The organism is Streptomyces sp. NPDC048560 (assembly GCF_040650955.1).
Classification (GTDB): Bacteria; Actinomycetota; Actinomycetes; order Streptomycetales; family Streptomycetaceae; genus Streptomyces.
Genome location: NZ_JBEZIJ010000001.1, coordinates 498,774 through 553,758 on the forward strand (window position 1 = coordinate 498,774; position 54,985 = coordinate 553,758).

General features: G+C 70.3%; 56 protein-coding genes and 1 riboswitch (2 of these 57 only partly in view). Of the genes, 23 read left to right on the top strand and 33 right to left on the bottom strand.

All coding sequences use genetic code 11. The features are described 5' to 3' along the window. Positions 1-531 carry the 3' portion of a thioredoxin-disulfide reductase gene (trxB, locus tag AB0C82_RS02125; RefSeq protein ID WP_362835362.1) on the top strand. Its footprint begins 453 nt before the window's first position, so only the last 531 of its 984 coding nucleotides appear in the window; its start codon lies beyond the left edge, outside the window; its stop codon occupies positions 529-531. Positions 532-805: 274 nt separating this feature from the next. Here the strand turns inward: trxB and AB0C82_RS02130 are convergent, their stop codons facing one another. Genes AB0C82_RS02130 through AB0C82_RS02140 form a run of 3 tightly spaced genes read right to left on the bottom strand, consistent with a single transcriptional unit; the run spans position 806 to position 4,250 of the window. Continuing rightward, positions 806-1,495 (bottom strand): ATP-binding cassette domain-containing protein, encoded by a 690-nt coding sequence (locus AB0C82_RS02130; RefSeq protein ID WP_362835364.1) that lies wholly within the window; start codon positions 1,493-1,495, stop codon positions 806-808. Beyond that, the gene (pstC, locus tag AB0C82_RS02135) at positions 1,483-3,315 is read right to left on the bottom strand and encodes a phosphate ABC transporter permease subunit PstC (RefSeq protein WP_362835366.1); all 1,833 of its coding nucleotides are present in this window, start codon (positions 3,313-3,315) and stop codon (positions 1,483-1,485) included. The genes AB0C82_RS02130 and pstC overlap by 13 nt, the downstream gene beginning before the upstream one ends. A 2-nt stretch (positions 3,316-3,317) precedes the next feature. Next, positions 3,318-4,250, bottom strand: a complete 933-nt coding sequence (locus AB0C82_RS02140) for a phosphate ABC transporter substrate-binding protein (RefSeq protein WP_362835368.1) — start codon at positions 4,248-4,250, stop codon at positions 3,318-3,320. 239 nt (positions 4,251-4,489) lie between these two features. Between AB0C82_RS02140 and AB0C82_RS02145 the strand changes: the two genes are divergently transcribed. After that, the gene (locus tag AB0C82_RS02145; protein WP_362835370.1) at positions 4,490-4,900 is read left to right on the top strand and encodes a metalloregulator ArsR/SmtB family transcription factor; all 411 of its coding nucleotides are present in this window, start codon (positions 4,490-4,492) and stop codon (positions 4,898-4,900) included. A 30-nt stretch (positions 4,901-4,930) separates the two neighbouring features. Here AB0C82_RS02145 and AB0C82_RS02150 read toward each other — a convergent pair whose 3' ends face one another. From AB0C82_RS02150 to AB0C82_RS02170, 5 genes are read right to left on the bottom strand one after another with little or no spacing between them, the layout of a single operon-like run. Then, entirely contained in the window at positions 4,931-5,638 is a 708-nt protein-coding gene (locus AB0C82_RS02150; RefSeq protein WP_362835372.1) for a hypothetical protein, read from the bottom strand. Next, positions 5,635-5,982 (bottom strand): hypothetical protein, encoded by a 348-nt coding sequence (locus tag AB0C82_RS02155; RefSeq protein ID WP_362835374.1) that lies wholly within the window; start codon positions 5,980-5,982, stop codon positions 5,635-5,637. Before AB0C82_RS02155 ends, AB0C82_RS02150 begins: the two co-directional genes overlap by 4 nt. Then, positions 5,979-7,508: a 2,3-bisphosphoglycerate-independent phosphoglycerate mutase gene (gpmI, locus tag AB0C82_RS02160; RefSeq protein WP_362835376.1), complete on the bottom strand. Its 1,530-nt coding sequence runs from the start codon at positions 7,506-7,508 to the stop codon at positions 5,979-5,981. Before gpmI ends, AB0C82_RS02155 begins: the two co-directional genes overlap by 4 nt. Then, a complete protein-coding gene (gene aroA, locus AB0C82_RS02165; protein ID WP_362835378.1) occupies positions 7,505-8,815 on the bottom strand; it encodes a 3-phosphoshikimate 1-carboxyvinyltransferase in 1,311 nt (436 codons plus the stop codon). Before aroA ends, gpmI begins: the two co-directional genes overlap by 4 nt. A gap of 37 nt (positions 8,816-8,852) precedes the next feature. Continuing rightward, positions 8,853-9,164, bottom strand: coding sequence for a hypothetical protein (locus tag AB0C82_RS02170; RefSeq protein WP_362835380.1), 312 nt, complete (start codon positions 9,162-9,164; stop codon positions 8,853-8,855). Between the two features lie 554 nt (positions 9,165-9,718). Here AB0C82_RS02170 and AB0C82_RS02175 point away from each other — a divergent pair. Beyond that, positions 9,719-10,690, top strand: coding sequence for a helix-turn-helix transcriptional regulator (locus AB0C82_RS02175; RefSeq protein ID WP_362835382.1), 972 nt, complete (start codon positions 9,719-9,721; stop codon positions 10,688-10,690). A gap of 95 nt (positions 10,691-10,785) precedes the next feature. Here AB0C82_RS02175 and AB0C82_RS02180 read toward each other — a convergent pair whose 3' ends face one another. The 3 genes from AB0C82_RS02180 to AB0C82_RS02190 form a co-directional block, all read right to left on the bottom strand. Continuing rightward, entirely contained in the window at positions 10,786-12,306 is a 1,521-nt protein-coding gene (locus tag AB0C82_RS02180; protein ID WP_362835384.1) for a GNAT family N-acetyltransferase, read from the bottom strand. Positions 12,307-12,374: 68 nt separating this feature from the next. Then, positions 12,375-12,620, bottom strand: coding sequence for a hypothetical protein (locus AB0C82_RS02185; protein WP_362835386.1), 246 nt, complete (start codon positions 12,618-12,620; stop codon positions 12,375-12,377). A gap of 263 nt (positions 12,621-12,883) precedes the next feature. Beyond that, positions 12,884-13,255 carry a metalloregulator ArsR/SmtB family transcription factor gene (locus AB0C82_RS02190; protein ID WP_362835388.1) on the bottom strand — a complete coding sequence of 124 codons (372 nt, stop codon included), beginning with the start codon at positions 13,253-13,255 and terminating at the stop codon, positions 12,884-12,886. Positions 13,256-13,344: 89 nt separating this feature from the next. On the opposite strand from AB0C82_RS02190, the gene AB0C82_RS02195 reads away from it, so the two are divergent. Further along, positions 13,345-14,391, top strand: coding sequence for a permease (locus AB0C82_RS02195; RefSeq protein WP_362835390.1), 1,047 nt, complete (start codon positions 13,345-13,347; stop codon positions 14,389-14,391). 104 nt (positions 14,392-14,495) lie between these two features. Here the strand turns inward: AB0C82_RS02195 and AB0C82_RS02200 are convergent, their stop codons facing one another. Next, on the bottom strand, positions 14,496-14,852 hold the full coding sequence (locus AB0C82_RS02200; RefSeq protein WP_362835392.1) for a metalloregulator ArsR/SmtB family transcription factor: 357 nt from the start codon (positions 14,850-14,852) through the stop codon (positions 14,496-14,498). A 153-nt stretch (positions 14,853-15,005) separates the two neighbouring features. Here AB0C82_RS02200 and AB0C82_RS02205 point away from each other — a divergent pair, with 153 nt between their 5' ends. Further along, positions 15,006-15,179 (top strand): hypothetical protein, encoded by a 174-nt coding sequence (locus tag AB0C82_RS02205; RefSeq protein WP_362835394.1) that lies wholly within the window; start codon positions 15,006-15,008, stop codon positions 15,177-15,179. 42 nt (positions 15,180-15,221) lie between these two features. After that, on the top strand, positions 15,222-16,460 hold the full coding sequence (locus AB0C82_RS02210; protein ID WP_362835396.1) for a pyridoxal phosphate-dependent aminotransferase: 1,239 nt from the start codon (positions 15,222-15,224) through the stop codon (positions 16,458-16,460). Between the two features lie 31 nt (positions 16,461-16,491). Here the strand turns inward: AB0C82_RS02210 and AB0C82_RS02215 are convergent, their stop codons facing one another. From AB0C82_RS02215 to AB0C82_RS02230, 4 genes are all read right to left on the bottom strand, one after another. Next, positions 16,492-17,373, bottom strand: a complete 882-nt coding sequence (locus tag AB0C82_RS02215) for an SDR family oxidoreductase (protein ID WP_362835398.1) — start codon at positions 17,371-17,373, stop codon at positions 16,492-16,494. Further along, a complete protein-coding gene (locus AB0C82_RS02220) occupies positions 17,370-17,720 on the bottom strand; it encodes a DUF952 domain-containing protein (protein ID WP_362835400.1) in 351 nt (116 codons plus the stop codon). The genes AB0C82_RS02215 and AB0C82_RS02220 overlap by 4 nt, the downstream gene beginning before the upstream one ends. 213 nt (positions 17,721-17,933) lie before the next feature. Beyond that, the gene (locus AB0C82_RS02225) at positions 17,934-18,911 is read right to left on the bottom strand and encodes an NAD-dependent epimerase/dehydratase family protein (RefSeq protein ID WP_362836979.1); all 978 of its coding nucleotides are present in this window, start codon (positions 18,909-18,911) and stop codon (positions 17,934-17,936) included. A gap of 124 nt (positions 18,912-19,035) precedes the next feature. Further along, a complete protein-coding gene (locus AB0C82_RS02230; RefSeq protein ID WP_362835402.1) occupies positions 19,036-19,989 on the bottom strand; it encodes a LysR family transcriptional regulator in 954 nt (317 codons plus the stop codon). Between the two features lie 311 nt (positions 19,990-20,300). Between AB0C82_RS02230 and snpA the strand changes: the two genes are divergently transcribed. Beyond that, positions 20,301-20,978, top strand: a complete 678-nt coding sequence (snpA, locus tag AB0C82_RS02235; protein WP_362835404.1) for a snapalysin — start codon at positions 20,301-20,303, stop codon at positions 20,976-20,978. Positions 20,979-21,056: 78 nt separating this feature from the next. Here snpA and AB0C82_RS02240 read toward each other — a convergent pair whose 3' ends face one another. From AB0C82_RS02240 to AB0C82_RS02255, 4 genes are all read right to left on the bottom strand, one after another. Continuing rightward, a complete protein-coding gene (locus AB0C82_RS02240; protein WP_362835406.1) occupies positions 21,057-21,725 on the bottom strand; it encodes a DUF6304 family protein in 669 nt (222 codons plus the stop codon). A gap of 102 nt (positions 21,726-21,827) precedes the next feature. Next, on the bottom strand, positions 21,828-22,424 hold the full coding sequence (locus AB0C82_RS02245; RefSeq protein ID WP_362835408.1) for a GNAT family N-acetyltransferase: 597 nt from the start codon (positions 22,422-22,424) through the stop codon (positions 21,828-21,830). An 81-nt stretch (positions 22,425-22,505) separates the two neighbouring features. Next, entirely contained in the window at positions 22,506-23,549 is a 1,044-nt protein-coding gene (locus AB0C82_RS02250; protein ID WP_362836981.1) for a family 2 encapsulin nanocompartment cargo protein polyprenyl transferase, read from the bottom strand. Positions 23,550-23,705: 156 nt separating this feature from the next. Further along, positions 23,706-25,112 carry a family 2B encapsulin nanocompartment shell protein gene (locus AB0C82_RS02255; protein ID WP_362835410.1) on the bottom strand — a complete coding sequence of 469 codons (1,407 nt, stop codon included), beginning with the start codon at positions 25,110-25,112 and terminating at the stop codon, positions 23,706-23,708. 177 nt (positions 25,113-25,289) lie between these two features. On the opposite strand from AB0C82_RS02255, the gene AB0C82_RS02260 reads away from it, so the two are divergent. The 3 genes from AB0C82_RS02260 (at position 25,290) to AB0C82_RS02270 (ending at position 27,971) form a co-directional block, all read left to right on the top strand. After that, positions 25,290-25,736 (top strand): Rrf2 family transcriptional regulator, encoded by a 447-nt coding sequence (locus AB0C82_RS02260; RefSeq protein WP_362835412.1) that lies wholly within the window; start codon positions 25,290-25,292, stop codon positions 25,734-25,736. A gap of 66 nt (positions 25,737-25,802) precedes the next feature. After that, a complete protein-coding gene (locus tag AB0C82_RS02265; protein ID WP_362835414.1) occupies positions 25,803-26,999 on the top strand; it encodes a globin domain-containing protein in 1,197 nt (398 codons plus the stop codon). Positions 27,000-27,074: 75 nt separating this feature from the next. Next, positions 27,075-27,971 carry a pyridoxal-phosphate dependent enzyme gene (locus AB0C82_RS02270; protein ID WP_362835415.1) on the top strand — a complete coding sequence of 299 codons (897 nt, stop codon included), beginning with the start codon at positions 27,075-27,077 and terminating at the stop codon, positions 27,969-27,971. Between the two features lie 10 nt (positions 27,972-27,981). Here AB0C82_RS02270 and AB0C82_RS02275 read toward each other — a convergent pair whose 3' ends face one another. Further along, positions 27,982-29,583, bottom strand: a complete 1,602-nt coding sequence (locus AB0C82_RS02275; protein WP_362835417.1) for a Na+/H+ antiporter — start codon at positions 29,581-29,583, stop codon at positions 27,982-27,984. Positions 29,584-29,618: 35 nt separating this feature from the next. Here AB0C82_RS02275 and AB0C82_RS02280 point away from each other — a divergent pair, with 35 nt between their 5' ends. The 3 genes from AB0C82_RS02280 (at position 29,619) to AB0C82_RS02290 (ending at position 31,474) form a co-directional block, all read left to right on the top strand. After that, on the top strand, positions 29,619-29,879 hold the full coding sequence (locus AB0C82_RS02280) for a UBP-type zinc finger domain-containing protein (RefSeq protein WP_362835419.1): 261 nt from the start codon (positions 29,619-29,621) through the stop codon (positions 29,877-29,879). Between the two features lie 231 nt (positions 29,880-30,110). Continuing rightward, complete coding sequence (locus AB0C82_RS02285) at positions 30,111-30,524, top strand: anti-sigma regulatory factor (protein ID WP_173315837.1); 414 nt, start codon at positions 30,111-30,113, stop codon at positions 30,522-30,524. A gap of 23 nt (positions 30,525-30,547) precedes the next feature. Then, complete coding sequence (locus AB0C82_RS02290) at positions 30,548-31,474, top strand: RNA polymerase sigma factor SigF (RefSeq protein WP_362836983.1); 927 nt, start codon at positions 30,548-30,550, stop codon at positions 31,472-31,474. A 41-nt stretch (positions 31,475-31,515) separates the two neighbouring features. On the opposite strand, the gene AB0C82_RS02295 is transcribed toward AB0C82_RS02290, so the two are convergent. After that, positions 31,516-31,965, bottom strand: coding sequence for a hypothetical protein (locus tag AB0C82_RS02295; RefSeq protein WP_362835421.1), 450 nt, complete (start codon positions 31,963-31,965; stop codon positions 31,516-31,518). Positions 31,966-32,106: 141 nt separating this feature from the next. On the opposite strand from AB0C82_RS02295, the gene AB0C82_RS02300 reads away from it, so the two are divergent. Together AB0C82_RS02300 and AB0C82_RS02305 are read left to right on the top strand one after the other, a co-directional pair. After that, positions 32,107-33,072 (top strand): diacylglycerol kinase family protein, encoded by a 966-nt coding sequence (locus tag AB0C82_RS02300; RefSeq protein WP_362835423.1) that lies wholly within the window; start codon positions 32,107-32,109, stop codon positions 33,070-33,072. A gap of 319 nt (positions 33,073-33,391) precedes the next feature. Then, positions 33,392-33,649, top strand: a complete 258-nt coding sequence (locus AB0C82_RS02305) for a WhiB family transcriptional regulator (protein ID WP_003953983.1) — start codon at positions 33,392-33,394, stop codon at positions 33,647-33,649. 210 nt (positions 33,650-33,859) lie between these two features. Here AB0C82_RS02305 and AB0C82_RS02310 read toward each other — a convergent pair whose 3' ends face one another. Both AB0C82_RS02310 and AB0C82_RS02315 read right to left on the bottom strand, forming a co-directional pair. Further along, entirely contained in the window at positions 33,860-35,326 is a 1,467-nt protein-coding gene (locus AB0C82_RS02310; RefSeq protein ID WP_362836985.1) for a PAS domain-containing sensor histidine kinase, read from the bottom strand. 347 nt (positions 35,327-35,673) lie between these two features. Next, positions 35,674-36,756, bottom strand: coding sequence for an SIS domain-containing protein (locus AB0C82_RS02315; RefSeq protein WP_362835425.1), 1,083 nt, complete (start codon positions 36,754-36,756; stop codon positions 35,674-35,676). A gap of 274 nt (positions 36,757-37,030) precedes the next feature. Between AB0C82_RS02315 and nagB the strand changes: the two genes are divergently transcribed. Further along, entirely contained in the window at positions 37,031-37,816 is a 786-nt protein-coding gene (nagB, locus tag AB0C82_RS02320; protein WP_362835427.1) for a glucosamine-6-phosphate deaminase, read from the top strand. Between the two features lie 234 nt (positions 37,817-38,050). On the opposite strand, the gene AB0C82_RS02325 is transcribed toward nagB, so the two are convergent. From AB0C82_RS02325 to AB0C82_RS02340, 4 genes are all read right to left on the bottom strand, one after another. After that, a complete protein-coding gene (locus tag AB0C82_RS02325; protein WP_362835429.1) occupies positions 38,051-39,574 on the bottom strand; it encodes a glycoside hydrolase family 3 protein in 1,524 nt (507 codons plus the stop codon). Positions 39,575-39,580: 6 nt separating this feature from the next. Next, a complete protein-coding gene (locus AB0C82_RS02330) occupies positions 39,581-40,453 on the bottom strand; it encodes a carbohydrate ABC transporter permease (protein ID WP_362835431.1) in 873 nt (290 codons plus the stop codon). After that, entirely contained in the window at positions 40,450-41,463 is a 1,014-nt protein-coding gene (locus tag AB0C82_RS02335) for a sugar ABC transporter permease (RefSeq protein WP_362835433.1), read from the bottom strand. Before AB0C82_RS02335 ends, AB0C82_RS02330 begins: the two co-directional genes overlap by 4 nt. A gap of 121 nt (positions 41,464-41,584) precedes the next feature. Continuing rightward, positions 41,585-42,880 carry a sugar ABC transporter substrate-binding protein gene (locus AB0C82_RS02340; protein WP_362835434.1) on the bottom strand — a complete coding sequence of 432 codons (1,296 nt, stop codon included), beginning with the start codon at positions 42,878-42,880 and terminating at the stop codon, positions 41,585-41,587. 286 nt (positions 42,881-43,166) lie between these two features. Between AB0C82_RS02340 and AB0C82_RS02345 the strand changes: the two genes are divergently transcribed. The 6 genes from AB0C82_RS02345 (at position 43,167) to AB0C82_RS02370 (ending at position 50,448) form a co-directional block, all read left to right on the top strand. Continuing rightward, positions 43,167-43,931: a GntR family transcriptional regulator gene (locus AB0C82_RS02345; protein ID WP_362836987.1), complete on the top strand. Its 765-nt coding sequence runs from the start codon at positions 43,167-43,169 to the stop codon at positions 43,929-43,931. A 259-nt stretch (positions 43,932-44,190) separates the two neighbouring features. After that, positions 44,191-44,445, top strand: coding sequence for a DUF3311 domain-containing protein (locus AB0C82_RS02350; protein ID WP_362835435.1), 255 nt, complete (start codon positions 44,191-44,193; stop codon positions 44,443-44,445). Continuing rightward, positions 44,442-46,076, top strand: coding sequence for a monocarboxylate uptake permease MctP (gene mctP / locus AB0C82_RS02355; protein WP_362835437.1), 1,635 nt, complete (start codon positions 44,442-44,444; stop codon positions 46,074-46,076). The genes AB0C82_RS02350 and mctP overlap by 4 nt, the downstream gene beginning before the upstream one ends. 110 nt (positions 46,077-46,186) lie before the next feature. Then, positions 46,187-46,690 (top strand): GNAT family N-acetyltransferase, encoded by a 504-nt coding sequence (locus tag AB0C82_RS02360; RefSeq protein ID WP_362835439.1) that lies wholly within the window; start codon positions 46,187-46,189, stop codon positions 46,688-46,690. A 97-nt stretch (positions 46,691-46,787) separates the two neighbouring features. Continuing rightward, positions 46,788-46,864, top strand: a riboswitch (cobalamin riboswitch). Between the two features lie 162 nt (positions 46,865-47,026). Next, positions 47,027-49,432 (top strand): ribonucleoside-diphosphate reductase subunit alpha, encoded by a 2,406-nt coding sequence (locus AB0C82_RS02365; RefSeq protein ID WP_362835441.1) that lies wholly within the window; start codon positions 47,027-47,029, stop codon positions 49,430-49,432. Then, a complete protein-coding gene (locus AB0C82_RS02370) occupies positions 49,432-50,448 on the top strand; it encodes a ribonucleotide-diphosphate reductase subunit beta (RefSeq protein ID WP_362835443.1) in 1,017 nt (338 codons plus the stop codon). The genes AB0C82_RS02365 and AB0C82_RS02370 overlap by 1 nt, the downstream gene beginning before the upstream one ends. On the opposite strand, the gene AB0C82_RS02375 is transcribed toward AB0C82_RS02370, so the two are convergent. After that, the gene (locus tag AB0C82_RS02375) at positions 50,445-50,654 is read right to left on the bottom strand and encodes a hypothetical protein (protein ID WP_362835445.1); all 210 of its coding nucleotides are present in this window, start codon (positions 50,652-50,654) and stop codon (positions 50,445-50,447) included. The two genes, AB0C82_RS02370 and AB0C82_RS02375, sit on opposite strands and share 4 nt — an antisense overlap. A gap of 81 nt (positions 50,655-50,735) precedes the next feature. On the opposite strand from AB0C82_RS02375, the gene AB0C82_RS02380 reads away from it, so the two are divergent. After that, positions 50,736-51,716: a helix-turn-helix domain-containing protein gene (locus AB0C82_RS02380; RefSeq protein WP_362835447.1), complete on the top strand. Its 981-nt coding sequence runs from the start codon at positions 50,736-50,738 to the stop codon at positions 51,714-51,716. A 71-nt stretch (positions 51,717-51,787) separates the two neighbouring features. Here AB0C82_RS02380 and AB0C82_RS02385 read toward each other — a convergent pair whose 3' ends face one another. The 4 genes from AB0C82_RS02385 to AB0C82_RS02400 all read right to left on the bottom strand — a co-directional run. Further along, a complete protein-coding gene (locus tag AB0C82_RS02385; protein WP_362835449.1) occupies positions 51,788-52,525 on the bottom strand; it encodes a D-Ala-D-Ala carboxypeptidase family metallohydrolase in 738 nt (245 codons plus the stop codon). Between the two features lie 162 nt (positions 52,526-52,687). After that, positions 52,688-53,326 (bottom strand): peptide deformylase, encoded by a 639-nt coding sequence (gene def, locus AB0C82_RS02390; protein WP_362835451.1) that lies wholly within the window; start codon positions 53,324-53,326, stop codon positions 52,688-52,690. A 92-nt stretch (positions 53,327-53,418) separates the two neighbouring features. Continuing rightward, positions 53,419-54,411, bottom strand: coding sequence for a hypothetical protein (locus tag AB0C82_RS02395; protein ID WP_362835453.1), 993 nt, complete (start codon positions 54,409-54,411; stop codon positions 53,419-53,421). Positions 54,412-54,503: 92 nt separating this feature from the next. Next, on the bottom strand, positions 54,504-54,985 hold the 3' end of the coding sequence (locus tag AB0C82_RS02400) for an HD domain-containing protein (RefSeq protein ID WP_362835455.1). Its footprint extends 784 nt past the window's final position; the window shows 482 of its 1,266 coding nt (coding positions 785-1,266); the start codon falls outside the window, past its right edge; it ends in the stop codon at positions 54,504-54,506.

Below are 54,985 nucleotides of genomic sequence, written 5' to 3' on the forward strand. Positions count from 1 at the left end.
GTCGTGGTCGGCGGCGGTGACACCGCCATGGAGGAGGCCACGTTCCTGACCCGCTTCGCCCGCTCGGTCACCGTCGTCCACCGCCGCTCCACGCTGCGCGCCTCCAAGGCCATGCAGGACCGTGCCTCCGCCGACGCCAAGATCTCCTTCGCGTTCGACAGCGAGATCGCCGAGATCAAGGAGAGCGGCGGGATGCTCTCCGGTGTCGTGCTGCGCGACGTGGTGACCGGCGAGACCCGCGACCTGGACGTGACGGGCCTGTTCGTCGCCATCGGCCACGACCCCCGTACGGAACTCTTCGCCGACCAGCTCGAACTGGACGCGGAGGGCTACCTCAGGACCGAGGCACCCACGACCCGGACGAGCGTTCCCGGTGTCTTCGGGGCGGGCGACGTGGTGGACCACCTCTACCGCCAGGCCATCACCGCGGCCGGCTCCGGTTGCGCCGCCGCCCTGGACGCCGAGCGGTACCTCGCCGCCCTCGGCGACGCCGCCCCGGCCGGCGAATCCGCTCTCACGGCGGCTGTCTGAAAGACGCGGTCCCTTCCGCGGGCTCTGCCCGGAGAAGGGACCGCGAGAGTCCCGGAAGAGAACCCCGGAGAGTCCCGGAGAACGGAGCAACCCCACCGCGGTGACCGCGGTGGGGTTGCTCCGGGGTGGGATCTCCGGACAGGAGCCGGACGTCGATGAACCGGTCAGAACGGAGCGTTCGGCCCGGTGGAGACCCCGGGCCAGGTCCGTCGTGATTGCGACACGACGGACCTGGCCCGGCTTCCGTTCCCCGCTGCGGATCCCGGCGCCCCGCTCAGGCCGCTGCCGAGGAGAGCGCCAGGGTTTCCGGCAGCTCCAGCCGTACCGTGCGGTCACAGAGTCTGTCCACCTGCGCCGGATCGTGTGAGACGAGGAGGACCGTGCGGTTGCCGCGAAGGGCGGCCACCGACTCCTCGACCGTGTCCCGGCTCCGCTCGTCCAGGGCACTGGTGGGTTCGTCCAGCAGGAGGGCCGCGGGTTCCAGGGCCAGCGCGCGGGCCAGGCACAGCCGCTGGCGCTGACCGGCGGAGAGCGTCTGCGCCGGGGAGTCCAGCCGGTTGTGGACCTCGCTCCACAGTCCCGCCTCACGCAGAGCCTGTTCCACACGGTCGCGCATCTCAGCCCGGGGCGCCCGCATCAGATGCCTGAGGCCGAAGAGCGCGTTGTCCAGAATGCTCCCGCCGAAGACGACAGGTGTCTGAGGCACCAGGACCACGGTGCTCCTCAGGCCGGAGTCACCCTTGCCGCGAAGGATGGTCCGCCCGAGCACCTCCACGTGGCCGTCCCGGACGAGACCGTGGGGCAGGAGGTCGACGAGAGCGCGCAGCACCGTGGACTTCCCGGCGCCGGAGGGACCGCACAGCCCCGTGGTCGATCCGCCTGCCAGCTCGAACGTGACCGGGCCCACCAGAGTCTTCTTGCCGTCGAGGACCCGCAGGTCGCGGACGGATATCACGTTGTCCATCGTGCTCCTTCGAAGCGGTTGCGCAGCGCCACCGCCAGGCTGAGAAGAACTGCGGTGATCAGGACCAGGACCAGCGCGCTGCCCCATGCCTGGGTGATCGCCTCCGGGGCACCCGAGTCCTGGGACAGGGTGAAGATGTGCGTCGGCAGCGACTGCACCGGGGAGTCGACGATGCCGGTCGGCAGGGCGGGCGCCCCGAAGAACACCGTGGCGGTGAAGATCAGGGGAGCCGTCTCGCCCGCCGCCCTGGCCAGGCCGAGCAGCAGACCGGTGAGCGTGGCGGGCCAGGTGTAGGGGATGACCACCGAACGGATGTACTGCGAACGGGACAGGCCGAGTGCCAGGGCGCTCTCGGTGAGTTCGCACGGCATGCTCCGGATGCGGCCGGCAGTGGTCAGAGCGACGACGGGCACGACCACGGGCACCAGCACGACGGCCCCGGCCAGCCAGGACCGGCCCCATCCCATGGTCGTGGAGAAGATGACGTATCCGGCAAGGCCCAGGAGGATGGTCGGTGTTCCGCCGACGACCACGGTGAGCGTCTCCAGCACACGTGCTGTCCTCGCGGAGGCGTGGGCACCGATCAGAATGCCCGCCCCGTAGCCGAGGGGCAGTGCGATCAGGGCTGTCGTGACCAGGAGCAGGAGCGTGCCGAGGATCTGGTCGCGCACACCGCCGCCGGCCGCACCCGTGGAGGACGAGATCCAGAAGGCCGGGCTGAGTGCGGAACTCCCCCGTGTCACGAGAACGGCGAGCATTCCGAGGAGTAGGGCTCCCGGCAGCAGCAGGGCTCCCAGTCGGAGCATCGTCGCGAGCCGGTCCCGGGGGATGCGCAGCCAGGCGGTGGCCCGGTGGGATCGCAGCCCGCGCCTGGTGGCACGGCTCGGTGTTCCGCGGGTGCCCCACACCGTGGCCGCGGCCACCAGGAGGAGCAGGACGATGCCCAGACCGCACAGCGCCGCGAAGTAGGGCCCGGATGTTCCCGCGAGCATCGGCTCCGGGCCGGCCAGTTTGGTGGTCAAGGTCTGGCCGGGGTGCACCAGGGAGGAGATGAAGTCTCCGAACGATTCCGGAAGCCTTCCGTCGGCCCGTCCCACGACGAGGAAGACCGCGATCGCCTCGCCGAGGGCTCGGGCGAGGCCGAGCAGGACACCGGCGCGCATGGCCGAGTGTGCCTTGGGCAACACGGCCGACCGTACGACCTCACGGCGGGTGAGGCCGAGGGAGTAGGCCGCCTCCCGGTAGCGGTCGGGGACGGCGGCCAGCGCGTCCACGCTCACCGCCACGATCGTCGGCATGATCATCACGGCGAGGACGATGCCCGCGGCCAGCAGGCTGTCACCGCCCGGCACGTCACCCAGCATCGCGACGAACGGCCGGATCAGCATGATGCCGATGAGGCCGTAGACGATGGAGGGGACTGCCGCCAGGAGTTCGATGCTCAGCCTCAGGGGCCGGGCGAGGCGGGGCGGCAGGTACTCCGACAGCGCGATGGCCGCCGACCAGCCGACCGGAACGGCCAGCACCAGCGCGAGGACACACACGACGGCGGAACCGTAGATCATGGCCAGGGCGCCGAAGGCGCCGTTCACCGGGCTCCACGTCGGGTCGCCCGTCAGCTCCGGCCAGTCGATGTCACCGCTCGCCATGCCCGTGGCGAGATACCCGATCAGCACCGTCAGGGCGAGGACCACCGAGAACATCCCGGTGTACACCCATCCCCAGACCCATCTCGCCCGCTGCGGGCGGCCGCCCGCGACGGGCGGCCGCGACGCGGCGGGTCCGAGCGCCTGGGGAGGCCGCTCCAGAGTGAGGCTCACGGTCACATCCCCATCTGCTCGCGGGTCAGGTAGCCGTGCGGGGTCAGAAGCTTCTGGCCCTTCGCCGAGACGACGTAGTCGATGTACTCCTTGACGGCTCCCTGCGGCTTGCCATCGGTGATCATGAACAGCGGCCGGGTCATCGGGTACTTGGTCGACGCCACGTTCTCGATGCTGGGAGTGACGCCTTCCAGGGCCACGGCCACCAGATCGTCGTGCCCCTCGATGAAGCCGGTCGACAGCGGGGCGATCGAACCCCGGGTGGACTTCAGCTTGTTACGGGTCTCCAGGTTGCCGCCGACGACGGCGTAGTTGCCGGACTGCGGGGGCGCCGGGGGCTTCTCGTCGCCGTAGACGAACTTGTCGAGCACCTCGCGGGTACCGCGGCCGGGCTCCTTGTCGTAGACGAAGACCTTCAGGTCGGGGCCGCCCACCGCCGACCAGTTCGTGATCTTCCCCTCGAACAGGCCCTTCACCTGCTCCTTGGTGAGGCTCCTGACTCCGGCGTCGGCGACCTCCTTGGTGATGATGATGCCGACCGCGTCCGCACCGATCTGCGTCGGGACGAAGTCGGTGCCGGGGTATGCCTTGTGGTCCTCGTCCGACAGCGGCTTCGAGCTCAGCGCCACCTCGATCTGCCCCGACCCGAGCTGGGAGATGCCGCCGGCCGATCCCCCCTGGGTGGCCACCGTGATCTTCAGACCACGGGACTTGAGCGCCTCGGCGGCATCCGACGCGACCGGGGCGACGGTGGTCGATCCGCTGGCCTGCAGCGCGGACGAGCCGGCCTTGGCAGAACCCGCGCATCCCGTCAGCAGGGCTGCGAGGAGCAGCCCGGCGGAGGCTGCGTAACCGCTCCGCTTGCGCCTTGCGGTGAGCAGTGACGGCGCCTTGCGGTGCTCGGTGGTGATGACGGACATGGGTGTGCCTTTCATGGTGAACAGTGAGTTGGCTGAGGGGCCTGGGGCGGGCGAACCACCCTGACGATCAAGAGTCTGCTCAGGGGTGGGGCCGAGCAGAAGAGGTTGCGAGTGGCATCAACCGCGCACGGCACCCACCTGCCTGGCGGGGCGTCGGGGGCATGGGCCGGTTCGGTTGAACGGCAAGCAAATAGTGGGTGAATACGATCATCTGTGCCGCTGGACGCTCTACCACCGGACGTAGGGTGAACCGCATGTCCGCAGATCAGGTGACCCGCCGCTCCGCAGGCTTCCTGCCCTTCGTCGATGAGGACCCGACCTGCGGGCCGCCCCTCGAAGTGGATCCGCTGTCCCGGGAACTGGCGGAAGCGCTCGCGCGGAATCTGAAGGGCACAGCCGATCCGACCCGGCTCCAGATCCTCAGCGTCCTGCTGGCCGCCCCGGAGGGCGAAGCGTGCGTATGCGATCTGACACCGCTCCTGGAGCTGGCCCAGCCCACCGTCAGCTACCACATGAAGATCCTGGTGGACGCCGGGCTGGTGAGCCGCAGGAAGCGGGGCACCTGGGCCTGGTACTCGGTCAGGCCGGAGCAGCGTGCCGTACTCGACGCACTGATCTGGGGCGACCGGGCGGCCGGCCCCCGAGCCGATCACGGTGGAGCGTGACGTGACCCGCCCGGGGGCCGCGGTGTGAGGTCAGGCGGTGACGGCCGCGGCAGCGGTAACTTCGGCGGTGAACGCCCGGATCAGCGGGTGGATGTTGCCAGGGGTGGAGACCAGCTCCGGCTGGAAGAGCGTGCCGATGAAGAAGGGGTGGCCGGGCACCTCGGCGGCGCGTGGGGCGCCTTCGGTGTCCCAGCCGCTGAAGACGACGCCCGCCTCAGTGAGGAGCTCGACGAACTCGCCGTTCAGGCCGTACTTGCAGTGGTACGTCTCCGTGGTCCGCTCGGCGTTGTCGTAGACGGCGGCCAGCCGGCTGCCCTCGGTGAGCAGGAGCGGCGCCTGCTCGCCGGCCAGGCAGCAACTGAGCGGCACGATCAGTGGCGTTGACGCCTCCGGGTCGTACTGGACGTCATCGGCGTCCGTGAGCCCGACGACGGTGCGTGCGTACTCGATCAGGGCGTGCTGGAAGCCGCCGCAGGTGCCCAGGTACGGGATGCCGGACTCGCGGGCGAGGCGGATGACGGCGAGCACGCCGTCCTTGCTCTCGTACGGGGAGCCCGGGACGACCCAGATGCCATGGAAGCCGTTCAGCGACTCGGGCCCCGTGATGGTCCCGGTGGGTATCCACTCGGTTTCGACGTCGAGCTCGCCGCGGAAGGCGTCGAGCCGGGCGTGGGCCGGGGACTTGCCGTGGTCGCCGACCAGCGCGATGCGCGGACGGGGTCCGGTGACTGTGGTCATGCGTACTCCTGCTGGCTGTCGAGGATCCGTCCGAGCTGGACGAACCCGTGGGGCGCGAGGCGGGCGACGAGACGGCCGCCCCGCTCCTCGGTGGTGGAGGCGCCGCCGAGGAAGAGCAGAGGGCCGGTACTTCGCGGCAGTAGCGGTTCGGGGAAGAACTCCTGGCTTTCGCCGGTGACGTTGCGGACCGTCAGCAGGTGGACCGTGCCCGCCGTGTCGGTGCGGAGGTCGGCCTCGAGGGCCGGCCCGAGGTCCAGTTCGCGGACGACGGCCTCGTCGGTGAGGGCGGAGGCGAAGGCGGCGCCGCCGGGCGTGCCGGGCGCCTTGAGCTGGGCTGTGGTCACAGGAGGCTCCGGCCGGTCATGGCAGGGCCGCTCGGGCGGCCGAGCAGGTGCAGGACGGTGGGTGCGATATCCGCGAGGCTGCCTCCTTCCGCGAGCTGCTCGCCCAGGAGCTGTCCCGGGGCGGGGACGACGACGGCGGGTACGGGGTTGGTCGTGTGACCGCCGTACGGGAGCGGCGTGCCGTCGGGGCCCGGTCTGGACATCCGCTCGGCGTTGCCGTGGTCGCCGACGAGCAGGACCCAGCGGCCCGTGGCCGCCGCGGCGGCCAGGATCTTCTCCACCTCGCCGTCGGTGTGCTCGGCGGCCTTGACGGTGGCGGCATGGTCGCCGGTGTGGCCGACCACGTCGATGTTGGCGAGGTTCGCGACCACCAGTGCCACGTCGTGACGCCGGGCGGCGGCGGTGATGGCTTCGGTGACCTGCGCGAGGTTCATCTCGGGCCGGGCGACGTAGTCGGGGGCGGTGTCCGCGGTGATGCGGACGTGTTCCTCGACTTCCCTACGTCGGCCGTCGCGGCCGTTGACGTAGTAGGTGACGTGCTCGAACTTCTCCTGTTCCGCGATGCGTACGGAGCGCAGGCCGTGGGCTTCCAGCGCGTCGGCCAGGCCTCCGGAGGCGTCCGCCCGGCCGACCAGGGCAGGGATGTCCGCCCTGGTGTCGTACCGGGTCAGGGAGAGGATCTCCACATCCGTGTCGGTGAGGATCTGGACGAGGTCGTCGGCGAGTTGCTGGATCCGGTCGCTGCGGAAGTTGGTGAACAGCACCGTGTCACCGTCGCGGACGGGTGCGAGCGGCTCGCCGTCGACGTCGGTGAGAACGGTCGGGGTGATCCAGACGTCGCCGTTCCCGGCTCCGGCCAGGACCTGGCCGTAGTCGCGGGCGGTGGCGCCCTTGCCGTCGGTGACGGCCTCGCTGACCTTGGCGGTCAGCTCCAGGTCGCCGCTCTTGTCGAGGCCGTAGCCGCGGCCGGAGACGGTGGCCAGTGCCCCCACGCCGGTGGCGGTGAAGAACTCCTCGACGCGGCCCAGGTAGTGGCCCGCCGTGCGGTCGGCGACGTCCCTGCCGTCGGTGATGGCGTGCACCCACACGTGCTTCACACCGCGGGACGCCGCGATGGACAGGAGCTCGTGCAGGTGGTCGACCTGAGCGTGGATCATCCCGTCGGAGACCAGTCCGATCAGGTGCAGTGCGCCGCCGTTGGCCGTGAGGCGGTCGAGGGCTCGGGTCAGGCGCGGGTTGGCGCGCAGTTCCCCGCTGTCGATCTGCCGCTGGACCAGGACGCTGTCGTAGTCGAGGGGGCGGCCTGCCCCGATGACCATGTGGCCGATCTCGGAGTTGCCGACGGTCCCGGGCAGCAGTCCGACGTGTTCGCCGGAGGCTTCCACGACGGTGGACGGGTGTTTGGCTGCGATGGAGTCGAGGACGGGGGTGTGGGCGTCGGTGAGTGCGTTGCCGGGTCCTGGAGCGGCGTGGCCCCAGCCGTCGAGGACGAGCAGGATCCCGTTGGCGGTTCCGTCGCCGGTCACCGCAGGGTGTCCAGCGTGTTCCAGAAGGCCGGGAAGGACTTTGCGACGCAGCCGGGCTCGTTGATGACGACACCGGGGGTACGCAGGCCGATGATCGCGAAGGTCATGGCGATGCGGTGGTCGTCGTAGGTGTCGATGACCGCGCCGTGCGGGGTGCCGCCATGGATGGTCATGGCGTCGTCGTACTCGTCGACGGTGATTCCCATCTTGCGGAGCTCGGTGGTGACGGCGGCGATGCGGTCGCACTCCTTGACGCGCAGGCTGGCGATGTTGGTGATGTGTGTCTTGCCCCGGGCGAAGGCGGCGACAGCGGCGAGCGAGGGAACGACGTCGGGCATGGCGTCCATGTCGACTTCGATGCCGTGCATGTCACCGCCCTTGACGGTGATCGAGTTCTCGGTGATCTCGACGTGGGCACCCATCCGGCCCAGGACCTCGGCGAGGCCTACGTCGCCCTGGTGGGAGGTGGAGCCGATGCCGGGGATGGTGACCCGGCCACCGAGGATCGCGGCGGCGGCGATGAAGTACGACAGGCCCGAGGCGTCGGGCTCGACGACGGCGTGGCCGCCCTTGAAGGACTGGCCGGCCGCGATCCTGAAGCGGCGGTAGCCGTCGCGCTCGACCGTGATGCCGTGCTCGGCGAGGGTGGCCAGCGTCATCTCGACGTACGGCTTGGAGACCAGCTCGTCGACGATCTCGATCTCTGTGTCCTGCTGGGCGAGGACGGAGCTGATCAGAATCGAGGAGGTGTACTGGGAGGAGATGGCGCCGGAGATCTTCGTCCTGCCGCCGACGAAGTTGCCGCCCTTCACCTGGATCGGCGGGGAGCCGTTGCCGCGTACGGCGACCGCCTCGACGCCGAGAGCGGGGAGAGCCGCGAGCAGGTCACCGAAGGGGCGCTCCTGCATACGGTTGTTGCCCGTGATCGTGGTGACGCCCTCGGCGAGACCCGCCATCGAGATGAGGAAGCGCAGCGGGGTGCCGGCGCCGCCGACGAAGATGTCCTCCTCGGGGGCGACCATCGGCCTGCCGGTCGGAGTAAGGGTGAAGCGGTGGTTCTCGTGGTCGATCTCGACGGCGACGTGCCCGAACGAGGCGACGGCGTCGGCGAAGAAGATGGTGTCGTCGGAGACCAGGGCACCGTCGATCACGCCGGTCCTGCCGTCGAGAGCGGCAAGGGCCGCGATGGCGATCTGCCGGTTCGTGTAGGACTTCGAGCCGAGGACCTTCACCTCGTGGTCGATCGAGGCGATCGTCTCCACGGCGAGCTGTTCGGCCTTCAGCCGCGGGTCGTTGATACCGCTCATGGGGTGAGACTCCTTGCAGGCAGGTATGTGATCTGTGTCACGCGAGTGCGGGGCCCGAGCCGGGCAGGGCGCCGGGAAGCTGAGGGGTGACCGCAATTCGCCATTGGGCGAGGGTCGGACTGGAATTGAGTGCGCGGCGGCTAATTGCGCCCGCCGCGGACAACGCGTCGGCGAGGCTGCCGGTGCGATGGAAGAACGTCAGCTCAATACGGCCCGACGTTGTTTTGGCGTGGACATGTTCGAGATCGTCATCCGGCATTGCCGCCGCCCAGACGATGTCGGTGACCACCGCCGATTCCAGCCTCGCGACCTCGGCGTCATCGACGGCGACGAGCGTGGCGGTGGCCATGAACATCGGCCCTCCCGGTCGGGCGGTAAGTCCTGGTACGGACCACACGTGCTGGTCGGCTTCGGCTCGGGTGACGGCGCTGTAGAACTCCGTGTGGCGGCACTTGGGGCCGCACCCGTGCCCACCGGCCGGAGAAAAGCCCAGCGCGACCGCGGCGGCTCTGTTGATCAGGCGCAGGGTATTCCGCGCAGCAGACATGGCTGTCCTCCGTATGGATGGGCTAATTGATGCCGCTCGGATCAGGGGCGTTCTCGACGCGCTTCGGATTTCGTTTTCCGAGGAGTTCCGCTGCCCTGTGATCACCAGTTTGCTGATCATTCCGAGGGGGCGGAAGGGCTCACGGGTGGCATGAAGCGCGACCGGCAGGCACCTGCCTGAGAACAGCTCGAATCGGCCATGGCGCAGCACATCGCGCCGCGGGGAAGTGCTGATCAGCCCCGGACAGCCCCTTGTCGGGATCCGCCTTGACCTGCAAACATCGGCGCCCGCCGATCTATTGGGCAGATCGTCTTGATAGTTGGAACGCCGAGCGGGGGGTCGCTGTGCTGGCGAGTTTGGGACTGGACACTGAAGCCGAGTCGGTCTACCGGCTGATGCTCACTCAGCAGGACTGGGGCGTCTCGGAGATCGCCGCCCACCTGGTGTGCCCCGAAGACTCCGTACGCGGCGCGCTGGACCGGCTGGCCGAGTTGAACCTGCTCCGCCGCTCCATGCAGGCGCCCGGCGGCCTGCGGCCTGTCAGCCCGGACCTCGGGTTCCAGCTGCTGCTCCAGCGGCAGCAGGCCCATCTCCTCGCGCAGCAGCAGCAGTACGCCGAGAGCCAGGCCGCGATCAGTAAACTCCTCGACGAATACTCGGAACTGCGGACCGGCGAACGGCACGGCGTCGAGTACCTCCAGGGGCTCGACGCCATCCAGACCCGCCTCGAAGAGCTCGCGCACCGCTCGACCAGCGAGTGCCTGTCCTTCATGCCCGGCGGTGCGCAGTCCGCCGCGAGCCTGGACGCCAGCCGGCCGCTGGACGAGGACCTGATGCGCCGGGGTGTCCGGGTGCTGACCGTCTACCTGGACAGCGTCCGCAATGACAGCCCGACCGTCGAATACGCCCAGTGGCTGCACGGAAACGGCGGCGAAGTCCGCACCGTGCCGGCCCTGCCGCTGCGGATGGTCCTGTTCGACCGCGAGGTGGCGCTGCTGCCGGTGGACCCGAACAACACGAGGAAGGGCGCTGTCCAGCTGACCGGTCCCGGCGTACTCACCGCCCTGGCCTCCTTGTTCGAGCAGGTGTGGGAGTGCGCCGCACCCATCGGCAGCACCCGCGACCGCGACCTGGCGGGCCTGACCGCGCAGGAGCGGGAACTGCTGCGTCAGCTCACGCAAGGGGCCACGGACGAGATCGCGGCGAAGAAGCTCGGCATCGGTCTGCGCACCGCGCGCCGCATGATGTCGGAGATGATGGCCCGCCTCGGCGCCCGAAGCCGTTTCGAGGCAGGAGTGCTGGCGAGCAGGGCCGGCTGGACCGACTGACCCCCCTCCGCCCTGCCTCTCATGCCAGGAACGCCGACAGGCCCGGCGCGCATCGCGCACCGGGCCTGCTTCGAAGAGAGAGATCTGGAGCGGGGTCAGCCGCAGCAGCCGCCCTCCGGCTGGACGGGCTGGATCGGCTCGTAGGCGGAACCACCGAGCAGCTTGGCCTTCAGCCGGCCGATCGCCGTGCTCGGCTCCTCCTCCGCTCCGAGGCCCAGCGCCTCACGGCGGGCCTCGCCGTACGCGGCATGGAACTTGGCGATCTCGGGGCGAAGAGCGGTGTCCGTGACGAGGATCGCCGAGCGGAGGGGATGCGGCTTGAATCCGCGGAGCCGCTTGGCCTCGTCAGCACCGGGACCGGCCTCGATGGTGGTGATGCCCTCGGCGTACGCGTCGCGCAACGGGCGGTCCATGACGATCTCGAAGTAGATGCCGCTGCGCTCGCCGAGCGCCTCGTAGTCGAAGCCGGCCCACTTCACGAACAGGCGCTTGCCCTGGCGGACGGTCACCGAGGCGGCGGCGACCTCGTCGCCCTTGTAGGCGAGGTAGGCGCGGACGTCGGCACCGCCCTCGACGAGGGCGGTGATCAGGGCATGGATGTGTGTGACGTCCTCCCCTCCGCTGTACCTCTGCCGGTTCAGGGTGATCAGCTCGGAGATACGGCCGACCAACGGGCGCAGCTCCTCGCGGTCCTTGCGCTCGATACGGGTCCCGGAGTTCGCGGCGCGGTCGCTGTCCTCCTTGACGCGGCGCCGCTTGCGGGCCGGGAGGGACGCGAGGTAGGCGTCGTAGCTGTCGTGCCGGAGGCTGAGCAGGTTGTTCTCGCCGTGGAAGGCGATGTCGCCACCGTACGCCTGGAGGGCGAGCGCGAGGACCTCGCTGTGCGGGCTGTCGTGGAGCCATGGGGCGGTGATCGAGTGGACGCCCGCCTCGATCGCGGCCGGCACGATGCGGTCGATCAGGTCTGCGACCAGCAGCGGATCCTCGACCGAGGCGGAAGCCTCGGAGCGGTATCCGAGCGGCGAACCGAGGAGCAGGGTCGGGAAGAACGCCTCCTCGCCCATGGCCTCGACGACGTCCGTGGTGTCGCAGCAGGAGGAGGTGGCCGAGCAGCAGGCCACCGCGCCGGACTTGGGCTGCCAGCCGAGGTAGGTGCGCGGGTCGGCTTCCACGATGGGGTCGGCGCCGAAGACGAAGCCGGGCAGGAAGGCGAGTTCGCCCTCACCGCGATCGGCGACCGTGTGCCAGGGCTCGGCCCCGGCCAGGCTCGCCTCGGTCGCCCTGAGCCAGTCGGGCAGTACGTAGGGGGCGGGGTCGGTGGCCTGGGGCACGCTGCCGCCGAGGGCCGCGAGCGCCTTGTCGAGCGAGAGGCCGGTGAGGACGTCGGCCGGATCCTCCTGGCCGGTGGCGGCGCAGCAGGAGTCCGCCTCGGGCTCGGCAGGTCCGCAGCAGCCGGATTCCCGAACGGGCTCCGGTTCGGCCTTGACCTCGGTGGTCCCGCAGCAGGAGGACTCTTCGGCCTCCACCTTCTCGGGGGTTCCGCAGCAGGAGTCTTCCAGCACCACCGGCGCCGGAGCCGGCTCTTCAGTGGTCGCGCTGCAGCAGGTGGTGCTCATCTCTCGTACTCCTTGGGGTCGCGGGTGCGGTGCGTCTCGCATGAGGGGGTGAGGCGACGGGCTGTGGATCAGTCCCAGCCGGCGCCGTCGGTGGAGGGGTCGGCCGGGGCGGCGTCCCAGCCGGCACCGTCGGTGGACGTGGGGGCGACGTCCCACCCGGCGCCGTCGGTGGAGGGGTCGGCCGGGGCGGCGTCCCAGCCCGCTCCGGCCACGGTGTTGCGGACAGGAGCGTCGAGGGCGGAAGCAGAGCCGAGTCCGATGACGGTGACCAGGACGGCGGCGGCAAGGCTCATCGAGGTACGCGAAACAGACATGGCTCTCCCCAGGAAAGTGACTTCGGCTTTTTGGTGACCGGCGGCCCATCGGCAGTTCCGGTGTCCCGGTGGGTGGTTGCCCTCCCGGTGTTCATGAGTCTGTCCGAGGTCACCCAGGGTGTGGAAGAGATCACTGCTGGCATGAAGCGCGCCCGGCACCCTCATGCCTGAACATGCCGAAGGACCGGCCCGCCCGCACGTGGCGTGCGAGCCGGCCGGCCCTTGACGGGGGAACCTCGCGACGAGGTGGGATCAGGCTCCGGTCAGGCGGGGAGCGGCTCCGGCGAGGGATCCAGCGCCTGGCACAGCACGGTCATGCTGCCGGCCGCGATCCGGTAGTACGTCTGCCGCCCCCGGCGCTCCCGCTCGAGGAAGCCTGCCTCGAACAGCACCTTCAGGTGATGCGAGACCGTCGGCTGTGTCAGCCCCAGCGGCTCGGTGAGATCGCACGTGCATGCCTCGCCTCCCGGCTGGGTGCGGATCAGCCCGAGCAGCCGCAGCCGGGTCGAGTCCGCGACGACCTTCAGCGCGGCGGCAAGGTCATCCGCGGCCTCCGGAGTGAGAGGGCCGGCAAGCACGGGGGAGCAGCAGAGCTCCGAGATGGACGTAGGCATACCCGAACCAACGACGGCCATCTATGAATTGTTCCCCGAACACATTGACAGTCATCTATGCATCCGACAGAGTTCAACCCATCGACAGCCGTCTATGAGTTGGAGCTCCCGTGCTTGACACCGTCCTCGACGTCCTGGGCCGCACATTCCAGGACGTCGCCCACTCGCTCGCCGCCAACTGGCCGTTCCTGCTGATCAGCGTCATCGTGGCCTCCGCCATCCCGGTGTACATCGGGGCCGAACGGCTCTCGTCATGGCTGCGGAGGAAGACCCTCTACGCGGTACTCGGGGCCATCCTCCTGGCGACACTCACCCCCTTCTGCTCATGCGGCACCACGGCAGTGGTCCTGGGAGCGCTGGCCTCGCAGGTCCCCTGGGCCCCCGTCGTCACCTTCATGGTCGCCTCACCGCTGACCAGCCCGGAGGAACTCGTCCTTTCCATGGGCCTGTTCGGAGCCGACTTCGCCCTGACCTTCTTCGTGGCGGCGATCGTCATCGGCCTCTTCGCCGGACTGGTGACCTGGCTGATCGAGAAGACGGGCTGGCTCGACGGACAGGCCCGCCTGACCTCCACCGAGGCCGAGAAGAAGGCCGAGGAGAGCTGCTGCAGCAGCGACGAGACCGAGGGCGACGAAGCGGGCGGCGGCGTGAGCGCAGCCGGCGGCGGTGGCGGCCTCGCCCGTACGGCTCTGCTCAACCGGCCCATCGCCCCGGCTCCGGCGCCGGTCGAGGTCAGCCTGGTCAAGCGCTGGAAGCTCGACGAGTTCGGCAACGAGCTGATGATCACCAGCAAGCGCCTCGCCCTCTACTTCCTGGGCTTCGCGACCCTGGGCTTCCTGCTCATCAACTCGATCCCGACCAGCGTCCTTACGGACTTCCTCGGTGAGGGCAGCATCTTCGCGGTCCCGGTCGCCGCCCTGATCGGCATCCCGGTCTACCTCAACTCCGACGGTTCGCTCCCGCTCGTGGCCACCCTGATGCAGGGAGGCATGAGCCCCGGCGCCGCGCTCGCCTTCCTGATGACCGGTGCGGGCACCAGCGTCGGCGCCATCAGCGGCATGCTCCTCATCGCCCGCTGGCGCGTAGTGGCCCTGGTCGTCGGGATCCTCTTCACCGGTGCGGTCGTCCTCGGCTACTCGGCCCCCATCTGGCTCTAGCTACTCCTGGCCCGAGCGCCAGCACATCAGACGGCAACGGCCCGCCCCCTGCTCCGGGGCGGGCTGCAGCCGTTCATCCGGGGACAGCGGACAGGCCATGCGCTTCAGGGAGTCCGCCCGGCCGCCGGCCTCATCGCCGTCAACTGGCCGATCAGCGCGTCCAGGCGATCCGACCGCACCTGGTAGTACACCTCGCTCGCCCGCCGCTCGCAGGACAGCACACCGGCCTCCCGCAGCTTCTTCAGGTGGTGGCTGATGGTGGGGCCCGAGACCGAGAACTCGGAAGCGATCTCGCCCACGCAGACCTCACCGGCCGGGCAGCAGGCCACGATGCTCGCGATCCGCAGCCGCACCGGATCGGCCAGCGCCTTGAAGGCGGCAGCGAGATCGACCGCCTGCGCGGCATTCATGGGCTCAGGGCAGCAGTCGGCGAATATCCCGGCGGGCGATGGCTTGATCATGCGCTCAATCTGACGGATCGAGCCCCCGCTCGTCCAGGTCCGCTCATCCAGGTCCGCCCGTGCGACGGGATGGCGACCCCCGACCCATTGACGGTCATCTATGTTTCCTGACATGCTCAACCCATAGACGTTCGCCTATGAATCGAGGATGTCATGCCATCCATCCGCCGTTCCATCCGCAACTTCCGCCGCGCCCGCAACGACGCGTTCTCCGCCGGAGTCCAGTTCTGCGACGGCTGCGCGAAGGTCACCGACTCCGGACACCGCTACGCCGAGATACGCCGCTCCCAGGCGTCCGCACTCTCGCTCTACGGCCCCCGCGCCTGAAGCCCAGCGCCACCCGCCCCGAACCCCACACCGAGGACTGCCGTGAGCACCGCACCGTCCGCCCCCGAGGCGAACAGCCGAATCTGCCTGGCCGTAAGGGCCGCGCAGGTCCCCCCGTCCGCGACCGCTGCCCTGGATGCCCGGGCGAAGGCGCTGATCGCCCAGGGGGTGGACGTCATCAACCTCACCAGCGGCGAACCGGCCTTCCCCACCGTCGAACCGGCGACGCGGGCCGCCCTCGACGCCGTCGCCACCGGCTTCATCCGCTACACCCCCGCCGCCGGCATCCCCGAACTGCGCTCGGCTGCCGCAGAGTTCATCAACCGGCACGGGACGGCGTACGAGGCCGGGCAGGTCGTCATCACGGCAGGCGCCAAGCAGGCTCTCCACCACGCCTTCACCGCCCTCGTCGAACCCGGTGACGAGATCCTGGTCCCGGCCCCCCACTGGGTCAGCTACCCCCACCTCGCGGCCCTGGCCGGAGGCACCCTCGTCCCCGTCCAGCCCGCTCGGGACTCGGGACTGAAGGTCGGCGCCGACCAGCTCCGCGCCGCGGTCACCGACCGGACCCGGGTCCTGCTGCTGAACAACCCGGCCAACCCCTCCGGCGTCGTCTACGACCGGACCGAACTGGCCGCCCTTGTACAGGTCGCGATCGACCACGACCTGGCCGTCATCAGCGACGAGATCTGCGACCACTGGGTCTTCGGCGACGCCGAACACGTCTCGGTCGCCGCTCTGGGCCCCGAGGCCGCGGAGCGCACGCTCACCGTCGGCGGCGTCTCCAAGACGTTCGCCATGACCGGCTGGCGCATCGGCTGGGTCGCCGCCCCCGCACAGGTGGCCCAGGCGATCACGGCGATCCAGAGCCACACCGCGTCCGCTCCGTCCTCCATCTCCCAGAGGGCGGCCCTCGGCGCCTTGACCGCAGACCTCACCACGGAGCTGGAACACCGCCGCAGGGAGCTCGACGACCGCCGCCTGACCACCGTCAAGGCCCTGGCCGGCATCCCCGGCATGGAGGTCGACGGCACCCCGGACGGAGCCTTCTTCCTCCTCGCCGACGTCACCGGCACCTACGGGCGCACCCTGGCCGGCCGCACCATCACCTCGGCGGCGGACTTCGCGGAACTCCTCCTCGCCGAGGCGAACGTAGCGGTGGTCCCGGGCGCCGACTTCGCGGCCCCGAACCACGTCCGCGTCTCGTACACGGTCCCACCTGACCGCCTCCGCGAGGCACTGACCCGCCTCGCGGCATTCGCTGACGCGCTCGCAGCGTAGGTAGGGCCGGCGGCGGAGCGCCGGCCGGCCCTCAGCCGCTCACCAGCAGGTGCCGGTAGCTGTCCGGGTTCTCGTCGAGGTAGGTGGCGAAGCTCTTCGCGGGGTGGCCGGTGAGGGTCGGTACGGCGTCCGAGACGGTGTCCATCTCACCGGACGCGATCGCCTCGTACGAGGTCACCCAGCCGGCCACCTCCCAGTCCTCGGCGCCGTACGTGGCGCGGGAGGCGTACGCCTCCTCCCTGGTCTCGGGGACGTAGCGGACGGGCCGCCCGGTGCGGCGGGTGAGTTCCTGCGCCGCCTCCGCGAGCGTGAACGCCTCGGGTCCCGTCAGGTCGTACGTGGCGTCGTCGTGCGTGGTGCCCTCGTCGAGCAGTACGGCAGCGGCGGCGTCCGCGATGTCCTCGTGCGCGACCGCGGCCACCCGGCCGTCGCCGCCCGGACCCCGCAGGATGCCGTCCGCACCCGTCATGGCCGGGAGCGCGGCGAGGTACCAGCTGTCCCGCAGGAAGGTGTGGCGCACATCGGCCAGCCGGATGTGCGCCTCGGTGTGCCAGTGGTCGCGCGCGAAGGTGAACGTCGCGTCGGGAGCCGCGCCGAGGAACGAGACGTACACGATCCTCTCGACGCCCACGGCCTCCGCCGCGTCGACGGCCGTGGTGTGCTCACGCACCCGGTCGGGACTCTCGTGCGCGGAGACGAGGAAGAGCGTCTGCGCGCCGTCGAGGGCGCGGCGCATCGCCTCGCCGTCGCCGTAGGGGGCGGGCGGGGCCGCGGTGGCGCCCGGCAGGCCGGGGAGCCTGGACGGGTCGCGGCCGAGCAGCCTTACGGGGACGCCGGTCCGCACGAGGCGCCGGGCGACCCGTCCGCCGACCGCGCCGCTCGCGCCGGTCACCGCGATGAGGGGGCCGTTCACTGGGAGTCGGTGTCCTTTCGTTGCCACGGGAGTACGTCCACGACCGCGTGCACCGGGACGGGCCCGTAGATGTGCGGGAACTCCTCCCCGCCGGGCGACATCGCCTCGTACCGCACGGGCACCGAGAGCCGGCCGGAGTCGATGACGAGCACCACCAGGGCCTCGTCGTCCTCCCCGTAGAGCATCCGGGCCACGCCGGGGAGCTGATGCGGCAGCGAGCAGTGGATGAAGCCCTCCTCGTGGAGGGTCCTGCCGCGGGTGGACATCTCGTACGTCCCGCTCGCGCGGGCCGCCTCCCAGAGGGGGGCTTCGGTGAGGTGCAGCAGGTGCTGCGACGGTGAGGCCATCGGGCCACGCTAACGGCCCGCCCCGGCCCGGTCCGCGACGTCCCCTGCGCGCCGCGTCCGATGCCGCTCCGTCAGCCCCTGCCCCTGCCCCGTGAACCCCCCGCCCTCGACCCGGCAGCCCGGCTCCTGCGGGCGTCAGCCCGGCTTCTCCAGGCGTCAGCCCGGCTCCTCGGCCCGCCGGGCCGCCCGGCCTGAGGTGCCGCCCTCCGCCGCTCAGCCCGCCAGCAGCTTCGCCTCCAGTCGCGGGTCCAGACCGACCTGCGGCCGGTCGGGCCGCTGGGGCGCCGTACCGCCCTGCTCGATCAGCCACGTCCACGTGTCCGCGACGGTCTCCCCCACCGGCCGGCAACGCAGCCCGGCCGCGTGGGCCCTGGTGACGTCGCCCTGGTACAGGGTGTCGTACAGCTCTCCCGCCGGCAGCCAGACCGGCAGGTCGCTCCACGGCTCGACGCCCGCCGCGAGCAGGGTCGCGGGGTCGGTCCAGCGCAGTTCCGCGTCGGAGCCCGTGACCCGTACGCAGGCGTCGAGCAGTTCCCCCATGGTGGTGTGGCCGGGATGGCTGACGATGTTGTACGGGCCGTGGAGGCCGTTCGCCGCGGCGTCCAGGATCCAGCTCGCCAGGTCGCGGGCGTCGACGTACTGGAGGTCGGCGTCCCGGGGGCCCGGGGCGATCACCGGGCCGCCGCGGGCGATCCGTCCCAGCCACCACGGCAGGCGGCCGATGTTCTCCCCCGGGCCGATGATCAGCCCGGCGCGGGCCAGCAGTGCGCGGTCGCCGAAGGCGTCGAGCGCGGCCAGTTCACCGCCGCGCTTGGCCAGGGCGTACGGGACGTCCCCGTCGGCGTCGAGCGAGGCGCCGTCCACCAGGGGGCCGTCCTCGTCCACACCGGCCGGTGTGGGGTAGTCGTACACCGACCGGCTGGACACGTAGGTGTAGTGCCCCGCACGGCCGGACAGCAGCCGGGCCGCGTCCCGGACGGCGGACGGCGCGCCGCTCCAGGTGTCGACGACCAGGTCCCAGCTGCCCTCGGCCAGGGCCGCCAGGCCGCCTTCCGTCGTGCGGTCGCCGGTCAGGGCGGTGACACCGGGTGGCGGGGCGTGGTGCCCCCGGTGGAAGACGGTGACCTGCCAGTCCCGGGCCAGGGCTGCCTCGGTGACGGCCCGTCCGACGAATTCCGTACCGCCCAGCATCAAGAGCTTCATACGGCGACTCTGCACGGCGGGCGGCCGGTTGGGAAAGGTGCCTCGCTACGGGCAGAATCCGCGTGCCGTACGCCGGTGCGTGCTGTACAGAGCGGTCACGAGCGGCCTCGGGTCACAGCGCGCGGGCCAGTGGGCTGCGGTGACGCACCAGCCACTGGTGGTACGTGGCAGCCCCCCGGGCCGCCTCGCGGTAAGCCGCCTCCAGCTCCCCGTAGACCACGGCCGTATCCGTCCCCGGGCGTGACACCAGGAGCAGGCGTACGGCGAGGGGGTCGTCGCGCAGCGGGCGGATCGCCATGTCCTCGCGCGGCCCGGACGTCGGCTGGCACGGGGCGACCACCTCGCCCAGGACGACGAGGGAGGCCGCGGTCAGATAGTCGCCGTGCAGGACGGGCGGGTCGAGCCCGGCGGCGCCGAGAACTCTCCGGACGCCGTCCCACTCACCGTCCACGCTGGGGTCGACCATCCACCGGTCGGTGGCCAGATCCCCGAGGTCCACCACGGGACAGGCGGCGGCCGGATGGTCCTTCGCCAGGGAGATGAACTGCGGCTCCCGCTCCAGGAGTACGCGCCGGTGCAGCCCGTCGGGGACGGCGAGCGGCGAGCCCTCCACCTCGTGCACGAAGGCGACGTCGAGGCGGCCCGCCTCGACGCTGCGGAGCAGGGCGTGCGCCGAGACGTCGACGCGCAGCGAGATGTCGGTTCCGGGGAGCCCGGCCCGGAGCCTGCGCAGCCAGCCGCCGATGACCCTGCTCGCGGTGGCGCCGATGCGCAGGAGCGGGCCGCCTCCACCGGGCGCACCGGCCTCCGCCAGGGCCTCGCTGACGAGTGCGCTCATGCCGTCGACGAGCGGGCGGGCCCGGCTGAGGACGGACCGGCCCAGCGGTGTCGGCCGGCAGCCGGTGCGTTCGCGCCTGAACAGCTCGGCACCGAGGGCGTCCTCGATCCGCCGGAGCTGAGTCGTCAGGGAGGGCTGGCTGACGCCGAGCTGCCGGGCCGCGCGGTGCAGGCTTCCCGCGTCCGCGATGGCGCAGAGCGCCCTGAGGTGCCTCACCTCAAGCTCCATGCCCCGAGAGTAGGGCGGACGCGCCACGTCGCACCAGACGCCCCAACCGCACCAAAGGACAGCAATTCAGCGGCTGTTGGGACTACCGCCCCCCGACGGTCATGCGCGGTCGCCCCTGCGGTGCGCAGGGGATAGGGCGGCGCTATCGCCCGTTGACATCATCCGTCGCGGCCCCTCGCGCCCCCACACTCACTCCGTACCGCACCCGTACCGAGTCCGCACACCGGACAGGTTCGCCCTCCTGGCCGGCCTGACAGTGTGTCGGGCGTCAATCAGCGGACGGGTTCATCGGACAGCTAGGAGAACCCCCCATGAGACACCTCCGCACCTCCTTCGTGTCGGCTGCCGTCGGCCTGGGCCTCGGCCTCGTCGCGGCCCTGGGCGCGACACCCGCGATCGCCGCGGACCCGGCGACCTCCTCCCCCACCGTCTCGTCGACCGCGTCGCAGGGCTACGCCGCGTACGCCGGATCGAGTGAGAACGCCGCCGCGAACCGGGCGTTCCACCAGGCCGTCATGAAGTCCGTCGCCGAGAAGCGGGCCGCCGACCCGAGCGCCGCCTCGGTCACGGTCGTCTACAGCGCCGCGAACGCGCCGACCTTCCGCAGCCAGATAGCCAGCAGCACCCGCATCTGGAACGGCTCGGTCTCCAACGTCCAGCTCCAGGAGGGCTCCAACCCCGACTTCAGGTACTACGAGGGCAACGACTCCCGTGGTTCGTACGCGAGTACCGACGGACACGGCAGCGGCTACATCTTCCTGGACTACCGGCAGAACCAGCAGTACAACGCGACGCGCGTCACGGCCCACGAGACCGGGCACGTGCTGGGCCTCCCGGACCACTACACCGGGCCGTGCAGCGAGCTGATGTCCGGCGGCGGTCCCGGCACGTCCTGCACCAACGCCTATCCGAACGCGACGGAGCGCTCGCGGGTGAACTACCTCTGGCAGAACGGCTTCGCGGCCGCCCTGGCGGGCGCGACCTCCTGACTCCGGCTCGCCCGCTCCTGACACGAGGGGCCCCTCCCGGCCGGGAGGGGCCCCTCGCAGGCATGGGTCAGGTGAGGATCAGGCGTGTTCCAGGGGGAAAGCGCCCCGGTGCCCGGTGCCCGCCCCCTCCGTCGGCCGCGCCTCGAACTCCCGGCAGCTCCAGATCTCCTGGACGAAGCCCGTACGCCGGTCCCACAGTTCGGCGACGTCGCCGCCGTCGGCCGCGCCCCGGTACGCGTCCTTGGCCCCACGGAAGCAGGCGAGTGCGCCGGAGAGCCCACGGACCGGAACCGGGAAGTAGTCGGAGAACGCGCAGGCGATGCAGGTCTGGAGCCGGATCCCCTCCGGAAGGATGCGCTGGATCGCGGCGAGCGCCGCCGCGAAGTCACCCGCGGCGCGGGCCGATTCGTACACGGCGCCGTCCAGGTGCAGCGCGAGGGCGAGATCCGGATCGGTGCGGCGAAGCGACAGCAGGCAGCTGAGCGTGGCCTGGCGGACCGTGCCGGCGGCGAGCACCGGCAGCGGGAGGTCCCACTCCAGTACGCAGTCGTCGAGTACGCCGTCCGCCAGCGCGAACTCCGCGCCTTCCGGCGGGACACCGGCCACGGGGCCGAGACCGTCGAAGCTCTCGCCCTCGAAGTCGACACCTCTGATCCGGATGCGGAGTTGTTGTCCGTCCGTGGTGAGAATGACGGCATCGGAACCGTGACGGTCCCGGTACCAGCCTGCCCACGACTCATCTGTCATGAGCAGGGACTGTAGCCCGTATCCGCGGTCGCCTCGGTGGCACCCTCCGCTTCCCTCCCGGCGGGGCCGGGCCGCGGTCCGGCCGATCCGGCCGGACTGCCTTCAGGCGGACCGGGGTTCACGCCACATGGGCCACATCGACGGGCCGTCGGGCAGGTCGACCGTTCGGCCCATGAAGGTGAACCCCAGCCGCTCGTAGAGACCGCGGCTGCGCTCGCTGCTCGCCTCCAGGTAGGCGGGGACGCCCTCGCGGTCGCACCGCTGGAGGACCTCGTCGATCAGCGCGGCGCCGAGGCCCTCCCCCTGACGCCCGGGAGACACCCCGATCATCAGCAGGTACTCGTGGGCGCGGTCGTGCGGGTGGACGGCCCCCGTCAGCCTCCCGATCAGCTCGGCCCGTTCGTTGTCCGGGTCCGCGGTCGCCCTCATCAGCGCGGGGGTGGGGTCCTCCTCCTCGGGCGCCCCCGCGGGCACCGGAAGCCACAGGGCCGCCGCGGTGCCGTCCTCCAGCAGGTCGACGCGGCCCTCGGCGAGCGTGACGTCGACGAAGACGCCGAGGAACGTGCCGTGCACGGCACGGCGGTGGTCCTCGTCCGGGAAGACCCAGCTGCTGACCGGATCGTGGTGGAAGGCCTCGTCCAGGATCCGCACCACCTGATCCCGGTCCCGCTCGTCCGCCTGCCGTATGCGTACACCCATGTCCGACTCCCACCCGATCCCGCGTGACCTCAACCGTGTTACGGAATCCTAGAGTTGGGCCGGGTGTACGGCTGAGGGAGGTCAGTGGGTCCGGCGGGTGACGAACTCCGCGAGGGCCAGCAGGTCCCCGGCCGACGCCAGATCCGGCACCGCCCGGGACAGGTGGTGGACCGCACGCGCCATCCGGTCCGCCGCGCACGTCTGCGCCCAGTCCCGCCCCCCGGCCCGGTCCACCGCGTCGGCGGCCCTGGACACCTCGTCAGCGGTCGCCATGGGCCCTCTGTAGAGGGCGGCCAGTTCGGCGGCGGCCGGAGTGCCGGAGGTGAGCGCGGCCACCACCGGCAGGGACTTCTTGTGGGCGGAGAGGTCCGCGCCGACCGGCTTCCCCGTGCGGGCGGTGTCACCCCAGATGCCGATCAGGTCGTCGATCAGCTGGAAGGCGAGACCCGCCTCGCGCCCGAAGCCGTCCATGGCGCGGACCGCCCGTTCGTCCGCCCCCGCGTAGAGAGCGCCGAGCGCGCAGGCGCAGCCCAGCAGAGCACCGGTCTTGGCGGTCGCCATGGTGAGGCACTCGTCCAGCGAGACGTCGTCCGGGCCGCGCTCCTCGAAGGCGCAGTCGGCCTGCTGGCCCGCGCAGAGTTCGATGATGCAGCTGGAGAGCCGGGAGGAGGCCCGCGCGGCGGCCGGGTGCGCGTCGTCGGTGAGCAGCCGCTGCGCGAGGGCGAGCATGGCATCGCCGGTGATCACGGCGTCCGGGACGCCGAAGACCGCCCAGGCGGTGGGCCGGTGCCGGCGGGTGGCGTCCTCGTCGATCACGTCGTCGTGGAGCAGGGTGAAGTTGTGTGCCAGCTCCACCGCGACAGCGGCCCTCACCGCACGGTCCGGGTCCCCGCCCGCCGCGCGGGCGGCGGCGAGGACGAGCGCGGGCCTGATGGCCTTTCCCGCCTGGCCCGAGGCGGGACTGCCGTCCGCGTTCTCCCAGCCGAAGTGGTACATCGCGACCCGCCGTATGCCCCCGGGCAACGACTCCACCGCTGAGCGCAGATGCGGATCGACGGCGCTCCGAGTGTGCTCCAGGAGAGCTGCGGCCTCATGGCCTTCCGTCGTGGCGTCCGTACTCGTCATGGTCACGGTCTCTCCTCTTGAGTCGCCCGGCGGGTCCTGATTCGCCCGCCGGGCTCCACCGGGGTGCCCGGCCGCCGCCGCGGCCGGGCACCCCGGTGGATGGGTGCGGTGGTGGGGGTGGAGGACCCGGACGCCCCCGTCCGGGCCGTCCGAGGGTCACCGCCAGCGGCTGACCTCGACGTTCTCCAGGACGCCGAGGGCGTCCGGCACGAGAATGGCCGCGGAGTAGTAGGCCGTCACCAGGTACGAGATGATCGCCTGCTCGTCGATGCCCATGAAGCGCACCGAGAGGCTCGGCTCGATCTCGTCCGGGATGCCGCTCTGCTGGAGTCCGACGACGCCCTGTTCGGCCTCACCGGTCCTCATGCAGATGATCGACGTGGTGCGGGCGTCGGTGACGGGGATCTTGTTGCAGGGGAAGATCGGTACGCCGCGCCAGGCGGGCACGTGGTGTCCGCCGACCTCCACGCTCTCCGGCACCAGACCGCGCTTGTTGCACTCGCGGCCGAAGGCGGCGATGGCCCGGGGATGGGCGAGGAAGAGCTTCGACCCGCGCCGGCGGGACAGCAGCTCGTCCATGTCGTCGGGGCTGGGCGCCCCGTCGTGCGGCTGGAGGCGCTGGCCGTAGTCGCAGTTGTTGAGCAGCCCGAACTCGCGGTTGTTGATGAGCTCGTGCTCCTGGCGCTCGCGGAGCGCCTCGACCGTGAGCCTCAACTGCTGCTCGGTCTGGTTCATCGGCTGGTTGTACAGGTCGGCGACCCGGCTGTGGACCTTCAGCACGGTCTGCGCGACGCTCAGCTCGTACTCACGCGGTGCCGACTCGTAGTCGACGAAGGTGTGCGGGACGACGGACTCGCCGACGTGACCGGCGGAGAGGTCGATCGCCGCCTCGCCGTAGTTGTTGGTGCGCTGGTGCGGGATGGAGAGCAGTCCCGCGAGGTGATCGCGCAGCGAGTCGGCGCGGGCCGCGAGGTTGAGCACGTCCGAACGCTGCAGAGTCAGCAACGTACAGGCGGTGACCGCCCGGGCCGTGTACTCCCAGTTGGCATCGCCGTCGATCAGCGAGTGGTCACCGAAATAGGAGCCGTCCGCGAGGACTCCGAGCACCGTCTCGTCCCCGTAGGGCCCGGTGCCGATCTTCTCCACCTTGCCGTGCGCGAGCAGGAAGACGCGGTCCGCCGCGTCCCCGGACGCCGCCAGCACCTCTCCCGGCCCGACATCACGCTGCTCGCAACGCCGCGCCAGCTCCGCCAGCACCTCCTCGTCGCCGAAATCACGCAGCGCGGGCAGTTCCCCCAGCTCGGCCGGGATCACGCCGACCCGTTCACCGGTCTGCACAAAGGTCACCCTGCCGTCACCGACCGAGTAGCTCAGCCTGCGGTTCACCCTGTACGTACCGCCCTGTACCTGCACCCACGGCAGCATCCGCAGCAGCCACCGGGAGGTGATCTCCTGCATCTGCGGCGCGGACTTGGTGGTCGTCGCGAGGTTCCGCGCGGCCGCCGTGCCCAGACTCTGCTGCGGCGGTCCCTGCGTGTCGCGAACCTCTTCACCAACGGACATCTGACGGTCCTCTCGATATGGGCTGACCTGTGCGAAAAAGCCTTTCAGCAAGGGGAGTCGACGCGCCATTACACAAAAGAGTGCGACTAATCCACCTTCGGCGGGGCAGGCCGTTTCCCGCCACCACGCGAACCGTTTAATTTGCATCTCGGATGCAAATTACCTAGCGTGACCCTCATGCGGCTGACGAGATTCACCGATGTGGCACTGCGCGTCCTCATGCGCCTGGCCGTCGCGGAGAACGAGGACCCCCCGACCACCCGCGAGGTGGCGGACACCATGCGGGTCCCCTACACCCACACCACCAAGGTCGTCGCCAGGCTCCAGCACCTCGGCCTCGTCGACGCGCGGCGCGGCCGGGGCGGCGGGCTCGCCCTCACGGAAGCCGGGAGCACCGCGTCGATCGGCGCGCTCGTACGGGAGCTGGAGGGCTCCGACGACGTCGTGGAGTGCGAAGGCGGCACTCCGTGCCCGCTCCGCGCGGCATGTGTCCTGCGCGACGCCCTCCGCCGGGCGCAGGAGGCCTTCTACGCCTCGCTCGACCCGCTCACCGTGACCGAACTCGTCGCCTCACCCACCGGCCCCGTCCTGCTCGGCATCAGCAGCGGCCCGCCCGCCGGCTGACACCCCGGCCGCACACGCCTCACCCCACATCCCATCCCGTCCCATCCACACCCCTGGAGTTCACCGATGCTCTCCGAGACGTCGACCGTCACTGTCCGTGCCACCCTGCCCGCCGTCGGCGCGGCAATCGGAGACATAGCGGACCTCTTCTACCGGAAGCTCTTCGACGCCCACCCCGAACTGCTGCGCGATCTCTTCAACCGGGGCAACCAGGCGTCCGGGGCGCAGCGTCAGGCACTCGCCGGTTCGATCGCCGCCTTCGCCACGCACCTGGTCGAGCACCCGGACACCCGCCCGGACGTGATGCTGAGCCGCATCGCCCACAAGCACGCCTCGCTCGGGGTGACGGCACCGCAGTACAAGGTCGTACACACCCACCTCTTCGCCGCCATCGCGGAGGTACTCGGTGACGCGGTCACCCCGGAGGTCGCCGCCGCCTGGGACGAGGTGTACTGGCTGATGGCCAACGCCTTGGTCGCCATCGAGGAGCGGCTGTACGCCCAGCAGGGCGTCGTCGCCGGTGACGTCTGGCGCGCCTGGGAGGTGACCGGCCGCACCGAGGAGACCGAGGACGTCGTCACCTTCCGGATCCGCCCCGCCGACGGCGCGCCCGCGCCCGCCTTCCGGCCCGGCCAGTACGTCTCCGTACAGGTGGAACTCCCCGACGGCGCACACCAGATACGCCAGTACAGCCTGTCGTCCGCCCCGGGATCGACAGTGCGCTCGATCACCGTCAAGCGGGTGCGCGGCGGCCTCTCACCCGACGGCGAGGTCTCCCGGCACCTCCACGCGCACACGCGTCCCGGTGACGTCCTGCGCGTCTCCGCCCCCTACGGGGACCTGGTGCTCGACGCCGTCGAGGCACCGCTGTTCCTCGCCTCGGCCGGCATCGGCTGCACCCCGATGCTGTCGATGCTGGACCACCTGGCGTCCACCGGTCACCGTTCGCCGGTCACCGTCGTGCACGGCGACCGGTCCCCCGCCGACCACGCCCTGCGCTCCGAGCACGCCCTGCTCTCCGGCCGGCTCCCCGACGCCACCACGCACTTCTGGTACGAGAGGCCCGAGCCCGGCCACCCCGCCGACCGCACGGGGCTGGTCGACCTGACGGACGTGGTGATCCACTCCGGCACCCACGCCTACCTCTGCGGCCCGCTGCCCTTCATGCGCACCGTCCGCGCGCAGCTGCTGGCCAAGGGCCTGCCCGCGGCGGACATCCACTACGAGGTGTTCGGCCCCGACCTGTGGCTCGCCCAGGCCTGAGCCACGGAGGGGCGCAGGAACCGGGTGGGGTCCGCCGGCCGCTCGCGGTTCCGTGTCCTGCGGGACAATGCACGGGTGCACGACGAACCACCCGGTACGCCCCGGCTGCGCCCCGCCCTCCCCTCGCCGCTCCAGCCGGCCGGGGACGAGCGGTTCGCGCGCCGGGGCGTTCAGCTGCTGCTCAAGCGCGACGACCTGATCCACCCGGATCTGCCGGGCAACAAGTGGCGCAAACTCTCCCTGAACCTGGCCTCCGCCGAGGGGCGCACCGTGCTGACCTTCGGCGGCGCGTACTCCAACCATCTGCGCGCCACGGCCGCCGCAGGGCGGCTGCTCGGCTTCGGCACCGTGGGCGTGGTGCGTGGCGACGAGCTGGCGCACCGGCCGCTCAACCCGTCGCTCGAACAGTGCGCGGCCGACGGGATGCGGCTGCACTTCGTGGACCGGGCCACGTACCGCTCGAAGACCGATCCTGAGGTCCTGAGCGGGCTGCTGAGCCGCTTCGGGGAGTGCAGCGTCATCCCGGAGGGCGGCAGCAACGCGCTGGCCGCACAAGGCTGCACAGCGCTCGGGCGTGAACTCCTCGGCGAGGCCGACGTGGCCGCGGTCGCCTGCGGGACCGGCGGGACGCTCGCCGGCCTCGCCGCCGGCCTGGGGCAGGGGCAGAGAGCCCTGGGCGTCCCGGTCCTGCGCGGCGGTTTCCTCGGGGACGCGGTGCGGGAGTTGCAGCAGGAGGCGTTCGGCGGCCCGGCGGGGCGGTGGTCGCTGGACGAGCGGTTCCACTTCGGCGGCTACGCCCGTACGTCCCCGGAGCTGCACGCCTTCGCCGACGACTTCGAGGACCGGCACGGGCTGCGCGTCGAGCGGCTCTACGTGGCCAAGCTCCTGTACGCGCTCACGACGATCACCGAGGAGGGCGCGTTCGCCCCGGGGACCCGCCTCGCGGCCGTCGTCACCGGTGCGCCCTTCTGAGGGCCTCCCCTCAGGCGTCGTCCGTCTCCCGGTAGGCCGCCGCCTCCTCCAGGTCGAGCCGGCGCAGCAGTGTGCGCATCATCTCGTCGTCGATGCGCCGCTCGTCCCGCAGCCGGACGAAGACCTCCCGTTCGGCCTCGATCATTTCGCGTGCGAGCCGCCGGTAGGTGTCGTCCGCCGACTCCCCGGTGACCGGGTTGGCCGCGCCCAGCCGCTCCCACACGGCGTTGCGGCGACGTTCCAGGACCGTCCGCAGCCGGTCGGCGAGCGGTTCGGGGAGACAGTTGCTCCGGTCGGCCAGCAGCTCGTCCAGGCGGGCCTCGGCGGCCGTGGACGCCTGGCTCTGGGCCTGCGCCTCGGCCAGCGTCTCCGCGCGCAGGTCCCGCCCCGGCAGTTTCAGTACGCGCACCAGCAGCGGCAGGGTGAGGCCCTGGATCACCAGGGTGCCGATGACGGTCGTGAAGGTCAGGAAGAGCACGAGGTTACGGGCCGGGAATGCCTCGCCGCCCTCCATGGTCAGCGGGATGGAGAAGGCGATGGCGAGCGAGACGACACCCCGCATCCCCGCCCAGCCGACGATCAGGGGCGCCTTCCAGTCCGTCCCCGGTTCCCGCTCCCTGATGCGCCTGAACAGCCATCGCGGCAGATAGGTCGCCGGGTAGACCCAGACGAACCGCACCACGACGACCGCGACGAACACGGCGAACGCGTACCAGAGCGCCTCGCCCACGCCGTACGTCCCGAGGCCCTTCAGTACGAAGGACAGCTGCAGCCCGATCAGGGCGAAGACGGCCGACTCCAGGACGAACGCGACCATCTTCCAGACCGCCGCCTCCTGAAGACGGGTCGCGAAGTCGACCTGCCAGGAACGGTGTCCCAGGTAGAGCGCGACGACGACCACCGCAAGCACCCCGGAGGCGTGCACGCGTTCGGCCGCCGCGTAGGCCACGAAGGGGATCAGCAGGGACAGGGTGTTCTGGAGCAGGGCTTCCTTGAGGTGCGTACGGAGCCAGTGCAGCGGCACCATCAACAGCAGACCGACGCCCACGCCGCCCACCGCGGCCAGCAGGAACTCACCGATCCCGGCGCCCCAGCTGACGCCTTCACCGACCGCCGCGGCAAGGGCCACCTTGAAGGCGGTGATCGCGGTCGCGTCGTTCACCAGGGACTCGCCCTGGAGGATCGTGGTCACCCGGGCGGGCAGCCCCACCCGGCGCGCGATCGCCGCGGCCGTGACGGCGTCCGGCGGCGCGATCACCGCGCCCAGCACCAGGGCGGCGGTCAGGGGCAGACCGGGCACGAGCAGATAGGCCAGCCACCCGACGGCCAGGGTCGCGAAGAGCACGTACCCGACCGACAACAGCGCGATCGGCCGGATGTTGGCCCGCAGATCGAGGTACGAGCTGTCCACCGCGGCCGTGTAGAGCAGCGGAGGCAGCAGCAGCGGCAGCACGATGTGCGCGTCCAGGGTGTACGTGGGCACCCCGGGCAGGTACGAGGCCAGCAGGCCCGCGACAACCAGCAGCAGGGGGGCCGGCACCGGGGTGCGGCGCGCGGCCCCGGCTACCGCCGCACTCGCCGCGACCAGTGCCACCAGCGGCAATGCGTCCATCTCACGGTCCTCACATCCGTCGTAACCTGCACATCATGAGTGAGTGCCCGCATCTTCAGGAACTGCCGCGCCCCGAGCCCGCCCCGCTCAGCGAGACCTGCACGGAGTGCCGGGCGGTCGGCAGCCACCCCGTGCAACTGCGTCTCTGCCTCGTCTGCGGCCATGTCGGATGCTGCGATTCCTCACCCCTGCGGCACGGTACGGCCCACTTCGAGGAGACCGGTCATCCGGTCATGCGGAGCTTCGAAGCGGGCGAGAGATGGCGTTGGTGCTTCGCGGACGGTTCGATCGTCTGACGTCTGGGTACGTCAAACCGGCGCCGGTTCTTCGTAATTGACCGCCGCAGACCTCTAGCCACTGTGCGTACGCGTGGGCTTACCATGAGTGACGAGCATCGGGTGGGGTCTCGGCGACACGGCATCATGGATCGCGATAGCGTCGCCGCACCAAGAACCGACGACGGACCGCATGGCTCCGGGCCACTCTCCCGGAGCCTCGAAAGAGTTTGTGCCACCTTGGAGGTGAGGGTGTCCCAGATCGCAGGCGAGCCCGGGAATCAGGACTTCGTGGAAGTCCGGCTGCCCGCTGCGGGTGCCTACCTGTCGGTGCTGCGAACGGCCACGGCCGGTCTCGCAGCGCGTTTGGACTTCACTCTCGACGAGATCGAGGATCTTCGCATCGCGGTCGACGAGGCCTGCGCGATCCTGCTTCAGCAGGCCGTGCCGGGCTCCGTCCTCAGCTGCGTGTTCCGGCTCATCGACGACTCGCTCGAGGTGACGGTGTCGGCCCCGACGACGGACGGCCGCGCCCCGGAGCGCGACACCTTCGCCTGGACGGTGCTCTCCGCACTGGCCGGAAAGGTCGACTCCACGGTCGCGGATGACCGTACGGTCACCATCAGCCTCTACAAACAGCGCGGCGCGGGACCCGGGCCGGCGTGAGCAACGGGAACGGGGACGGACCTGTGCGGGACGAGACGATCCGCCCCGGGGTGGTGCGCGCGACAGGCATCCCGGAGCAACAGGCCAGACCGCACCCGGTGGACGGGGCGGACGGGACGCAAGGCCGTACGGCCGCGGTGGAGCAGTCGCAGGCAGAGCGGACGGTCCAGATGAGCGAGCACGGGCATCACGATCCGCGCGACCGCAGCGCGGCGCGGGCACTCTTCATCGAGCTGCGGGAACTGCCCGACGGCTCGCCCGAGAAGGCGGAGCTGCGCAACCGGCTGGTGCGGATGCACCTGCCGCTCGTGGAGCATCTCGCCCGCCGGTTCCGCAACCGCGGCGAGCCGCTGGACGACCTGACCCAGGTCGCCACGATCGGCCTGATCAAGTCGGTCGACCGGTTCGACCCCGACCGCGGTGTGGAGTTCTCGACGTATGCGACCCCCACGGTGGTCGGGGAGATCAAGCGCCACTTCCGTGACAAGGGCTGGGCCGTACGGGTGCCGCGGCGTCTGCAGGAGCTCCGGCTCTCGCTGACCACGGCCACCGCCGAGCTCTCCCAGCAGCACGGCCGTTCCCCGACGGTGCACGAGCTGGCGGAGCGCCTGGGCATCTCCGAGGAAGAGGTCCTGGAGGGCCTGGAATCGGCCAATGCCTACAGCACGCTGTCGCTGGACGTCCCCGACACGGACGACGAGTCCCCCGCGGTCGCCGACACGCTGGGCTCGGAGGACGAGGCACTGGAGGGCGTCGAGTACCGCGAGTCGCTGAAGCCGCTGCTGGAGGACCTGCCGCCGCGCGAGAAGCGCATCCTGCTGCTGCGCTTCTTCGGGAACATGACCCAGTCGCAGATCGCACAGGAGGTCGGCATCTCGCAGATGCACGTCTCCCGGCTGCTGGCCCGCACGCTCGCGCAGCTCCGTGAGCGCCTGCTCGTCGAGGAGTAGTCCCCGGCCCCGGGCCGAGCAGTCGGTCCCGGGCGCCGGGCTCAGGCCTCGGGGGTCGTACGCGGCCCCCGGATGCCCAGCGCCCGTGTGGTGGCCGGGCTGAGCAGGAGGACGAGGGCCGTCGCGGCGACGGCCGCCAGCGCGATGCCCGCGGGGATGAGCGCGCCCTGGGACCGCAGCAGCGTCCAGGCGACCGGCAGGGCCATCAGCTGGGTGATGAGCGCCGGGCCCCGGCTCCAGCTGCGCCGCAGCAGCAGTCCACGCGCGGCGAACAGCGGGATCAGGCCAAGTGCGATAAGGGTGAGTCCGCCCATCTCCGCCTGCTGGGGGCTGTCGGGTCGGCCCAGCAGCCCCATGACCACCATGTAGATCCCGCCGACGACGAGCGCCGCCCCTTCGAGGGCGTTGAGCCCGGCGACGGCGGCGATCCTGCCCGGCTTCTCCTCTCCGGCGGACGGCGGGGAAGCGGGCGTGTTCTCCTGAATGCTCACGCCATTCAGGTTGGCATCCTTCCCGGGCGAAAGTGAAGCCGGGGTGCCGGGCCGCCGCCGGCCTTCACAGCCCGTCACCGATCGTGATCACAGGGATGCGCGACTTCTGGCCGGTACCTCGCGGTAGGTAGTCTGGCTGCCATGCGCGCACTCCTTGTGGTCAATCCAGCCGCCACCACTACCAGTGCGCGGACGCGTGACGTGCTGATTCACGCCCTCGCGAGCGAGATGAAGATCGAAGCGGTGAGCACGGAGTACCGCGGGCACGCCCGGGACCTGGGCAGACGGGCCGCTGACTCCGACGACATCGACCTGGTGGTCGCCCTCGGTGGCGACGGCACGGTGAACGAGGTCGTGAACGGGCTGCTCCACAAGGGCCCCGACGACAGCCTGCCGAAGCTGGCCGTGGTGCCCGGCGGCTCCACCAACGTCTTCGCGCGTGCCCTCGGCCTCCCCAACGACGCCGTGGAGGCCACCGGCGCCATCCTGGACGCCCTGGAGCGGAGCAGCGAGCGCACGGTCGGCCTCGGCCTCGCGGCGGGCACCCCGGGCACCGAGGACGAGTCCGTTCCGGAGCGCTGGTTCACTTTCTGTGCCGGTCTCGGATTCGACGCCGGCGTGATCGGCCGGGTCGAACAGAAGCGCGAACGCGGCAAGCGTTCGACTCATGCGCTGTACGTGCGCCAGGTGGTCCGCCAGTTCGTCGAGGAGCCCCATCGGCGGCACGGCCTGATCACGCTGGACGTACCCGGCCAGGACCCCGTCACGGACCTCGCGCTGTCCATAATCTGCAACACCGCTCCCTGGACCTACCTGGGGAATCGTCCGATGTACGCCTCCCCGAAGGCCTCCTTCGACACGGCCCTGGACGTCCTCGGACTGAAGCGCCTGTCGACCCCCGCGGTCGCCCGTTACGCGACCCAGCTGCTCACTTCGAGCCCGGAGAAGGGCCCCCACGGCAAGCACGCCGTTTCCCTCCACGACCTGACCGACTTCACCTTGCATTCAAAGGCCCCACTGCCCTTCCAGATGGACGGCGACCACCTGGGACTGCGTACGAGCGTGACGTTCACAGGCGTACGCCGTGCACTGCGTGTGATTGTGTGAGTGGAAGGGCCCAAAGTCCTTTAACTCGAACGTTTGGGCTGGCCCCCACCCCATGGAAGTACGGCTGTGACCTAGCCGACACCGAGGAATCAAAAAAAACTTTCCAGAAGGGGTTGTATCCGCCGCCGAGGTTTGCGAATCTCTACATGGCGATCGGGACGGCCCGCAACACCGGCCTCCACTGAGAGCCAGAACCCCTCCTCACTGACAAGACCACAACCAGTTCATCTGGGAGTCGGCCCTGTGTCTGCGGGGGGATTCGTGAAAGCGTTCACATTCACAAGCAACAAGCTTGAAATACCTAGGAGAGGTAGCAGCCATGGACTGGCGTCACAACGCCGTTTGTCGTGAGGAAGACCCGGAGCTGTTCTTCCCCATCGGCAACACCGGTCCTGCGCTGCTGCAGATCGAGGAAGCCAAGGCCGTCTGCCGTCGCTGCCCCGTCATGGAGCAGTGCCTGCAGTGGGCGCTCGAGTCCGGCCAGGACTCCGGCGTCTGGGGTGGCCTCAGCGAGGACGAGCGCCGCGCAATGAAGCGCCGTGCCGCTCGCAACCGGGCGCGTAACGCCAGCGCCTGACCGACGCCCCCGCTAAGCCTCAGCCCGGCGGCGCGTACAGAGCGTACGCACAGCCCCGCCTTCGAGTCGCAGCGCGCAGTACCCCGTAGCGCATCGCAACGTACATGCCAAGCAGTGGGCCCGGACCGTCACCACGGTCCGGGCCCACTGCTGTGCGCGCCGGCACCCGCCGGCGTTCGGATCTTCCGCTTATTCCGTACCGGCGTTCGGCTACTTCTCCGGACCCACCGGGATGTCCAGGATCACCTGGGTGCCGTGCTCCGGTCCCGGGACCATGTCGAAACTGCCGCCCAACTCGCCCTCCACCAGGGTCCGCACGATCTGCAGGCCGAGATTCCCGGCCCGCTTCGGGTCGAAGCCCTCGGGCAGTCCGCGTCCGTCGTCCGACACGGTGATCAGCAGCCGCGCGTCGGTCGGTGAGCCGCCCCGTACCGCCGAGACCTCCACCGTGCCGCGCTCGGCCACGGTGAACGCGTGTTCCAGGGCGTTCTGCAGGACCTCGGTGAGCACCATCGAGAGCGGAGTGGCCACTTCCGCGTCGAGGATTCCGAAGCGGCCCGTGCGCCGGCACGTGACCTTGCCCGGGGAGATCTCCGAGACCATCGCGATGACACGGTCCGCGATCTCGTCGAACTCGACCCGCTCGTCCAGGTTCTGAGACAGCGTCTCATGAACGATCGCGATCGAACCGACGCGCCGTACCGCCTCGTTGAGGGCCTCCTTGCCCTGCTCGGAGTCCATCCGGCGGGACTGGAGGCGCAACAGGGCTGCCACCGTCTGGAGGTTGTTCTTCACCCGGTGGTGGATCTCCCGGATGGTGGCGTCCTTGGTGATCAACTCACGCTCACGGCGACGCAGTTCGGTGACGTCCCGCAGCAGGACCAGCGAACCGATGCGGACACCCTTGGGCTTGAGCGGGATGGCCCTCAGCTGGATCACGCCGCTGGCGCACTCCACCTCGAACTCGCGGGGCGCGTAGCCGCTGGCCACCTTGACCAGGGCCTCGTCCACGGGGCCCCGGGAGGGGGCGAGCTCGGCCGTGGTGGTGCCGAGGTGGTGGCCGACCAGGTCGGACGCGAGGCCGAGACGGTGGTAGGCGGAGAGGCCGTTGGGGCTGGCGTACTGGACGATCCCGTCGGCGTCGAGCCTGATCAGCCCGTCACCGACACGGGGCGACGCGTCCATGTCGACCTGCTGGCCGGGGAACGGGAAGGACCCGGCGGCGATCATCTGGGCCAGGTCGGAGGCGGACTGGAGGTAGGTGAGTTCCAGCCTGGAGGGCGTACGGACGGTGAGGAGGTTGGTGTTGCGGGCGATCACGCCGAGTACGCGGCCCTCGCGGCGTACGGGGATGGACTCGACCCGTACCGGCACCTCCTCGCGCCACTCCGGGTCGCCCTCGCGCACGATCCGGCCCTCGTCCAGCGCGGCGTCCAGCAGGGGACGCCTGCCGCGCGGCACCAGATGGCCGACCATGTCGTCCTGGTAGGAGGTGGGGCCGGTGTTCGGCCGCATCTGGGCGACGGACACGTACCGGGTCCCGTCGCGGGTGGGAACCCACAGGACGAGGTCGGCGAAGGACAGGTCGGAGAGCAGTTGCCACTCCGAGACCAGCAGATGGAGCCACTCGAGGTCGGTATCACTCAGGGCTGTGTGCTGGCGGACGAGGTCGTTCATGGAGGGCACGTGTGCGAGCGTACCCGGGGATACTCTGTTGATCCGAACCGATCGGCCCGCAGGCCCGTGAGAACGGGAGGCGGGACGTTTCGCCGGAATTGCTGTGCACACGGATGGACAGGGCGATTGGTCTAGTCCACAATGCACAGGAAAGACCTCCGTTCTCCCCGCACAGGAGAACGGACAGAGGTACCCGGCGCTCTCTGCCCTGACTGCGCCGGTGCCTCCCTCGGCCGGAGGAACCGCACACCGCCGGCCGCGCAGCTCCGGGCTGCGGTGCCGGACGGGCTGAGGGTCCCGCCCTGGCGCCGCGGCCCGCGGGTGTTTCCGGGGGCCCTGACCCCGTCTCAGTGGGTCTCGGTGACCTTGGCCAGGGCGCGGGGCGCGTCCGGGTCCTGACCGCGGGCGATCGTCACCTCGTAGGCCAGCATCTGGAGCGGCAGGATCTCCAGGACCGGCTGCAGTTCCTCCGGTACTCCCTCCGTCGGCAGCACGAAGCCCGCCGAAGCGGCCTCCACCTGGGCCTTCGGACCGACCACGAACAGGTCGGCGCCCCGCCCCCGCAGCCGGTCGAGCACCGGCTGGAGCGCGTCTCCGCCGCGGCCGTCGGTGACGACCGCGATCACCGGTGAGATGTTGTCGACCATGGCGAGCGGGCCGTGCAGCAGGTCGGCTCCGGAGTAGGACAGAGCGGGGATGTAGCTCGTCTCCATCAGCTTCAGGGCGGCTTCCTTGGCCGTGGGGTAGCCGTAGCCGCGCGAGGTGATGACCATCCGCTCGGCGAAGCGGTAGCGCGAGGCGAGGGCCCTGACCTCGTCCTTCCGGGACAGGATCTCCTCGGCCAGAGCGGGCAGGACCTCGGCGGCGGCCGGGCCGTCACCGCCGGCCAGGCCGTCGACGAAGAGGTGGAGCGCCAGCAGCGAGGCGGTGTACGTCTTCGTGGCGGGCAGCGCCTTCTCGGGGCCCGCGAGGATGTCGATGCTGTACTCGGAGACGGCGGCGAGCGCCGAGTCCGGGTTGTTCGTCACCGCGAGGGTGATCGCTCCGGCGGCCCGGGCCGCCTTCGTGGACGCGACCAGGTCGGGCGAGCCGCCCGACTGACTGACGGTGATCACCAGGACGTCCGTGAGATCCGGCCGGGCGCCGTAGGCCGTCGTGGTGGACATCGAGGCCAGACCGCAGGGCAGGCCCATCCGGATCTCCAGCAGGTACTTGGCGTAGAGCGCCGCGTTGTCCGAGGAGCCGCGGGCCGTCAGCAGGACGAACCGGGGTTTCCTCGCCGCGATCTCGGCGGCCACCTCGCGGATCCTGGGTGCGCCCCGGTCGAGGATGCGGCGCAGCACGGCCGGCTGCTCGGCCATCTCGCCGGACATGATCAGGCCCGGCTGCTCGCCCTGGTCCTTGCGGTGGGCCGGAGAGGTGGCGGACATGTGGGGTGCCTCCCATGCGGTGCGGCTGCGTGGTGCGCGCGTCCCGGTGCGCGCCTCCCGGTGCATGCGTGCGTACACACGCACGGGTTGCGGCGGAGCGGACGCGCGCCCGTCGGCTCGGACAAGTCGACCACGGCGCGGCGGGCGGCCGCCAGCGGGGCGAACGGGCGGACCGGTGTATGGGCGGGGCCCCTCAGGGCTGCCCGATTCTGCTAGATTGTTGCCTTGATTGGTCTATACCACATGACTCCACCTTTCAGATCGGCAGGCACACGTGGAAGTTGTCATCGTCCCGGACGCCGCGGCAGGCGGCGAGCTCATCGCGGAGGCCATCGGCGCCCTGCTGCTCCGCAAGCCCGACGCCCTGCTCGGCGTGGCCACCGGCTCGACGCCGCTGCCCATCTACCAGGCACTGGCCGCCAGGGTCCGCTCCGGGTCCGTGGACGCCTCGCGCGCCCGCATCTGCCAGCTCGACGAGTACGTCGGGCTGCCGCCCGGCCACCCCGAGTCCTACCGCTCGGTCGTGCTGCGCGAGGTCGTGGAGCCGCTGGGGCTGTCCGAGGCGTCCTTCATGGGACCCGACGGCTCGGCGGAGGACGTCCAGGCCGCGTGCGAGGCGTACGACAGGGCGCTGGCCGAGGCGGGCGGGGTGGATCTCCAGCTGCTCGGCATCGGCACGGACGGGCACATCGGGTTCAACGAGCCGTGCTCCTCGCTCGCTTCCCGCACCCGGATCAAGACGCTGACCGAGCAGACGCGGGTGGACAACGCGCGCTTCTTCGACGACGAGATCGACCAGGTGCCGCACCACGTGATCACGCAGGGCATCGGGACCATCCTGGAGTCCCGGCATCCGATCCTGCTCGCCACGGGTGAGGGCAAGGCGGACGCGGTGGCCCAGACGGTGGAGGGCCCGGTCGCCTCGATCGTGCCCGCGTCGGCGCTGCAGCTGCATCCCCACGCGACGGTGGTGGTCGACGAGGCGGCCGCGTCCAAGCTGAAGCTGGCCGACTACTTCCGGGCCACGTACGCGGCGAAGCCCGCGTGGCAGGGCATCTAGTCGAGTTCCGTGAAAGGGCCGGGCACCGTGGGGTGTCCGGCCCTCTTGCGTTCCCCGGCCCTCGGGCGTTCCCCGTCCGTCCGGCGAACCGTCCGTCTCCCCGGCGCGCCCCCCGGCGCCGGAGAGGCCGGTAGCGGCCCTCCGCCCGGCCTTCGCGTGCCGCGGGCCTGGATGGGCTCAGCCCCGGCCGGCCTTCGCGGCCGGGCGGGGCTGAGGTCGGGGGGCGTGCGCGGGTCAGGTGGCGGTGAGGGCTTCCGCCGCCGCGATGCCGCACACCCGGGCGGCCCCGTGTGTGGCGATGTGCAGGGCTCCCCTCGGTTCCGCCTGCGGGAGACCCATCTCGACCACGACCGTGTCGGGACGCGCCGCCAGAAGCGCGTCGAGCGCCTCCGCCATCCACGCGTGCCGGTGGAGGTCGCGGACGACCGCGACGATGCGCCGCTCCCCCGCCGCCCGCAGCGTGTCCGCGGCCGGGGCCGCGCTCTCGCCGCTGTAGGTGTCGGTGCCGGTGCCCGGCAGGATCCTGGACAGCTCGGCGGCGACGCCCCACGGGGTCTCGTCGCCCACCGCGATGTTCGCGACGGGGGTGAACGCGGCGACGTACGCCGGGCCCGTCAGCCGGGCGCCGGTGCCGGTGACCCGGACCGCGCGGCGGGCCGCGACGAGGCCGATGTCGCTGCTGACTCCGGTGCCGGGCGCGGTCCCCTCCTGCACTGCCGCACCCGGCTCCGAGACAGCCCCCCTGGCTCCCCGCGTCCAGGACGCGAGGGCCCGTACACGGGCGGCGGCGTCCGCCAGCCGCTCCTCGGGCAGGTCTCCGCTGCGTACCGCCGACACCAGGGCGTCGCGCAGCCGCAGCACGGTGCCCTCGTCGACCAGCCCGCCGCCGACGCAGATCGCGTCGGCGCCCGCGGCGATCGCGAGGACCGAGCCGCGCTCGATCCCGTACGTCGCGGAGATGGCCTGCATCTCCATGCCGTCGGTCACGATGAGGCCGTCGTAGCCCAGCTCCTCGCGCAGCAGACCGGTGAGGATCTGCGGGCTCAGCGTCGCCGGGCGGTTCGGGTCGAGTGCGGGAAGCAGGATATGCGCGCTCATCACCGATTTGGAACCCGCTGCGATGGCAGCACGGAAAGGCACCAGTTCACGGGCGTGCAGGGTGTCCAGGGACACATCGATGCTCGGCAGCGCGTGGTGCGAGTCGACCGCGGTGTCGCCGTGTCCGGGGAAGTGCTTGGTGCAGGCGGCGACGCCCGCGGCCTGGAGCCCCTCGACGTACGCGGCGGTGTGCCGGGCGACGAGCTGGGGGTCGGCACCGAAGGACCGTACGCCGATGACCGGGTTGTCCGGGTTGCTGTTGACGTCAGCGGACGGCGCCCAGTTGAGGTTGACGCCGCATTCGGCGAGCCGGCGGCCGAGCTCCTGGGCGACGGCACGCGTGAGCGACACGTCGTCGACCGAACCGAGAGCGAAGTTGCCCGGGAACGAGGACCCGTGACGGACCTCCAGCCGGGTGACGTCGCCGCCCTCCTCGTCGATCGCGACGAGGACGTCCTCGCGCTCGGCCCGCAGCTGGGCGGTGAGCGCGGCCAGCTGCTCGGGCGAGGTGATGTTGCGCCCGAACAGGCCGACGGAGGCCAGGCCCTCGCCGACTCTGCGCAGCAGCCAGTCGGGGGCGGTCGTGCCCGTGAATCCGGGCTGGAGCACGGCGAGCGCGTCGCGCGTGAGGGTGTCCGTGGTGGTTACGAGGGTGGTCATGGGGCCTTATCCCTTCACGGCGCCTGAGGTGAGACCCGTGGCCATCTTCCCCTGGATGATCATGAAGAAGATGACGACCGGAATGGAGATGAGCGTGGAGGCGGCCATCAGGGCGCCGTAGTCCGTACCGCGTTCCGTGGTGAAGGTCATCAGCCACACGTTGAGCGTGTACTTGGAGTTGTCGTTGATCAGGATGTACGCGAAGAGGTACTCGTTCCAGGCGTTGACCAGCGCGAAGATCGACGCGGCGGCGAGCCCGGGGGCGAGCAGGGGGAAGATGACGCGGCGGAAGGCTCCCATGCGGGTACAGCCGTCCACCATCGCGGACTCCTCCAGCTCCACCGGGATGTTGATCACGAAGCCGCGGATCATGATGGTCGCGAAGGGCAGCGTGGACACCAGGTAGACGACGATGAGGCCCCAGTACTCGTCGATTCCGCCCATGGCGTTGAGCTGGAGGTAGATCGGGATCAGCATCGCGGTCGGGGGCAGCATCTGGACGAGGATCATCACCATCATCAGCGCCTTCCGCCCGAAGAAGCGGAAGCGTCCGATGGCCAGCGCCGCGAGTGTCGCGATGATCATGCCGCCGACCACCGCGGTGACCGAGACGATCAGGCTCGACTGGATCGCGGTGGCGAAGTTGTCCTGCTTCACCGCGCGCGCGAAGTTGTCGAAGGTGAGCGAGGAGGGCCAGAGCGTCTGGTCGTAGGACCGGATCTCGTGGTTGGGGCGCAGCGAGCTGATGATCAGCCAGTAGACCGGGAAGGCCATCACCGCGGCCGTGACCAGCGCCAGGATGTTGTAGCCGAGGCGGTTCCTCCTGCGGTCGGGCCGCAGCACCTGGGCGGGTGTGTTCGGGGCTGTGGAGGTGCTCATTCGACCTCTCCCGTCTTGATCAGCTGGCGCAGGTAGTACACGGCGACGCCGGAGAGCATCAGGACGGTGATCAAGGCGATCGCGCTGCCCTGGCTGAAGGAGGTGGACTCGAACGCCTTGGAGAACGAGTAGAGGCCGAGGGTCTCGTACTCCGGCTCGGGCTTGTTGCCGCGCAGCAGCCAGATCTGCCCGAAGACGTTGAAGTCCCAGATGACCGACAGGGTGGCGACCATGGTGAACACGGGCTTGATGACCGGCCAGGTGACGAAGCGGTAGACGCCGAACGCGGTGGCTCCGTCGAGGGAGGCCGCCTCCTCCAGTTCCTTGGGGACCTGGGTGAGGGCCGCGTACATCGTGATCACGACGAACGGGATGGCGCCCCAGACGACCAGCAGCGTGATGATGCCGAAGCCCTGCCAGGGGTCGAGGAACCAGTTGTGGCCGAGCCACCTGTCCTCGTCACCCGTGAGGTCGGCGAGGAGCGTGTTGATCAGGCCGTAGTCGGAGTCCGCCAGCCAGCGGAAGACCGAGGCGGCGACCATCAGCGGCATCGACCAGGCGGCGATGAGCGCGACGGTCAGGATCAGCCGGACCCAGGTGGACAGCCGCAGCATCATCAGGGCGATCAGCAGACCGATGCCCATGGTCAGCACCACGCAGACCGTCATGAAGACGACCGTGCGGCCCGTGACCTGCCAGAACTCGGGGTCACCCAGGATGTTGGTGAACTGCTCGAAGCCGACCCACGGCGTCTCGCCGTTGCCCCAGAGGGCCGCCCGGCCCATGTCCTGGAAGGACATGATCACGGTCTTGATCAGCGGATAGACGTAGACCGCGGCGATCGCGAGGATCGCCGGCAGGATCAGGAAGTACGGAAGGAGTTCGCCCTTCTTCCGCTGCCTCTTGGCACGCGGGGCGTCCTTCGCGGGGGACGACGGCCCGGTCTCTTCCGGACCACGTGGTACGGGTACCGGAGGCGGCCCGGCGGCCTTGGTGTCGGCGGCAGTCACGTGGCTGACCTTCCATCGGGATTCCGGGGGCTGCACCCGGAGATCACGGCATACGTCTACGAAGGAAGCGGGGGCCCGGTGCGTGCCGGGCCCCCGCCTGGAGAGCCGAGGCTCTGGGGTGCTACTTGTTGATCAGCGCGTTGATCTCGTCGTCGGCCTTCTTGGCCGCGTCGGCCACCGAGGTGCCCTTGAGGATCGCCAGGAGCATGTTCTCCAGGACCTCGTCCTTCTCGATGGACGTCCAGCCCGGCGCGATCGGCGTGAACCAGGCGTCCGGCACCGCGTTGGCGACGGCCGCCGTCTCGGGCTTGGCCTTCAGCGGCTCAAGCTGCTTCTCGTTGTTCGGGAGGATGTTCTTGGAGGCGAGCACCTCCTGCGACTTCTCGCTGGTGAAGAGCGAGACCCACTCCGCACCGAGGTCCGTGACCTTCGACTTCGCGGTGATCGCGAGGTCGGAGCCGCCGATGAAGGACGGCAGTGCCTTGCCCTCGGGGCCGGGCATACCGGCCGGCGCGATCTTGCCCTCGAGCTTCGGGTTGCCGTTGTTGGCGCCGTCGGTGACGGAGCCGGCCTCCCAGCCGTTGCCGTAGATCAGGGCCGCCTTCTCGTTGGCCATGACGTTGGCGTGGTCCTGCTCGTCCTTGGTGATGTCGGCCTTGTTGTACTTCTTCACCAGGTTGATGAAGTGCTCGATGCCCTTCTGGGACTCGGCGGAGGAAAGGTTGCCCTTCCACTCCTTCGCACCCTCGTCGTACTCGGCGATGGAGCCGCCGTACGCCGCGACGTAGGACATCGCCGCGTACCAGTAACGGCCCGGCAGGTAGAGGGACGAGAAGCGCTTGTCCTTCTTGCCGTACTCGGCCGAGACCTTGTCGAGGGCGGTGAGCAGCTCGGCCTCGGTCTGCGGAAGCGCGTCGCTGCCCGTACCGGCCTTGAACATGTCCTTGTTGTAGATCGCGACACGCGCACCGGCGTAGTAGGGCACGCAGAACTGCTTGCCCTCGAAGGTGCAGGTGTCCTTCAGACCCTTGATCCAGGTGTCCGAGTTGTCGTACTTCTTGGGGTCGATCTCGGCGAGTGCGCCGTTCAGGATGTACTGCATCGTCTCGGTGTTGCCGAGCTCGACGACATCCGGGAACTTGTCGCCGCCGAGGGCGGTGTCGAGCTTCTTGGCCTTGTCCGCCCACTGCTGGTACTGGACGTTGACCTTGACCTTCGGGTACTTCTTCTTGAACTGCGCGTTGACGTCCTTGACCAGTTCCGGCCAGGTGCTCTGCGCGTCGACCATCAGCCAGACGGTCAGTTCTTCGGAGCGGTCCTTCGGGTCCTTCGAAGCGTTATCGCTGTCCCCACCACACGCCGCAATACCGGACACCATCGCCGCGACGCCGACCGCCGCTATGAGCTTGCGCTTCATGCCACACCCTCCTCAGGGATACCAGCAACCCCCCGCCCACCGCGGAAACGTACGACGAGTACTGCCTGTGGGGCTGGGACTTGGTCTTTAATGGTTTAGACCAGTACCGGGAGCTTGGCCTAGACCTTTAGGGGTGTCAAGGGTGTATAAGAAGTGCACTCGCGTCCGTTATCGGACCGACACCTAGGAGAGGGCGACGACCCGTGACCGGACCGTGCCACCATGTGAGCCGCTATAGACGGAGGAGCCGGTGACGGCAGCAACGCAGCAGTCGGGAAGGCGGGCCATGGATGCCGACGGGGGCAGTACGGACAACGAGACCGGTGCGGGTACGCGTACGGCACGCGTACCGAAGTACTACCGGCTCAAGCGCCATCTGCTCGACATGACCGACACCTTGCCGCCCGGCACGCCGGTACCCCCCGAGCGAACCCTGGCCGCAGAGTTCGACACCTCGCGCACCACGGTGCGTCAGGCGCTCCAGGAACTGGTCGTCGAGGGCCGGTTGGAGCGCATCCAGGGCAAGGGAACCTTCGTCGCCAAGCCGAAGGTCTCCCAGGCGCTCCAGCTGACCTCGTACACCGAGGACATGCGGGCCCAGGGACTGGAACCCACGTCCCAGTTGCTGGACATCGGGTACATCACGGCCGACGACGCGCTCGCCGGCCTGCTGGACATCACCACGGGCGGGCGGGTGCTGCGGATCGAGCGGCTGCGCCTCGCCAGCGGTGAGCCGATGGCGATCGAGACCACCCACCTCTCGGCCAAACGCTTTCCCGCGCTGCGCCGTTCACTGGTGAAGTACACCTCGCTCTACACCGCGCTCGCCGAGGTGTACGACGTCCGGCTGGCCGAGGCCGAGGAGACGATCGAGACCTCACTCGCCACCCCGCGCGAGGCCGGACTGCTGGGCACGGACGTCGGTCTGCCGATGCTGATGCTGTCCCGGCACTCGATCGACGGGAACGGCGAACCGGTGGAGTGGGTGCGCTCGGTCTACCGCGGCGACCGCTACAAGTTCGTGGCCCGCCTGAAGAGGCCCACGGACTGACAACGCCCCACCTGCACCGACAGCACGAAGAACGGCCCCCGTGGACTCACCGTCCCCACGGGGGCCGTTCGCTTGCGCACCGGCGGCGCATGGCGTGAACCGGACCCCCGTTTCGTTCGTGAGTCCCACCGGGCGTGGGTATCGCCGAGTCATCACCGTTGCACTACCGCAATGCGGACGGGGGGTGACGCAGGCCGGACCCCTCACCTAGATTTCGTGCGCATTCCACCAGGTGACGAGCGAGGGGACGGAGCACCACATGCCCGAAAATACCGCCGGAACACGACCAACGATCACACCCGTGCGGGTGGTTATCGCCCTCTGCCTCATCGCGCCGTTCGTGGCGATGCTCTGGGTCGACTCGTACGCGAAGGTCGATCCGACCTTTATCGGCATCCCCTTCTTCTACTGGTACCAGATGCTCTGGGTCTTCGTCTCGACCGGGCTGACCATGATCGCTTACACGCTGTGGCAGCGTGACCAGCGCGCCCGCAAGGGAGGTGCGTCAGCATGAAGGACGGCGTGAACGGCGTAGCACTCGCCGTATTCATCTTCTTCTTCGTGGCCGTCACGGTCATCGGCTTCATGGCCGCCCGCTGGCGGAAGGCCGAGAACGAGAACAGCCTGGACGAATGGGGCCTGGGCGGACGCTCGTTCGGCACCTGGGTCACCTGGTTCCTGCTCGGCGGGGACCTCTACACGGCGTACACCTTCGTCGCCGTCCCCGCGGCGATCTACGCGGCGGGTGCGGCCGGCTTCTTCGCCGTCCCGTACACGATCCTCGTCTACCCGCTGATCTTCACCTTCCTGCCGCGGCTCTGGTCGGTGTCGCACAAGCACGGGTACGTCACCACCTCGGACTTCGTCCGGGGCCGCTTCGGCTCGAAGGGCCTCTCGCTGGCGGTCGCCCTCACCGGCATCCTCGCCACGATGCCGTACATCGCGCTCCAGCTCGTCGGCATCCAGGCGGTGCTGGACGTGATGGGCGTCGGCGGTGGCGAGACGACACACTGGTTCGTACGGGACCTGCCGCTGCTGATCGCCTTCGCGGTGCTCGCCGCGTACACCTACTCCTCGGGCCTGCGCGCGCCCGCGCTGATCGCGTTCGTCAAGGACGGGCTGATCTATCTGGTCATCGCCGTGGCGATCATCTACATCCCGATCAAGCTGGGCGGCTTCGACGACATCTTCGCCAAGGCGAGCGAGGCGTTCTCGCAGACCAACGAGGCGACCGGCAAACCGCGCGGCGCCCTCGTACCGGGCGAGATGGGCCAGTGGGGCTACGCCACCCTCGCACTGGGGTCGGCGCTCGCGCTCTTCATGTATCCCCACTCGATCACGGCCACGCTCTCCAGCCGCAGCCGTGACGTGATCCGCCGCAACACCACGATCCTGCCGCTGTACTCGCTGATGCTGGGCCTGCTGGCACTGCTCGGCTTCATGGCCATCGCGGCCGGGGTCAAGGTCGACAACGGCCAGCTGGCGATCCCCCAGCTGTTCGAGAACATGTTCCCCGACTGGTTCGCGGGCGTCGCGTTCGCCGCGATCGGCATCGGCGCGCTGGTCCCGGCGGCCATCATGTCGATCGCCGCGGCGAATCTCTTCACCCGCAACATCTACAAGGACTTCCTGAAGCCCGACGCGACCCCGGCCCAGGAGACCAAGGTCTCCAAGCTGGTCTCGCTCCTGGTGAAGGTCGGCGCGCTCGCCTTCGTCCTCACCATGGACAAGACGGTCGCGATCAACTTCCAGCTGCTCGGCGGGATCTGGATCCTCCAGACCATGCCCGCGCTGGTCGGCGGTCTCTTCACCCGGTGGTTCCACCGCTGGGCCCTGATCGCGGGCTGGGCGGTCGGCATGATCTACGGGACGGTCGCCGCGTACGGCGTCGCCAGCCCGACCCAGAAGCACTTCGGCGGCTCCTCCAAGGAGATCCCCGGCATCGGCGAGATCGGCTACATCGGCCTCACCGCCTTCGTGCTGAACCTGGTGATCGTGGTCGTCCTGACCTTCGTCCTCAACGCGCTGAAGGCGCCGGCCGGTATCGACGAGACCTCCCCGTCCGACTACACGGCGGACGCGGGTGACCCCGGCGTCAAGGAGGTACTCCCGCCCGCCACCGTGGGCGCGCCGGGCGGTCACTGACCCTTCGGCCACCTCTCGCGTACGGGCCGCCGCACCTCCGGGAACGGAGTCGCGGCGGCCCGTCGCACATCCGCTACCCACACCGGTCCGTGCTGGGGCACACTCCCCGCATGGACATCTCGATCAGGCTCGTCAGGCCCGAGGAGCACACGGCGCTGGGCGACATCACGGCCCAGGCGTACCTCGGCGACGGCCTGCTGCTCCTCGGCACCGAGGACCCGTATCTGACCAAGCTCCGGGACGTGGGCCGGCGGGCCGCCGAGGCCGAGGTACTGGTCGCGGTCGACGGTGACGGCGCCCTGCTCGGCGGGGTCACCTACACCCCGCCCGGGAACCCCTGGGCGGACATCGCCGGGGAGGGGGAGGCCGAGTTCCGGATGCTGGCCGTCGCGGGCGAGGCGCGTGGGCGCGGAGCGGGCGAGGCCCTGGTGCGGGCGTGCGTCGAGCGGGCGCGCGCCACAAAGGGGGTCACCGGCCTCGTCCTGTCGACCCAGGACGTCATGCTGGGCGCCCACCGGATCTACCGGCGCCTGGGCTTCGTACGGACCCCAGAGCGGGACTGGGAGCCCGTCCCCGGGTTCGGACTGCTGCTGGCCTACCGGCTGGCGTTGTGACAACAGCCTGACGACACCTCGATGGCGTGACACAAGATGTGGGGGCTGCCTCGATGGGCAGCCCCCACATGTATGCTCATGCTCGCTGTCGCCGCAGGGGAATCCGGTGCGAATCCGGAACTGTCCCGCAACGGTGTGATCGGTGTGCTTTTGCGCATCCGAAGTCCGAAGACCTGTCGACAGCGCGCCCGGCTCGACCGAACCGGGCGCAGAGACGTCCGGGCCTCGCGGATGGGCCGGTGGACGCCGCACGCAGTGCTGCCGCCTCCGGGCTCCCCGCTGCCCGGCTGCCCCCGCTCCCCGCCTGTCCGGAGCCGAGCGAGGGAGAGCACCGCGGTGACCATCGCGCCAGCCGATCCGGTTTCAGCAGCAGAGTCCGCCGGGATCACCGGTACCGCCGAGTCCGCGGACACCGTCATGGACGCCCCCGGGACCGTACTCCTGCGGACCCTCACCGATCTGACGGCGGATCTGCCCGACACCGACCCCGGACGCGTCGCCGCCGCCGCACTGCGCGGCCGCAACGCCCGGTCGGACGAGGCCGAGCTGCGCTCGCTGGCCACCGAGGCCGCCGCGGGCCTGATCTCCGAGGACCCCGCCTACTCCCGGCTCGCCGCCCGCCTCCTCACCCGCACCATCGCGGACGAGGCTGCGGGCCAGGGCGCGGTCTCCTTCTCCGCCTCGGTCTCCGTCGGACACCGTGAGGGCCTGATCGCGGACCGCACCGCCCAGTTCGTCCGGGTCCACGCCTCCCGGCTCGACGCCCTGGTCGGCGCCTCGCTCGTGGGCGGCGCCGACGACCGGTTCGGCTACTTCGGGCTGCGGACGCTCTACAGCCGCTACCTGCTGCGCCACCCGCTGACCCGCGAGGTGATCGAGACCCCGCAGCACTTCATGCTGCGTGTCGCGTGCGGTCTCGCCGAGGACGACTCCCCGGAGGCGCTGGACGAGGTCGCCTCGCTGTACGGCCTCATGAGCCGGCTCGACTACCTCCCCTCCTCCCCGACGCTCTTCAACTCGGGCACGCGGCACCCGCAGATGTCCTCCTGCTATCTGCTGGACTCGCCGCTGGACGAGCTCGACTCGATCTACGACCGCTACCACCAGGTGGCGAGGCTCTCCAAGCACGCGGGCGGCATCGGCCTCTCGTACTCCCGTATCCGCGCCCGCGGTTCACTGATCCGCGGCACCAACGGGCACTCCAACGGCATCGTGCCGTTCCTCAAGACGCTGGACGCCTCGGTCGCCGCGGTCAACCAGGGAGGGCGCCGCAAGGGCGCCGCGGCCGTGTACCTGGAGACCTGGCACGCGGACATCGAGGAGTTCCTGGAGCTGCGCGACAACACGGGCGAGGACCAGCGGCGTACGCACAACCTCAACCTGGCGCACTGGATCCCGGACGAGTTCATGCGCCGGGTCGACGCGGACGGCCAGTGGTCGCTGTTCTCCCCCGCCGACGTGCCCGAGCTGGTCGACCTGTGGGGCGACGACTTCGACGCCGCCTACCGCGCCGCCGAGGCGGCTGGCCTGGCCCGCAAGACGATGCCGGCCCGGGACCTGTACGGCCGCATGATGCGTACGCTCGCGCAGACCGGCCAGGGCTGGATGACGTTCAAGGACGCCTCCAACCGCACGGCCAACCAGACCGCCGAGCCGGGCCGCGTGGTCCACTCCTCGAACCTGTGCACCGAGATCCTCGAAGTCACGGACGACGGCGAGACGGCCGTCTGCAACCTCGGCTCGGTCAACCTCGGCGCGTTCGTGGCAGACGGCGGCATCGACTGGGAGCGCCTGGACGCCACGGTCCGTACCGCCGTGACCTTCCTCGACCGGGTCGTGGACATCAACTTCTACCCGACCGAGCAGGCAGGCCGGTCCAACGCGCGCTGGCGTCCGGTGGGCCTGGGCGCGATGGGGCTGCAGGACGTCTTCTTCCAGCTACGGCTGCCGTTCGACTCCCCCGAGGCGCGCGCGCTGTCCACGAAGATCTCCGAACGGATCATGCTGGCCGCCTACGAGGCGTCCTGCGACCTCGCCGAGCGCTCGGGACCCCTCCCCGCCTGGTCGCAGACCCGCACCGCCCGCGGTGTGCTGCACCCCGACCACTACGGCACCGAGCTGAACTGGCCGGAGCGCTGGGACGCCCTGCGCGCCCGGATCGCGAAGACCGGTATGCGTAACTCCCTCCTGCTCGCCATCGCGCCGACCGCGACGATCGCCTCGATCGCCGGGGTGTACGAGTGCATCGAGCCGCAGGTCTCCAACCTCTTCAAGCGCGAGACGCTCAGCGGTGAGTTCCTCCAGGTCAACGCCTACCTCGTCGCCGAGCTGAAGAAGCTCGGCGTGTGGGACGCGCGGACCCGCGAGGCACTGCGCGAGGCCAGCGGTTCAGTGCAGGGCTTCGCGTGGATCCCCGAGGACGTGCGGGCGCTGTACCGCACGGCGTGGGAGATCCCGCAGCGCGGACTGATCGACATGGCGGCGGCGCGTACGCCGTTCCTCGACCAGAGCCAGTCGCTGAACCTCTTCCTGGAGACGCCGACGATCGGCAAGCTCTCCTCGATGTACGCGTACGCCTGGAAGCAGGGGCTGAAGACGACGTACTACCTGCGGTCACGCCCGGCGACCCGCATCGCCCGCGCGGCGTCCGCCGCCCCCGTCCCCGCCCAGGCCGCGGCCCCCGACGCGGACGCGATCGCCTGCTCCCTGGAAAACCCCGAATCCTGCGAGGCCTGTCAGTGATGAGCTCCGACGAGACCAAGAACCTGCTCGACCCGGGTTTCGAACTGACCCTGCGGCCCATGCGCTACCCGGACTTCTACGAGCGCTACCGCGACGCGATCAAGAACACCTGGACCGTGGAGGAGGTCGATCTCCACTCCGACGTCGCCGATCTCGCGAAGCTGTCGCCCGGCGAGCAGCACATGATCGGCCGGCTCGTCGCGTTCTTCGCGACGGGGGACTCGATCGTCTCCAACAACCTCGTGCTGACGCTGTACAAACACATCAACTCGCCCGAGGCGCGGCTGTACCTGTCCCGGCAGCTCTTCGAGGAGGCCGTGCACGTCCAGTTCTATCTGACGCTGCTCGACACCTATCTGCCCGACCCGGACGACCGCGCGGCGGCGTTCGACGCGGTCGAGGAGATTCCCTCGATCCGGGAGAAGGCGCAGTTCTGCTTCAGGTGGATCAACGAGGTCGAGAAGCTCGACCGGCTGGAGACGAAGGCCGACCGCCGCCGCTTCCTGCTGAACCTGATCTGCTTCGCGGCATGCATCGAGGGGCTGTTCTTCTACGGCGCCTTCGCGTACGTGTACTGGTTCCGCTCCCGGGGGCTGCTGCACGGCCTCGCCACGGGGACCAACTGGGTCTTCCGCGACGAGACCATGCACATGAACTTCGCGTTCGAGGTCGTGGACACGGTCCGCAAGGAGGAGCCCGACCTGTTCGACGACGAGCTCCGGCAGCAGGTCACCGACATGCTGAAGGAGGCGGTCGAGGCGGAGCTGCAGTTCGGCCGTGACCTGTGCGGCGAAGGCCTGCCCGGCATGAACACCGAGTCGATGCGCCAGTACCTGGAGTGTGTGGCCGACCAGCGCCTCACCCGCCTGGGCTTCGCCCCGCTGTACGGCTCCGAGAACCCGTTCTCGTTCATGGAGCTCCAGGGTGTCCAGGAGCTGACCAACTTCTTCGAACGCCGGCCGTCCGCGTACCAGGTGGCAGTGGAGGGCTCCGTCGGGTTCGACGACGACTTCTAGACCCTGGCCCAGGAGCCGATGGAAGGGCGCCGTGCGACCGTGACCGGCCGTGCGGCGCCTTCGGCCTCCGGGGGGCCGGCCTGGTTCCGTTCCGCCGCCCTCAGTGCCTGGTCGATGCGCCGCTCACGGGCGAGACCGGCCAGCGAGGGCAGCAGGACGAGGGCGAAAAGTGCTGCTACGACCGCGTAGTTCAGGATTGTGTTCATGCCTCTACTGTCGTCCGTCCGGCCGAGATCCGGCAGTGGCAGGACTGTCACACACCATCGAATTACTGCCACACTGCACTCATGTCAAAGCTGAACAACGTCGCCGTTCTGCTGCTCGACGAGGTGCACCCCTTCGAACTCGGTGTGCTGTGCGAGGTCTTCGGTCTCGACCGCAGCGAAGCGGGCCTGCCCGTCCACGACTTCGCCGTGGTCTCGGCCGAGGGGCCGGTGCTGCGGACCCACGCCGGATTCACCATCAGCACCCCGTACGGTCTCGACCGCCTCGACGAGGCCGACCTCATCGCCGTCCCCGCCGGCAGCCATTTCGCGAACCGGACGTACCCCGAGGAGGCCCTCGACTCCCTGCGCCGGGCCGTGGACCGCGGCGCGCGGGTGCTGAGCGTCTGCTCCGGGGCGTACGTACTCGGCGCGGCCGGGCTGCTGGACGGCCGCCGCTGCACCACCCACTGGCGCCACGCGGCCGAGCTGGCCCGCCGGTACCCCCGGGCCGTCGTGGAGCCCGATGTGCTGTACGTGGACGACGGCCCCGTCATCAGCTCGGCGGGCACGGCCGCGGGCATCGACGCCTCCCTCCACCTGGTCCGGCAGACGTACGGCCAGGAGGTGGCCAACGCCGTCGCCCGCCGCATGGTCGTACCGCCGCACCGCGACGGCGGGCAGGCGCAGTACATCGAGCGCCCGCTGCCCCGGGCAGCGTGCGACACGGTCGGCGACACGCTCGCCTGGATGGAGCGCCACCTCGACCAGGAGATGACCGTCGAGCAGCTCGCCGGCCTGGCCCACATGTCACCCCGCACCTTCGCGCGCCGCTTCCAGCAGGAGACGGGGACCACCCCGTACCGCTGGCTGCTGCGCCAACGGGTGCTGCTGGCGCAGCACTTGCTGGAAAGCTCCGACGAGACCATGGACGCCATCGCCGACCGGACCGGCTTCGGGACCGCGGCGGCGCTCCGCCACCAGTTCGTACGCTCGCTGGACATCACCCCGCACGCCTACCGCCGGACCTTCCGCGGCCCGGCCGGGATACCTGAGGTGGCCTGAGCCCGGGATGCACGGAAGCCCCGCCCGCATACCTGCCGGGCGGGGCCTCCGAGCGATCGGGGCGACGCGGCTCAGATGCCGCAGCTCGACGCCGACCAGAAGTGGCTGGGGCCCTGGTTCACGTGGACGTGGTCGCCGTGACCGGCGTAGCCCGGGCCGAGGATCCCGTTGAACCCGTGGTAGCGCGCCTGCTTGGCGAGGGTGCACAGCGAGTGCGGTCCCGAGCCGAGGTCGACGGCGTCACCGTACAGATGGCGGCTGTTCGACGCTCCGCCGACCGCCGAGTTGCAGGAGTAGGACCGGAAGCCGCTGGTGACACGGATGGACGAGTCGCCGAGCGCGTGCCGCAGCGCCTCCAGCTTCCACATCGAGCTCAGGGCGTTGGCCTTGGCCGTGCCGGCCGCGACCGCTCCCCCCGCCCAGGTGCTGTTGCAGGTGTTGAGCTCGGGATACGTGAAGTGGATCGGGGTGCAGTCGTCGTCCTGGAGCGCGTACAGCTTGGACTGGGTGGCCGGGCCCGCGATGCCGTCAGCGGCGAGACCGTAGGCGGCCTGGAAGCGCTTGACCGCCGCGGTGGTGGCCGGGCCGTACGAGCCGTCGATGGCGAGCACGGCGTTGTAGCCGGGGTATCCCGCGACGCGGATCTGAAGCTGGGTGACATCGTTGCCGGTGGCGCCGGGCGAGAGGGTCCTGGTCCAGGTGTAACAGCCGTCAGCCTGTGCGGGACCGGCGGTCAGTACGGCTCCGCCGATCGCAAAAGCCATGGCCATGACAAGACTGAGCAAGGTGTGTGCGGTGCGTCTGAGCATGAGGTGCTCCCTACCACGGTGAGGTGTTGGGGTGAGACTGTCGGACGAGTCGACGCGCGTCAACTACGCCTGGAAAAACTCCCGTTGACCGTCCCGGAACGGGAACAGGGCCCTGCCGCCGGCGGTACCGGCGACAGGGCCCCGTCCATGGAGCGCGCGGGATCAGTCGTTGGGGACGACCTCGTAGCGCGGCGTGCCCTCGGCCATCTGACGCAGCGCGTCCTTGCGGTCACGCTTGGAGAGCCGGTCGATGTACAGGTAGCCGTACAGGTGGTCCGTCTCGTGCTGGAGGCAGCGCGCGAAGTAGCCGTTGCCCCGCACCCTGACCGGGTTGCCCTCGGCGTCCTGCCCGCGCACCACCGCGTAGTCGGGGCGTGCCAGCCCGGCGTACGCCGTCGGCACGGAGAGGCAGCCCTCGTTGGCGTCGTCGAGGACGCGCTCGCCGGGCGGCAGCTCCTCCAGCACCGGGTTGCAGATCGCGCCGACGTGCCGCACACCGTCGTCGTCCATGCAGTCGTAGACGAAGACCTTCAGGTCCACGCCGATCTGGTTGGCGGCCAGGCCCACGCCTTCCGCCGTCCGCTGGCTGGCGAACATGTCGTCGATCAACCGGGCCAGCTCGCCGTCGAACGCGGTGACGTCCTTGCACTCCTTGTGGAGCACCGGGTTGCCCACGACCGTGATCGGCCGCGAGGTACCGCGCTCGCGGTACGCCGCCTCACGCGCCTCGCAGTCCTCGGTGTCGACGAGGAATCCCTCGTCGTCGACGCTGATCTGCTCGTCCGTCTCCTGCTGCGCCATGTCCGCCGTACGCCTTCCTGCAAACCTGAAACCCGTGAACTTCGGGAAAACCGGCACCGGGATTCGGTGCCCGTACAGCCTACGGGCACCGCTCAGCAGACTTCTTCGAGATCCCGCCACTCACGGCTGTCCGGGCTGTCCGCCACCCAGCCGTCCAGCAGACCGCGCACCAGTCCCGCCGGCGCGGCGAGACCGCATTCGCGCTCCGGCACCCACAGGTCACCGGCCGTGCGGTGGCCCAGCGGCCCCGGATGGCCCGGCTCACTGTGGTCGTGCGGATCGAGGTGCTCGCCGTCCCCCTCGTCGCTCTCCATCCTGCTCTCCGAGCAGGCACGGCAGAGCAGCCGTACGGATGACGACCAGTCCTCGGCGGCGAAACCGGCGTCCGACGCCAGCTGCTCCAGCGCGTCCCGGTCCGCCTCGGTGGCGGCCTCCAGGAGCACGACCCAGGTGGGTACGGGAGAGGGCGCCCAGAGCTCGATCTCGTCGAAGACGGGATACGAGGGCCCGGCGGCGGTGACCCGCTCGCCGTGCGGCACCCCGTCGTGCAGGACGACCTCGCCCCAGCGCCGCCCGGACGAGGGCAGCGGGATCGACAGCACTTCCATCCGTGCCGGGTCCAGCCTGCGGCCCCAGACGACCTCGGACTCGCCCTCGGGCGACAGCCGTACCGCCGCGCTGCCCAGCTCCATGCCGAGCGGCTCGCTGGTGGCCGCGCCGCCGTGCTGACCGTTGCCCGGGACCTTCAGGCCGTAGGCCTGCCAGGCCCGGCGGGCAAGCGGCCAGTCCTGGAGCGCGGTGGCCGCGATCCCGACGTTCCACCAGTCCGGCGCCCCGGACTCCCGGTCCAGCAGCGCGACGGCCCGCAGACCGGCGGCCCTCGCCTGCTCCCAGTCGTGCCTGAACTTGTGCAGCAGCGCCAGATTGAACCAGGACTCGGAGAGCCAGGGTTCCAGGTCGACCGCCCGCGTCAGCAGCGCCCCCGCGTCCTCGTACCGGCCGTCGCCGATCAGCGTGAACGCGCGGTCCGTGGCCTGCCGCCAAGAGGCGGAGGGCCGATGCCGTACCTTCCCGAAGATCCTCACGATTCCCGCCTGTCCCGACTGGACACCCTCGTCTTCCGCTCTACTTTCGCATCCAACCATGCCCGGCCGGACGCCCGCTCATTACCCATGGGTTACCCAGGCCGGACCTGGGTCAGACCGCCCCGCGCCAGGACACCCGCCAGCGCTTCCACGACCTGGTGCTGGTAGTCGTGACCGGTACCCAGCCTGAGCTGTTCCAGCGCACCGAGCGGCCCGATGGCGCTTTCCCCGCACAGGTCGTCGTATGCGTTGACCGCCCGGACGATCCTGGCGGACAGCGGCTGTTCCCGGTATGGGTCGGCCTGCTGCTCCACCACCACCGCGACCGCGGTGTCCACGCCGGTCTGCCGGACCACCGCTCCCCCCAGGAGCGCGATCCGCCGCTGCTCGGCAGCCGGCAGGGTGGCGGTGGCCCCCTCGGCGACCGGGTCCACGAGCGAGAGCTGACCGATGTCGTGCATCAGGGCCGCGTACTCCAGGACGGTCAGTTCGCGGCCGGACAGGCCCAGCTCCCGGCCCACGGCGGTGGAGAGCTCGGCGACCCGGCGGGCGTGACCGTGCGGGGTGTATCCGG

Excerpts from the sequence above, each read along its gene's own strand:
- mctP (WP_362835437.1), top strand. The coding sequence starts at position 44,442 with ATGAAGGACGGCGTGAACGGCGTAGCACTCGCCGTATTCATCTTCTTC.
- AB0C82_RS02345 (WP_362836987.1), top strand. The coding sequence starts at position 43,167 with ATGGATGCCGACGGGGGCAGTACGGACAACGAGACCGGTGCGGGTACG.
- AB0C82_RS02200 (WP_362835392.1), bottom strand. The coding sequence starts at position 14,852 with ATGATCAAGCCATCGCCCGCCGGGATATTCGCCGACTGCTGCCCTGAG.
- AB0C82_RS02150 (WP_362835372.1), bottom strand. The coding sequence starts at position 5,638 with ATGACCACAGTCACCGGACCCCGTCCGCGCATCGCGCTGGTCGGCGAC.
- AB0C82_RS02190 (WP_362835388.1), bottom strand. The coding sequence starts at position 13,255 with ATGGCCGTCGTTGGTTCGGGTATGCCTACGTCCATCTCGGAGCTCTGC.
- AB0C82_RS02230 (WP_362835402.1), bottom strand. The coding sequence starts at position 19,989 with ATGGAGCTTGAGGTGAGGCACCTCAGGGCGCTCTGCGCCATCGCGGAC.
- AB0C82_RS02340 (WP_362835434.1), bottom strand. The coding sequence starts at position 42,880 with ATGAAGCGCAAGCTCATAGCGGCGGTCGGCGTCGCGGCGATGGTGTCC.
- AB0C82_RS02300 (WP_362835423.1), top strand. The coding sequence starts at position 32,107 with ATGCGCGCACTCCTTGTGGTCAATCCAGCCGCCACCACTACCAGTGCG.
- AB0C82_RS02185 (WP_362835386.1), bottom strand. The coding sequence starts at position 12,620 with ATGTCTGTTTCGCGTACCTCGATGAGCCTTGCCGCCGCCGTCCTGGTC.
- AB0C82_RS02380 (WP_362835447.1), top strand. The coding sequence starts at position 50,736 with ATGTCAAAGCTGAACAACGTCGCCGTTCTGCTGCTCGACGAGGTGCAC.
- AB0C82_RS02315 (WP_362835425.1), bottom strand. The coding sequence starts at position 36,756 with ATGTCCGCCACCTCTCCGGCCCACCGCAAGGACCAGGGCGAGCAGCCG.
- AB0C82_RS02240 (WP_362835406.1), bottom strand. The coding sequence starts at position 21,725 with ATGACAGATGAGTCGTGGGCAGGCTGGTACCGGGACCGTCACGGTTCC.
- AB0C82_RS02140 (WP_362835368.1), bottom strand. The coding sequence starts at position 4,250 with ATGAAAGGCACACCCATGTCCGTCATCACCACCGAGCACCGCAAGGCG.
- AB0C82_RS02330 (WP_362835431.1), bottom strand. The coding sequence starts at position 40,453 with ATGAGCACCTCCACAGCCCCGAACACACCCGCCCAGGTGCTGCGGCCC.
- AB0C82_RS02350 (WP_362835435.1), top strand. The coding sequence starts at position 44,191 with ATGCCCGAAAATACCGCCGGAACACGACCAACGATCACACCCGTGCGG.
- AB0C82_RS02220 (WP_362835400.1), bottom strand. The coding sequence starts at position 17,720 with ATGGCCTCACCGTCGCAGCACCTGCTGCACCTCACCGAAGCCCCCCTC.
- AB0C82_RS02245 (WP_362835408.1), bottom strand. The coding sequence starts at position 22,424 with ATGGGTGTACGCATACGGCAGGCGGACGAGCGGGACCGGGATCAGGTG.
- AB0C82_RS02280 (WP_362835419.1), top strand. The coding sequence starts at position 29,619 with ATGAGTGAGTGCCCGCATCTTCAGGAACTGCCGCGCCCCGAGCCCGCC.
- AB0C82_RS02305 (WP_003953983.1), top strand. The coding sequence starts at position 33,392 with ATGGACTGGCGTCACAACGCCGTTTGTCGTGAGGAAGACCCGGAGCTG.
- AB0C82_RS02130 (WP_362835364.1), bottom strand. The coding sequence starts at position 1,495 with ATGGACAACGTGATATCCGTCCGCGACCTGCGGGTCCTCGACGGCAAG.
- AB0C82_RS02250 (WP_362836981.1), bottom strand. The coding sequence starts at position 23,549 with ATGACGAGTACGGACGCCACGACGGAAGGCCATGAGGCCGCAGCTCTC.
- AB0C82_RS02180 (WP_362835384.1), bottom strand. The coding sequence starts at position 12,306 with ATGAGCACCACCTGCTGCAGCGCGACCACTGAAGAGCCGGCTCCGGCG.
- aroA (WP_362835378.1), bottom strand. The coding sequence starts at position 8,815 with ATGAGCGGTATCAACGACCCGCGGCTGAAGGCCGAACAGCTCGCCGTG.
- AB0C82_RS02170 (WP_362835380.1), bottom strand. The coding sequence starts at position 9,164 with ATGGCCACCGCCACGCTCGTCGCCGTCGATGACGCCGAGGTCGCGAGG.
- AB0C82_RS02370 (WP_362835443.1), top strand. The coding sequence starts at position 49,432 with ATGAGCTCCGACGAGACCAAGAACCTGCTCGACCCGGGTTTCGAACTG.
- AB0C82_RS02255 (WP_362835410.1), bottom strand. The coding sequence starts at position 25,112 with ATGTCCGTTGGTGAAGAGGTTCGCGACACGCAGGGACCGCCGCAGCAG.
- AB0C82_RS02325 (WP_362835429.1), bottom strand. The coding sequence starts at position 39,574 with ATGACCACCCTCGTAACCACCACGGACACCCTCACGCGCGACGCGCTC.
- AB0C82_RS02375 (WP_362835445.1), bottom strand. The coding sequence starts at position 50,654 with ATGAACACAATCCTGAACTACGCGGTCGTAGCAGCACTTTTCGCCCTC.
- AB0C82_RS02260 (WP_362835412.1), top strand. The coding sequence starts at position 25,290 with ATGCGGCTGACGAGATTCACCGATGTGGCACTGCGCGTCCTCATGCGC.
- snpA (WP_362835404.1), top strand. The coding sequence starts at position 20,301 with ATGAGACACCTCCGCACCTCCTTCGTGTCGGCTGCCGTCGGCCTGGGC.
- def (WP_362835451.1), bottom strand. The coding sequence starts at position 53,326 with ATGGCGCAGCAGGAGACGGACGAGCAGATCAGCGTCGACGACGAGGGA.
- AB0C82_RS02205 (WP_362835394.1), top strand. The coding sequence starts at position 15,006 with ATGCCATCCATCCGCCGTTCCATCCGCAACTTCCGCCGCGCCCGCAAC.
- AB0C82_RS02360 (WP_362835439.1), top strand. The coding sequence starts at position 46,187 with ATGGACATCTCGATCAGGCTCGTCAGGCCCGAGGAGCACACGGCGCTG.
- AB0C82_RS02310 (WP_362836985.1), bottom strand. The coding sequence starts at position 35,326 with ATGAACGACCTCGTCCGCCAGCACACAGCCCTGAGTGATACCGACCTC.
- AB0C82_RS02225 (WP_362836979.1), bottom strand. The coding sequence starts at position 18,911 with ATGCTGGGCGGTACGGAATTCGTCGGACGGGCCGTCACCGAGGCAGCC.
- AB0C82_RS02145 (WP_362835370.1), top strand. The coding sequence starts at position 4,490 with ATGTCCGCAGATCAGGTGACCCGCCGCTCCGCAGGCTTCCTGCCCTTC.
- AB0C82_RS02265 (WP_362835414.1), top strand. The coding sequence starts at position 25,803 with ATGCTCTCCGAGACGTCGACCGTCACTGTCCGTGCCACCCTGCCCGCC.
- AB0C82_RS02385 (WP_362835449.1), bottom strand. The coding sequence starts at position 52,525 with ATGCTCAGACGCACCGCACACACCTTGCTCAGTCTTGTCATGGCCATG.
- AB0C82_RS02275 (WP_362835417.1), bottom strand. The coding sequence starts at position 29,583 with ATGGACGCATTGCCGCTGGTGGCACTGGTCGCGGCGAGTGCGGCGGTA.